Genomic DNA, 57,094 nt, shown 5'->3' with positions numbered 1-57,094 from the left:
ACGATACACATGAGCACTGAGCTCCAATACCTTGTTTTCCCCATCAACAAGTATATTCAGCTCCAGGTTGACGTTCATTTCCGGAACCAGTATGTGATCGTCCAGCTCAATAAATGCGCCTTCTGCGCCGATGTCACGAATGCGGCACCTGTAAATGGGCAGGTTTCTGGTTTTGACCACGGCTTCCCGATTCAGGATGGCACGTGGGCTTTCTCGTCGCTCAATGGACATACCGTCGTCCTCCACGATTACGTCGTTATTATTGTTAATTACCAATTGGTCAAATAGTACTGGAAATCCCCGCGCAGCGCACATATGAGCGCCGCAAATTATCAAGTTGGGCTATTATCACTGGGATCCAACCCGGGACGGACGTCAAATTGAATCATATCCTCGAGACCACCGAAGCAGCTGCTGTCAGACTGGATAAATGGTTGTGGGCGGCACGATTTTTCAAAACCCGCAACCTGGCAACGGAAGCCATCAGTGGTGGCAAGGTCCATGTAAACGGCGAGCGCAGTCGGCCCGGAAAACGGGTTCGCATTGGCGATGAACTGCACATAACCCGTGGCCAGGAGCACTTTATCGTAACCATACTGAAACCCGGCAATATCAGGCGCGGTGCAGCTGAAGCCGCCCTGCTCTACGAAGAAACCGCGCAGAGCCAGGAGCGTCGACAGCAACTGAGACAACACCGCTCGGTGTCACGCATTGCACCTGCCTCACGACCGGAAAAACAGGACAGACGAAAACTGGCAAGACTGAAGCGGCTACAGCCCTGATCAAGGCCACGTGCCGAGGAAAGCGGGAAACTGGAATTCCGGGACGCTATTCGTGATCCGTCAAACCCGCCAACTGCCTTGCCTGGTAATCCCGGTTTTTGACCTCTCCCGCCCCGATACATGCGGTAATCTTTTCCAGCAACAATGTCCGCTGCAATGGCTTGGCCATAAAAGCATCGGCTCCAACGCGCATACCCCAGACCCTGTCTGATGCCTGGTCAGAGCCGCTGATAATAATAACCGGAATATCTACTGTCTCTGGATAACTGCGCAAACTGCGCGTGGCCTCAAACCCGTTTACCCCTGGCATGACAATATCCATCAAAATCAGGTCCGGCCTGTTGCGCCTGGCCGAAAGTACGCCTTCGCGCCCGTTGTTTTCTGCCAGCACATCATATCCCGCCTCTGCCAATACTTTCTGCAGCGCATAAATCTGGGTTCTGGAATCATCCACCACCAAAATTTGTGTTTTTCGGTTTACGCTGATTTCCCTAACTTCGGTAACATTTTGTTTCGGTGCACTCCTGGAAACCAGATTTCGTAGTGCCAGTCTTTCCATGACGATACATCCTCCATTCAACCTGCCGACACCCCCCTGACGTCATTCCTGGCCTCAAACCGCAACAGGGAGCCATGGCCGAAAAGTAACGCTTCGCCAAGCATAGGGATTAATGTATTGCTCAAGAATAGGTCATTGGCAGGGGCATATCGCCGGGTAACTGAACCATTCATCCGGTATGGGCCGCGACTTGTCCGAAGTGTCATAGTTTAAAAAATATGCAATGCCATAGTATAATTATTCACTATATTATTGAGCCTGTTTTGGAAAAGGCCTGTTTTTCCCGGGGTAGATAAATGTACGATCACGAGTGTCCGTTGTGCCAATCGGCTGTCCCTCCCAGCGAGGGCGTGTGCGCCTGTGGATTTTCATTCAACCCCACACCGGAGCAGGATCAGGCGCAAAATGTCTTGCTGGATGCGCAGGAAGACCTGGCCTACGAGAATTATCTCGTCGCCCGCCAGAACCAGACTCGCGAAGCAGTTGCGGTCGCCACCACCCACCTGAACAATGATCCTGACAACGCAGACCGCAAAGCAGCGCTGAACGCAGCAAAACGTGAGGCGGAGGTCGCCGAACAGGAATTGGCTGAAAATCACGAACGCCTGACGGAGATCAAGAAAGCGATTACTGCTGCCGAAGCCGTGCTGGCAAAATCGCGAGCAACGCGAGAGGTGAAACTGGCAGCCATTCGCGCAGAAATGGATCGAAAGGCCCAGGAGGAAGCGGCGCGCAAAGCGCGCGAAGAAGCCACCCTCAAGGCAAAACAGGAAGCTGAGCGCAAGGCCAAAGCCGAGGCTGAACGCAAGGCCCGGGAAGCCGCAGAATTAAAAGCTCGGGAACAAGCCGTCCTCAAGGCAAAACAGGAAGCTGAGCGCAAGGCCAAAGCCGAGGCTGAACGCAAGGCCCGGGAAGCCGCTGAAAAAGCCCGTGAACAAACCGCTGAGCAGGCCAGAAAACACGCGGAAGCCCAACGGAAGGCCAAGGCGGCTGAAGAAGCCAAGGCGGCTCAAGAGGCCGAAACTGCCCGCAAAGCAGCTCGAAGCAAGGAAGCTGCCAGGAGCGCTGAAATCGCCAAGCAAGCCCAGCTCATTGCCAGGGCGGGAATGCTGGTCAAGAAAGTGCGCGAGGATATTCGCGACCAGGTCAGCGCTATACAGGAAAAATCACTGGGTGAACTCGGCAAGCCTCGCGCACCGACATTGCCAACAATTGGCGCGCCGGACATCGCCGCCGGCGACATGCGCGAACTAACCAGCCACGTTGAAGTAACACAATCGACCAGACACGCAGCAGTCGCAATAACTGCGCCCGGCATCCATTCTGCCAGCGAAGCCATGCGCCTGGCGCAGCAGGTACTCGAAGGCAAATCTGCTTCTGTGTCTCCCGGCAGCATAACGCTGGATGGCCAGGCGGCCGACGAAAACCCCGGCACCACCTGCCCCAACTGCACCGCCATACTCAAGCCCGGCCAGGGCAGGTGCGGCTGTGGTTACGAAACCCCCGCTGATCCGAATGATGATGATCCCTTTGCCTTATCCTTGAGCGACGAAGACAAGGCAGCTCTGGCACAGTTTAATGAAGTCCAGATAACCAAGTTTGGTTGACCAGGGAACCTGGCCAGGCGTTCGCGTTTCGCTTTCACCGCTAGTTCGACCCGGTATCACCGATTCAGGCCCTGCGCTCCTAACGCGGACGCGGCAGACGAAAGACATGCTGGTTATAGCTGAGCACAACGCCTTCCGGTTCTATGCGCTCGACACGCACACCCGTCGTCGTTGCCTCGCCGGCACGATACTCCCTGTCGTTCAGAAACAGGAATCGCTGCGCCGGGTTGTCAGCATAGACATGAATCGTAACCGTCATTTCGCCAAGCCGCTGGCGCACCAGGGAATCGATTTCCCAGTAATACGGCAAACTGTTGTAGGGTGCATCGATACTCGCTCCACCGGCTTTTTCGGGAGTTATCGGAACAGCAGCGACGACCGGGAGCGATGGTGCCGCGCCTGGCACCGCAGGCCGCAGAACCTTGAGAGGCTCGGCAGCCTCATGACGGGCACTGCTTTCTGCACCCGGAAGAACATAGTAGCCTGCACCGGCCAGCCCCAGTAACAGGACTGCCAACACCGCCATATTTGGCAAAGAACGTGGGCGCACCGTGTTCGCAATCGGGGAATTCATCGCGTCAGCAAGATCCATCTGCTGACGACCCTCAGCCTGGCGCTTTTGCCGCTCGGCCTCTGACCGCTTCAGGGCGTCATGTATGTAGGACATGAATTATCCTTTTGTCCGGTTCCCGATCGCCGTCAGCATCGGCGGCGCAGTTTTGGCCATATAGACATTGAGATGAACCAGGGTAAACCGGCCAACAACGCCGTCAGCGGAGAGCCCATGTGCAACCTGGAACGCCCTGACCTGCTCGGCCACGGCATCGTCAAAATAATCCCCCGATTGAGGCACATCCTCACCACTATAACTGGCCAGCGCCTGGCGTAACCACAAAACATCCGCACCGCGATCACCGGCGCGAAGACTGTCGCTGCGAATAGCCGGGCGCCAGGTCAGCAAATACTTGCCATACCAGTAACGGTCTATGTCCAGGCGGCTGAATCGCTCCGCCCTGTCACCAAACTGGATTTCGGCCACGTCGCCATCCAGCCTGGTCAGCAGCACATGATGACGCTGACCCGATTCATCCAGTAACTCCAGGATGGCCGGGCGGTTATAGCCAGTCAGATGCTTCCAACTACCGGTATTGAACACACAGTCCAGCCCCGCGTCGGCCGCCAGCTCACAACCGGTGCGTTGACCGAGTTCGCCAAGATTGAGCTGCCAGCTGGCAAACAGTGCCTGAAATGCCGTGTCCGTATCGGATTTTATTGTCGCATCGGCAAGCCAGGCTCCCAGCGAGCCATCGACCGGCTGAGCAGCTGAAGACACCGAGGGCGCCTGAGTGACCGGGATCACATGATGCGAGGCATTGCTGAGCGGCTGCGGCCAGTATGCCCACACCGCGGCGGCAGTGCTGGCCGCTACCAGGCCCGCTGCAATGCTGGCTGGCCAGCGCCACCACAGCCTGCCAGGCACGCTATCGCCGACCTCTGCCGCCGCCCGACGAACGATGGTGCTATCCACATAGGGAAGATTGGCGGAAAATGCACCCAATAACGAGCGATCGCAAATGATATTGGTAACGCGCGGGTTACCCCGGGCAAGTCGGTAGACCCAGCCCATGGCACTGCGGTTGAACAGCGCCCTGCTGGCGCCCGCCACCTGGCAGCGATGCACGATGTACTCAAAAGTCTCGGCACGGCTGAGCGCGCGCAAGGTGTAGCGCGCAGTGACGCGCTGTGCCAATTGGCGTAAATCATGGCGCGCCAGCTTCGTGCACAGCTCGGGCTGCCCTACCAGGATGATCTGCAACAGCTTCTTTTTGCTGGTCTCCAGGTTCGTCAGCAACCGCACCTGTTCGAGCACATCGGGCTCGAGGTTCTGGGCCTCATCCATAATCAGCACGGTCTGACGACCCTTGGCATGGTTGTGCAACAGGAACGCGTTCAGCCGGTCCACCAGATCCTTGAGGGTGTGGCTCTTTTTCGGGTACTTGATATGCAACTCGTCACAAATGGTGGCAACAAATTCCAGCACGGTCATGGCCGGGTTCAGCACCAGCGCCACATCGACGTCCTCGGGCAAATCCTCAAGCAGGGCCCGGATCAGCGTGGTTTTGCCGGTTCCCACTTCGCCGGTGAGCTGGACAAAACCGCCCGCCACCTGCATGCCATAGCGAAAATGCGACAGGGCCTCGCGGTCGCGACTTCCCTGGTACAGGTAATGCGGATCCGGCGCAATGGAAAACGGCGCCTCCGTAAGACCAAAATGTTCGTTATACATAGCCGTTTCCTCCTCTAATCCGGCTCATTTCCGGTGAATTTCCCGCCTGCCACCGGTTTTTTCGGTACTTTATCAAAAATCGACGCCGACAGAACGATTCTGGACGTTGACACGTATATTAGCGAGGCATAATATTGCGCCCTCGAATTTTCAGACCATGCTTTCGGGCGTAGGAGCGTATTATGGACCAGACTTATTACGATATCGTCGACAAGATGGAAAAAGCAGGCATTGACCGTGAGTACATGCTCGGTTGGATGGGTGGCTACCTGCAGAACCCTGACCGTGAAGAACAGCGTCACACCGAAGCCTATGATGCCGGCTTCGAAGACGGTAGCAACAAGAATACCGACAACATGGACAACTTCAAGGCCTAATCCGCCCGAGAAGCTCAGTTCCATGAGTGGGGCCAGCATGCTTCGGCGGCTGGCCCCATTTTCGTTCAGTACCCACTACACTGAATCAACATCATCAATACAGCGAGCACCGCCATGGCCCAGACCCAAGCTGAAAAAAAACTGTTCCATTACATGGGCAAGGCCATCTCTGAATACAAAATGATCGAGGCCGGCGACCGGGTCATGGTTTGCCTGTCTGGCGGCAAGGACTCCTTCACCCTGCTAAACCTGTTGCACAAGGCGCGAATCAAGGCCAAGTACAGTTTCGATATATTTGCGTTCACGCTCGACCAGCAGCAGCCTGGCTGGGATGACACCGGCATGCGCGCATGGCTGGATGAAAAAGGCTACCCCTACGAAATCTACAAAAAGAACACCTACTCGGTGGTGGTGGACAAAATCCCCGAGGGTAAAACCTATTGCTCGCTGTGCTCACGCCTGCGTCGCGGCACCATTTACGGCTATGCCGAGAAAAACGGCTTCAACAAGATCGCACTCGGCCATCATCGTGATGACATTATTGAAAGCCTGATGATGTCGATAATGTACAGCGGCATTATTCGCACCATGCCGCCGAAACTGCTCACCGATAACAAGCAGAACATGGTGATCAGGCCACTGGCATTCTGCCAGGAATCGGACATTATCGAATACGCCAACGAACAACGGTTCCCGATCATCCCGTGTAACCTGTGCGGTTCACAGGAAAACATGACGCGCAAGAAAGTGAAAAAACTGATTGCCGACCTGGCCGCGGAAAACCCGAAGGTCCCGGCCAACATTCTCAATGCCGCCGGCAATATTGCACCCAGCCAGATGCTGGACCACAACCTGTGGAATTTCACCGACCTTGAACAGGAACAAATACTGCCTGAAGGATTTGAGCCGGTTAAGAAGCGCGCGGGATAAGTCGCCCGGCCCCGGGCAGCACGCCGCAGCTCCAAATACCGTGCCGGCTCACGCTTCACTTCATCAACCACTGTCTGCTGCTAACCTATAATCATGTGGATTCCGGCAACCAGTCACTCTCGCTACTAATGGATACCACCGGGATCTGGACGTGACACTCCAGCGGAATCAATACCTTGCTGGTTACCACCTGTTTCAGACTTTGAAACCCTTCCTTGAGTACAACCTGGAGGAATCGATCATGATTACAATCGTAGCCACGGCACGCTGCCGGGCGACCCTCCCAAATGGAACAAAGATGGGATTGTCGATCCAGGTGCACACATAACCCGTCTTCAGACTTGGGCAAGGCGCGATCCCCGCCAAAGGCGACGGCCTCTTCTTCGGACAGGCGCACCCATAGTCGACAACAAAACGTTGCGCAACCCATCTTTCTCCCGGTATCGCAATCCACGCATACGGTTCTTTCAGGCACCCCTATTCCTTAGTCATTCGTCAGACCAGACCCGGCACCTGGCTCAGGCAAAAATGCCGAGTCATATTCCGGAGTAAAAATAACATTTAATTAAATATAGGATAAAAACAGCAGGAGGCAAGCCCGAATACGTTGAGTCGAGCCTGGTAATAGCAATATATAATTATTAATTATTGATTACTGATTAATCACATCAGCCTGGTTTTGCTGGCGCTGCTCCAGCGCTTCTCGTGTTCGATGGGTTTCCTTGATGAGATCCTTGTAGGCATCCAGTGGGCCGGAGCTGTCACTCCCGGTCTTGCCATCATTACCGGATGCATGGGTCTCTGGGCCAGCGGGGTCAGATGTTGCTGAGTTTTTCGCAGCCGGCTCCCTGGCTTCCGAAGACTTGGTCGCCGGCACTACGTTAAGGTCGGAGCGATACAGCTTTTCCTCAGCAACCGATCCATCTGTTGGCGGCTGATCACTTACATGCAGTTTGCCGTCGGTATCGCGCCATTGATAGACGCGAGTTGTTGTTGGAATCTCGACCGACGGCAAATCAGTGCTGATAGTGCTGCCAATGCCTTCAGTCATCTGCCTGATTGATGCGGGATTGATCCGGCTCATCATTGCCGGGTTGAAATAAAACAGCCAGGCGCCAACCACCAGCAGCAATATCAGCAACTTGATTATCAGCTTCCGTATCATGCTCCGCTCCCGGAGTGGTTTACCTGGCCTGAGCAGATGTCAGTGTTGCCAGTCTTGATTTGAGCAGTGCAACCAGCGCCTTGTCCTTGACCGGATCAAGCCCGGCCAGGGAAGTCTTCAACGTGCTGACAACGATCGGCTGGTAGATACTCAGCCCGGATATTTCCGCCTGCTCTTCAGCAGAAAGGCCCGGCTTGCTCTTCTGTTTACGCATTAGTTCGTCAAGCCGCGATGCTGTCTTTTTGACCAGCTTCTGCTCCAGCCCATGCGCACGGACGTACAGCTCCGTGGCTTTACTGTACTCCTGCGCCGCATCATGCAATCTCGCCAACCGTTGCATGGACAGAATCACGATATCCGACACCTCATCATTGTGTTTCAGGTCAATATCAAGAATACGCTGGTACATCTCCGCGGCTTTCTCCGGGTAACCAATCATCTGGTACTTGATGGATGCCAGTGACAATACAGTTGCCAGTTTCGGACTATCGACGCCGTGCTCCTGCTCTGCCTTCCGGATACTGGCCTGCAATTCTGCTTCACCCGGTATGTGGTACCGGAAAAATGCCATGGCGCCGACAAATGCCAGCACGATGATGCCGACCATAACGTAGGTCGCGGTACTGATCTTCCTGTCTTTGCTCATCTCCTGTAGACCACCCAATGACCGGTCCGGCTTACTCGTCGGTCACACAGCCTTCCGAGGCATTCTTTACGTTCTTGATATACTTGTACAAGGTACCGCGCTTGGCCTTGTACTCAGGCATGACCCAGTCTTTCCGGCGTGCCGCCATTTCATCATCACTGACCGCCACATCAAGAATATTCTTGTTTGCGTCGATAGTCACAATGTCACCATTCCTGATCAAGCCGATGGGACCGCCTTCCTGCGCCTCCGGTACCACGTGACCGATAATGAAACCGTGCGAGCCACCGGAGAATCGACCATCGGTAATCAAGGCCACATCGTTACCGAGGCCGGCACCCATAATGGCAGAAGTCGGTGTCAGCATTTCCGGCATGCCGGGCCCACCCTTGGGTCCTTCGTAGCGAATGACCACAACCTCGCCCTTCTGTATCTCGTTGTTCTCAAGACCCTTGAGCATATCTTCTTCGCAATCATAGACACGTGCAGGCCCTTCGAAGCGCAGCCCTTCCTTGCCGGTGATCTTGGCAACCGAGCCACCCGGTGCCAGCGTACCCTTGAGAATCTGGATGTGACCGCTGTCCTTGATGGGCTTATCCAGCGGCAGGATGATGTCCTGGCCTTCGCTAAGCCCCGGAACGTCTGCAAGATTCTCGGCGATAGTCTTGCCGGTAACAGTCATGCAATCACCATTAATCAAGCCTTCGGCCAACAGGAACTTCATAACCGCAGGAATACCGCCGATGTTGTGCAGGTCCTCCATAACATAGCGCCCACTTGGCTTGAGGTCCGCAATGAACGGAATCCGGTCACTCACCGACTGGAAGTCATCGATGGTCAACGGCACATCAACAGCCCGGGCCATGGCGATAAGATGCAGTACGGCATTGGTGGAGCCGCCCAGCGCCATGATAATCACCATGGCGTTTTCAAACGCTTCACGGGTCATGATATCGCGAGGGCAAATGTTCTTTTCGAGCAGGTTACGCACGGCAGCGCCGGCAGCAAGGCATTCATCAAGCTTGCCCTTGTCCACCGCCGGTGTGGATGAACTGTATGGCAGGCTCATGCCCATGGCCTCGATAGCCGACGCCATGGTATTGGCGGTATACATGCCGCCACAGGCGCCCGCCCCCGGGCAAGAATTGCGCACGATGCCCTGGCGTTCATCATCATCAATCTTCTGGGCAATGTATTCACCGTAACTCTGGAATGCCGAAACAATATCCAGTGTCTTGTCCCTGAAATGACCGGGCTTGATCGTGCCGCCATAAACCATGAGCGCCGGGCGATTCAACCGGCCCATGGCAATCATGACACCAGGCATGTTCTTGTCACACCCTGGAATAGTGACCAGGCCATCATACCACTGTCCACCCATAACGGTTTCAACCGAATCAGCGATGATGTCACGCGATTGCAGCGAGTAGGACATGCCCTCGGTACCCATGGAAATGCCATCTGATACACCGATAGTATTAAACCGCATGCCCACCAGCCCCGCATCACTGACGCCACGCTTGACCATGGTGGCCAGGTCGTTGAGATGCATATTACAGGTGTTGCCTTCCCACCAGACCGATGCGATACCCACCTGGGCCCTGTTCATATCCGCTTCAGTCATGCCGGTGCCATAGAGCATGGCTTGCGAGGCGCCCTGCGAACGCGGCTGGGTGATACGGGAGCTGACCTTGTTAAGCTTGTCTGACATGCAAATCTCCTGCGGCGGCGGCCTGATTTTGCAGGCCATTTTTCGCCCTGAAACGGTTTCCTGAAAGCGCAGGAGCATACCAGATATCCGCGCGGCTGACGTCACCTCGCGCATCAGGATCCGGTTTGAGCTATGCTTGGCAACCCTTGGTAATCGCCCGGACCGGGTCCGGCTGCAACAGGAAATTCATGGAAAAAATCCGGCTCTCCAAGATTATGGCTGATCGCGGCATGTGCTCGCGACGTGAGGCCGACCGCTATATCGAACAAGGACTGGTCAAGGTAGACGGCCAACCGGTCAACGTACTGGGCACCCGGATTGACCCGTCAGCCCAGATCGAGCTAACCGCCGAGGCCAGCAAACAGCAAAAGCGCCAGGTAACCATTCTCCTGAACAAACCGGTTGGCGTGGTTTCCGGGCAAGCAGAAAAAGGTTACAAGCCGGCCATCGACCTGGTTCGCCCGGAGTCGCGGTTTGGCGATGACGCCAGTCCACGCTTCCGTCGCGATCACCTTAAGGGCCTCGCCCCTGCCGGGCGTCTCGATATTGATTCGACAGGCCTGCTGATCCTGACCCAGGACGGCCGAATTGCCCGACGCCTGATCGGCGAACATTCGGATGTTGAAAAGGAGTACCTGGTACGGGTCGAAGGCAATGTCAGTGCCGCCATACTGGCAAAACTGTGTTTTGGTCTTGAGCTGGACGGCAAACCGCTTAGACGAGCCCGCGTGGAGCGACTGAACGAGGACCAGTTACGCTTTGTATTAAAGGAAGGCAAGAAACGCCAGATTCGACGAATGTGCGACGCGGTAGGACTGAAAGTTACCGGGCTCAAGCGAGTACGCATCGGCCAGGTCAGGCTGGGCAAGCTGCCCGAAGGCCAGTGGCGCTACCTGCGCCCGGACGAAGACTTCTGAGCCCGGCCCGAAAACCCGCGAACTCCCTGATAAAATTTGTCGGCGCTGACGCTTCCGGTATGATGCAGGGCCGATTTGACCTTTGAATGAGCTTTACTCGTGTACAAACGACTGATCCGACCGCTGTTATTTCTGCTGCACCCTGAAATCGCACACAAGCTGATCCTGCGCGGCTTGCGCATGCTTTACCTTATTCCCGGTATTGGCTGGATTGTTCGCTTGTTTAGCGGCAATTTTGTCACCAGGCTGCCGGTCGAACTGCTGGATCGCCGCTTTCCCAACCCGGTCGGCCTGGCCGCCGGTCTCGACAAGGATGCCAGTTGCCCGCAGGCGTTTGCCGACATGGGTTTTGGCTGGGTGGAGCTGGGAACCGTGACCCCGGAAAAACAAAAAGGCAACCCGGGCAAACGCCTGTTCCGTTACCCGAATGAAGCCGCCATTATCAATCGAATGGGTTTTCCCAGTATTGGCGTTGACCGGTTCCTGCGTCGGCTGCAACACAACCCTCGCCGCGGCATTACCGGCATCAATATTGGCAAGAATCGCAATACCAGCCTGTCCAACGCGGTCGACGATTACCTGACCGCCATGCGTGCGGTCTACCCCTATGCCGATTATATTGCGGTCAATATTTCCTCTCCCAATACCTCCGGCTTGCGTGACCTGCAAAATGCTCAGCACCTGGAAAACCTGCTGGAGTCGCTGAAGAACGAGCAAGTCATGATGACCCGCACGCGTAGCCACTACGTGCCACTGGCTTTGAAGATTGCACCGGATCTCGATGACGACAGCATAAAAACCATTGCTGAACTGGTACTGAAACACAAATGGGATGCCGTTATTGCGACCAATACCACGATCACTCGACCGGGCATGGATGACTACATCGGTCTTCCCGATGAAGGCGGGCTCAGTGGTACACCGTTGAAGGACCTGTCAACATCCGTCATTCGCAGACTCTACAACCAGCTACAGGGCAAGGTGCCCATCATCGGCGCCGGTGGCGTAACCGATGCCAATGATGCCTGGGAGAAACTCGTGGCCGGGGCTGACCTAATCCAGGTATATACCGGCTTTATCTATGAAGGCCCTGCAATCGTACGACGCATCGTTCGCGGCCTGGACCGTCGTGTACGCACCGGCGGCTTCAACAACCTGCAGGATGCACTGGAGAAAGCCCGCAGCGGTATTCATCTGATGCGCTAGCATTATGAGCGCCAGGCGATACCCGCGACAAGGTTGCTCTATCGCCTGCGCCACCAGATAGACTGGTTGTTGGCTGGCATCGATCGATCTTCGACGAACTCAAGCCCGGCAATGCCTGCCAGATCATTGATCGTCTCGAACTCGCGTATCCCGCTCAACGGATCACGATCCTTGAGCCACTGATCAAAATTCTCGTTGCTGGGTTCAAGCGGCCTGTCGCGATAGCGGTACGGACCATAAACATAGAACACCCCGCCCGGCCGCAAACTTCGGCCGGCGCCGGCAATCAGCGCCTGCACCAGCTCCCAGGAAACAATATGAATGGTGTTGATACAGACAACGGCATCATAGCGTTGTTCCGGCCACGCATACCGTGACAAGTCCAGCTCCATGGCCGGCAAAACATTGGCTGAATTCTCGTGCTCACGCCAGGCATCAATGCTGTCAAGATTATCGACTCTATCTGACGGCTGCCACTGCAGACCGGGAAACACTGGTGCAAACCACACCGCGTGTTGACCGGTACCGCTACCCACTTCAAGCACACTGCCTGACGCAGGCAATGCATTGCGTAGCACCTCGAGTATCGGTTCCCGGTTGCGGTCACAAGCCGGGGCATAACGACGCTTATCATTATTCATTTCACAAACCTTGCCTGTCAGCAAACAGCGCATGACACCTGTCACGCAAACACCTGATCATGTACCAGCCCAAAGTTGGCGACCACACTCCAACATGGTAAATACTCTGAGATCACATTACCGAGGAGGCCTTCATGCCATATTTATCCATACAAACCAATACGGGACTGAATGAATCAGACAAGCCCGCGCTGCTGAAACAGGCATCTGCACTGGTAGCCCAGGCACTGGGCAAGCCGGAGCAATATGTCATGGTCGCCATCGAGCCGCAAAAACCCATGTGTTTTGCCGGAACCGACGCACCTTGCGCCTATCTCGAACTGAAGTCCATCGGCTTGCCGGGTTCCCGTACCACCGAGTTATCAGCGATCCTCGCGGAATTTATGGAGTCCGCTACCGGTATTGACAAAGGAAGGATATACACAGAATTTTCCGACGCGCCCCGGGCGTTCTGGGGCTGGAACGGTAGCACCTTCTGACTGCTCGGCCGCGTTATCCGGAAGTGACTGCTGCAACCCTGTTTCGACCGCGCGCCTTGGCCTCATACAACGCCCGGTCCACGTCCGCCAGGACTTCATTAAGTGTATCCGGCGCCGCCCCTTCCGGCGCCGCCCCCACTCCAATACTTACAGTCAGGTTTACCAGGCCGGATTTGTGATCCAGTGGCGAGCTTTCAAGAGACTTGCGAATTTTTTCCGCCAACACCATACCGCCTTCATAGTCGCCGATACTGAGGATCAGGAATTCCTCTCCACCCATGCGAAAGATAAAATCACTGGATCGGCAACACATCTGCATAATGTGCGAGAAATGACGCAGGCATTCATCACCCAGCAAATGGCCATACCGATCATTAATGTTCTTGAACTTGTCAAGGTCGGCAAGAATTACCACCAGCTGTTTATTGTTGCGTCGAGATTCAGACAACAGCTTGGGAAACAAATCATACAAATGGCGCCGGTTAAACAGGCCGGTCAGCACATCGGTTGATGCCTGTTCGGCAAGCTGCTCGTTCTTGGTTTCAATTTCCTTTTGTTGTGATTCAAGGCTTTGCACCATTTCCGAGAACCGGTTATTCAGCTGACTGATTTCGTCCGAAAAAGGCAGCTTCTCGATTCGGGGAAAGTCTCCGCTTTCGACCTGCTGCATCTTGTGCAACAGGTTCCGCAAGGGACTGCGGAAGTTTCGCAGCATCAGAAACCCGGAAAACAGGATTGCCAGCGATCCGGCGAGTACACCGCCAAGAAGAAGGTACCCGTTTTTTGCCAACGCGTTGGTGAGCTTGTATTCATCCAGGCCAAACCACAGCAACAAGCCTTTGGCGCCTTCATCAAGAATAATGGGCTGGGCGCGATACTTCTCCGACCCCGCCATGATCATGCCGTCTGTCACCGAAAAACTGCTGCCCGGTTGCAGCTGTTTCCGGGTGGTCCATACCAGTTCGCTCCTGTTTACAAGAAAAAGATGTCCTCCGCTTTCCCTTGCAACCTGGGTCATCCATTCCTTGTCCAGATCCCGTACCAGAATGAAGTTGCCAAGAAACTCCTTCTGATAATAAACCGGTGCGACTGACACAATGTGAATCACGTCATGATGCAGAATAAAGAAACTGCTGCGCGTCGGTGTAGTGAAATCAATTTTATCCCTGATTACCGCGGAAAAGTCCTTGCGCTTTTCCGGCAACAGCTGCTTGCCCTTGCGTGATATGGCCATGGCATGACCGACAGGCAACCAGCCAAATTTCCGGGAGAACAGCGTCTGCAATGGCTCCGGCGAACTGCCAATGGACACGACAATAAACATGTATTCCGACAATTCAATACTGTTGCGGATCATCTCGACATGCTGGTCGAGTGCACGGGATTCCAGTGCGACGTTACTGCTCACCTGGCTGGCCAGGCGTTCAAGACTGTTTTGTGCCTGCTCGACAATGGCACTGCGACTGATCTGGTAATTGACCAGCAAGACTGTCACCAGGAATACCAGCAACAGCACCATGTAAAAAACGAGTCGTCTATGATATGTGCCAAGAATCGAAATCACGATTCCACCAGTATCTGCTTTCCCGATCAATGTAACGGCTGCAAGCTGTATTGCCTGGCCAACTTCCTGAAACTTTCACCTGCCTGAACTTCATGAATAATCTGCATAACATCCTTGCCAGGCTGTTTGACTGTCACCACACCCAGTTGCCGGAAAAACGGATAACGCTTCTTCTTCATGTTTTCGGTGCTGGCCTCGATCCCGCCAATTTTCACTGCCTTGACCCGGCTGTCGCTGCCAAAGTCCCAGGTGGAACCGGTATGACCTATGGCATTGGCAAAATCCGTGACCCGCGCCACCATTTCTGCGGCGCTTTTGACGTTGACGCGATCCTTGCTGAAATGCTCCTCACCCGGCAGGATTGTTTTCCAGTGCCCGGGATTGTGTTTGCAATGCAGACGGGTGATCACGGCAACCGGTTTGTCCGGCCCGCCTACCTGTTTCCAGTTACGAATCTTGCCACTGAACAGGCCGCGCACCTGGTCAACGGACAGATCATTTACCGGGTTGGACTTGTTCACAAGAATAAGAATCGGTTCGTTGGCAATCGGGTGCTGGACCAGGCCTTCTTTTTCAAGAATCTCCTTTTTTGTATCACAGCACACCAGGCCAAAGGTCTCATGACCAGGACGACTTTCCTTGGCCACATCAATGCCCGCCTTGCAGCCTGCACCAAGCATGGACTTTCGACCGAACAGGGTAAGCTCGCGCCCGGTTTTCTGTTCCAGTTCAGATTCAAGCGCCTCGAACACTACCCAGGAAAAATGCGCGCCACCGCCCCGAATCGGCTGACTTGTACTGTCACCCGCATTTGCCAGCCCCGCCAGCAGCAGGGCGAACGCCCCCGCGACCGCAAAATTCGTCGACACCCCCATAACCCCTCCTCCGCGAAATTATCCAGCCATGGCCGCCTGATCCAGCACGGATTATCTGGACTATATACTAACTTGTTGATTTTTCAGGAAGGAAGATCGTGCCTCTTCCCCCTCTTCTAGAGAATAGTCGCTAGGCAGGAAATGTCACTGAATTCCCCGAAATCCATTTCAGGGTCAATTTTCGGGTTTTTACCCGGATACCGCGTCCACAACCAGGTCACATACATATTGTATATGGTCCTTGGGCATATCCGGATAAATCGGTAACGACAGCGCTTCCGTAGACGCCTTTTCGGCAACAGGCAGGTCTCCCGGCTTGTATCCAAGAGGCTTGTACACTTCCTGCAAATGTAACGGCAACGGGTAACACAGGGATGAACCCACTTTTGCATTGGTCAGGCGCTCGCGCACCTGGTCACGATTATTGATGCGAATAGTGAAAAGGTTATAGGCATGGCCTATGCCTTCCTTGATAGCCGGCACCGCTATAGCCACATCTTTAAGCCGCTCAGTATACATGGCTGCGACGCGACGACGCCCGGCGAGCGCCACGTCCATGGACCGGAGCTTGATTCGCAACAATGCTGCCTGGATTTCATCCAACCGGCTGTTGGTGCCAATCTCGTCGTGCATAAAGGGCGCAGTCGCGCCGTGGTTGCGCAGCTTGCGAATATGGGCATCAATCTCTTCGTTATTGGTGGAGATCAAACCGCCGTCACCGTAACAACCGAGAACCTTGGTCGGGTAAAAACTGAAACTGCCGGCATCACCCCAGGCGCCGACTCGCTTCTGGCCATCGCTCGCACCAAATGCCTGGGCACAATCTTCAACAATACGCAGGCCATGGTCGCTGGCAATACTGCCGAGTGCATCCATGTTTACCGGCTGACCAAATATATGCACAGGGATAATGGCTCGCGTCTTGCCGGTAATCTTCGAACGAACACTGTCCGGGTCCAGGCAGAAACTGTCATAGTCGATATCGGCAAAAACCGGTGTTGCACCAACCATGTTGACCGCTTCGGCACTGGCAAAGAATGTATAAGGCGAAGTAATCACTTCATCGCCCGGACCAACGCCCAGTGCGCGCAGCGACAACACCAGTGCATCGGTACCGTTAGCAACACTGATGGTAGATTTAACACCAAGATATTCCGCAGCCTCCCTTTCAAAAGCACTGACGTTCTCGCCAAGAATGAACGCGCCCTTGCTGCCAACTTCGCGAATCATGGCGAACCACTCTTCTTCAAGACTGCTAAATTCCTTTGTCAGATCGAGAAAGGGAACAGAGGTGATTTCTTTACTCATAAACCAATAGACTCCTTAATCTTGAATGCCATGCGCAAGGCCTCAAGACCTGTACGTCCGTCCACCAGTGGTGGGCGCTTGTTTCGGACTGCATCAATAAAATCGGCCAGTTCCGCATCCAGTGGCGGTTGCGGTTCGATATCCAGTTTTTCCTGGGTAATGGAAGGGCGTCCGGTTTCCGGATCAATGTCCCCGGCAGTAACCACTTCCAGGCGCTGCTCGGCAAAGTCGAGGCTGTAGTACTGCTTGCTGCCAAATACGCGGATACGACGAAAACGCTTGTTGGATACGCGACTTGCGGTGACATTGGCAACCGCCCCGCCCTCAAACTCAATTCGCGCATTGGCGATATCAATATGATCGGTCAAAACATGGGCGCCGGATGCATCCACCTTCACTGCCGGAACACCCATCAGTGCGCCAACAATATCAATATCATGGATCATCAGGTCGGTAATGACGTCCACATCCGTGGCACGCTCGACAAAAGTACCCAGGCGATGCACCTCGATAAAACTTGGCTTGCCCTGCATGCGATCAATCAGTGCACGCAAACCGGAATTGTAGCGCTCAAGATGGCCCACCTGGAAGATACAGCCGGCCTTTTCCGCCAGCGCCACCAGTTGCTCGCCTTCCTCAACCGTCGTGGCAATGGGTTTCTCCATCAGCATGTGTATACCGCGCTCAAGAAACGGGCGCGCCACGTCCAGGTGGTAGCTTGTAGGCACCACGATATTGACTGCATCGACCTTGTCGAGCAGATCCCGAAAGTCCGTGTAGGCCCGGGTGTTGTATTCAGCAGCGATGGATTCGGCCACGGCAGCATCGCTGTCCACAACACCTACCAGGTCCACTCCCTCCATTTCCGAATAAATCCGGGCATGGAACTTTCCAAGGTAGCCGACTCCGACCACCCCAACGCGCAACTTGTCGCTCATGAGATTACTTGATCCTTCCCACAGGGATTGTCTTGAGGCCGGCCGATGACAGGCGAATGCCGGCAGCCGGTTGCGGCGGGATTATACTCTCGGAGCGTGCCGGGACAAAATCGTCGCCTGAATTAGCGGTCGGAATCGATCAGCCGGTGGGCACCGGAATCTACAAATACCCGGAAAAGATCGCCATCCACTTTGCCAGCGCCGGCTTCCGCTGCCAGTATATCCAGTGCTCGTTCAGGTGACAGCGATTTCTTGTATGGCCGGTCAGAGGCCGTCAGCGCATCGTAAATATCGGAAATAGTCATCATTCGTGTCTGGATCGGAATCTCGTCACCACTCAGCCCCAACGGGTAACCGGTGCCGTCCAGTTTCTCGTGGTGACCGTAGGCAATATGGGGCAGTTTCGACAGGTTCCGCGTCCACGGAATCAGGCTGAGGAAGGCAAAAGTGTGGGTCACATGGGACTCGATCTCCAGGCGCTCTTCCTCGTTCAAGCTGCCCTTTGCAAGCGCGAGGCAGGCAAATTCGAAATCATCCAGCAACCGCGTGGTCCTGCCGTCGACATTTCGAAACCGGTATTTCGCCACTTCTTGCAACTCGTCGCTTGCCAAGGTATCGGATACTGCGGGTTCGTTTGCGTGCAGCACCACTTCGAGGAATCGGTCAAGTCTCTGCCCTTCTTGCTTCAGCAGTTGCTCAATTTGCTCACGCTCCTCAGCCACCTGGTCGGGGTGTTCGGCCCGCTCGTACAGCCCGATAATTCGTGACATCGACTCCCGCTCGAAGCTGGTCCGCGCCAGCAGGAAACGCTGCTTGAGTACTTCCATTTCAAACGGGTAGAGCTTGTGAGATTTCACCAGCACATTTTCGCGCACGCCAACCTTGCCGAAATCATGTAGCAGCGATGCAAACCGGATCTCGCGAAGTTCTTCCCGGTCAAAGCGAATATCGCGATAAATTCGGCTATCGGACCGGTCCACGGCCCTGGCCAGGCGATCCGTAAACTCGGCAACACGAAATGAATGACCGGCCGTAGTAGGATCCCGTGCTTCGATAGCCTGCACCGACGCCTTGATAAATCCTTCGAACAGGTTCTCGATATCCGAATAGAGAATGCTGTTTTCCAGGGCTGATCCCGCCTGGCCGGCGAGCGCCTGGGCAATGCGAATATCCGGCTCACCAAATGACACGACGAACGCATCACAATCCCCGGCGGTAGCCAGCCGGGCATCAGGCTCTCGTTTGCGATTAATCAGCTGCAACACACCAACCACATCACCGGCCTTGTTACGCATGGGCAAAGTGAGCATGGAGCGCGTATGGTAATTAATGCTGCGATCCGACGCCGGGTTAAACGTGTAAGGTGCTGATTCGGGAATATCGTAGGCATCGTCCAGCAAAACCGGCTCACCGGTTTGTGCGACGTAGCCGGCAATACTCTTGTCGCCTACCAGAGTCTTTTGTGCCTCCGCCTTTGTATCAGTAGATGCATTGCGCCATAACCGGAAATACAACTTTCCGTTCTTGTCGCGTGTATAGATGGATGCGCCATCGGCATTAAGCAATTTTTGTGCATGATCGAGAATCAGGTCAAACAACCTGTCCAGGTTCTTTTCCGATGCCAACGCCCGGCCTACCTCGAGAATATCATCCATCATCTCCGCGATATGCTGTTGATCACGAATCCGGTCCAGTGCCGACTTGATTACCAGCAACTGCTGATCGGTGGCGTCGGCTTCATTGATACGTCCATGAAAGCGCGGGTGATCCATCAGCTCAGGCGGCAAAACCTGGCCTGACCTGGCCCAGAAGATAATCAATGGGTACGGTACAACCCAGTCTTCCAGCCAAGGGCGGCCTTGTTCATAGCCCACAATAACCAATGCCGGCTCCGCGCCGGAAAACACTTTCGCGGCAGTCAACGAGCACAACTGATGTTCGCCAATGCGCAAGGCTATCCAGTCGTTTAGTCCCGGACACCTTTCTCTTACCTGATCTGACAGATATACGGTTTTTTTCATGTTTTCGGGCTATCCCCATCCCCGGTTCATCCATTATACATAAACCGGCATTGACGACGAGCTGTTGTGCACTGCAGTCAGTACGACACAACGGGAGATGTATCCATGCGCCAGTTTGGTTAAACTGCCGCCAGGCACATTTCGCGAGACCATCATGATTCAACATGCTGTATTGATAACCGGCTGCTCCAGCGGCATCGGTTTATGTCTGGCCAATGGTCTGCGTGACCACGGCTTCCGTGTTATCGCCAGTGCACGCAAACAGGAGGACGTGGCCATGCTGAAATCGCTGGGTCACGAAGCCGTGCAACTGGACCTGGCTGACAGCCATTCAATTCGCAGCGCGGTTGAGACGGTTCTTGAGCTCACCGGTGGCAAACTTTATGGACTGGTTAATAACGGCGCCTATGGCCAACCGGGGGCCGTGGAAGACCTGCGCCGGGAAGTGCTGCGTGAGCAATTCGAGACCAACCTGTTTGGCACCCAGGAGCTGACCAATCTGCTCTTGCCGGTAATGCGCGAGCAAGGCGAAGGCCGCATTATCCAGATCAGCTCGGTGCTGGGAATTGTCTGCCTTGCCTACCGCGGCGCCTACAACGCCACCAAGTTTGCCCTGGAAGCCCTGTCTGACACCATGCGACTGGAACTCAGGGGCAGCGGTGTACATATCAGCCTGGTCGAACCCGGCCCCATTGTCAGCAAGTTTCGCGACAACGCTTACGCCATGTACAAAAAGAACATCGTCCCGGATAGCAGCGCGCACAAGGCACGCTATCTTGCCATGGAACAAAGACTGGAAGGACGGGCCGGCAGAATGCCGTTTACCTTGCCACCGGAGGCCTGCCTGGAGAAAACGCTTCACGCATTAAAGGCAAAAAAACCGCGTATACGATACCCGGTCACCTTCCCGACCTACCTGTTCCATGCGCTACGCCGGTTGTTGCCGGCATTCATGCTGGACTGGGTGGCCTGGAAGGTGAGCGATTAACAGCCCTTTAAACCGGGGCTGTTAAAACATTCTGATCAACCTGACCCGATCCAGGTTGCCGCCGCGAACGCCAGCGGCGACTGGCAGCAGCCATCGTATACTCATAGTGGTGCTACCGGACCGGCTGCCACAACCGGTTGCAGAATCGGCCAAAAATAATCATTAGCCGGCCGAACAATTTGACGATCTGCCCCATATTCAGGCTTTCCATACCCGGCTACCTATGGCACCAGCTCCTGTTATCAACAGGTATGTGGCAACAAGCCTTCGACCAGTAACCATTTCCCGGTCCAGGTATGTATATAATGATAGCAATCAGATTCACTGATACTTTAGCAGGAGGCTGAACAATTCGTTTATTCGCTGTTTATTCAATGATCCAGCAAACATTGTGATGCATTATTGGTGACTGTTGTCTGCCCGCGGATTCATTCCGATTATTTCAGGACTGGTACGGGTAACCGATACAAATCCTTCCTGGGCCTCTTCAGGAATCGGCTCTCCTGCCAAATGACGATAAATTGCGAACAGCGCCAACAGCAAGAACACTAGCGAGAAGCACAGCATCAAGGACCCATCGCCCATCTGTTGCATCATGACGCCGGCCACGACAGGACCCAGAGCCGCCCCGGTTCCATTCAGCAGCAACAGGCTTCGTGTCACATCAAGCACCTGGTCGGCGGTTACCTGGTCCTGGGTATGCGCCACTGAAAGCGAGTAGACAGAAAACGAAACGCCTCCGTATAACAGGACAATACCAAGAAACAACGGCTGGATTGCGGGCGTCACCAGGAAAGCAACGCCAGCTACCAGCGCTGACACTATGGAAACTACCGTCAACACAGAGCGCCTGTCGTGCAGGTCAGATTGATGGCCGATCGGGTACTGCAACAATACTCCGCCAAACACGATAGCGCTGATAAATATGGCGATACCGCTGCTGTCGAAACCCATGCCGCGCGCATACAGTGCCCCCATTCCCCAGAATGCACCGCTGGCCAGACCTGAACAGAATGCGCCCGCCGCACCCAATGGCGATGCCTTGACCAGCTTTCGAAGCATCATCCTGGGAACTGAAACGTTAACTGGCTGACTTAGGCGCGTGACCGCAACAGGGACCAGGGACAGAATGAAAAATATCGCGCCGAGCGCGAAACTCGCGAGCTCAGACGGACCGTAAAGCAGCAGGAAATACTGGCCCGCACCCAGAGAAGCGAGCGTGATCATCATGTATACGGAAAAGATGCGGCCGCGCTTGGGATGCTCCTTGATCATGCTGTTGAGCCAGCTTTCGATGATCATGTACAGACCCATGACACAGACGCCACTGATGATGCGCAACCACCACCAGACAAAGGCATCGATGATGAGCCCGTGGAGAATCATGGCAACCGCAGCGATCGCGGCAAAAACTGAATACGCCCGTATATAACCGACACTGCGAACAAGGCGTGGGCACAGGTAGGCGCCAATGATGTAGCCAACGAAGAACGCCGACATCACGATACCGGTAACAGTATTGGAGAAACCTTCCAGGCCGGCACGAAGACCTATGACGGTTCCCAATAACCCGGAGCCGAGCAGAAGAATGCAAATTGCAAGCAACAGCGAATAGACGGACAAGACAGCGTTCAGCATGGGTTATGATCGCATACCAGGACAAACTCTAGCCAGAGATATTGGCCGGCCCCCGGGCGGACAGCCCTTCAATCCTCATCCTCCTTGACCTCGCCTGATCCCCAAATACATTCAATCAGGCGCTCCACCTGTTTTGTACAACAACCGATACCCAGTGTGGCATAGGTCTGCTTCCTGACTTCTTCAACAGTATTCGCGCCACCGGCAATGGCATTAATAATGTCCATCTTTACCACGTCATTACAAACACAAAGATTTTTGTCCAGGCAGGTTCTGAGCAAGCGCGGAAGCTTATCGACAGGATTCATGACCGTTCTGGTGTTCGTCGAGTACGTATAGTCGCCGGATCATTAGCAGGTAAAAAACAGCGGCAATTGTGCCTTGCCAGGCGATATAATTCAGTCACAAGCAGGCCCATATAAACCCTTCCGCCAGGTAATCACGAGTATCACCTGTTCATGCGATACGTCGCCAGGATATGCCGGTGCCGACGGCTAACTTGATTCACCTCAATCCGGCTTGATCAAAGACGCCGCAGCCCGTTTCCGGGTCACGGCTTCGTTACTGAGCATGCGGATGTCGTGCTAATCGAGCACGTGGGACACCAGTCCATCAGCCAGCTTTGGCTCAAACCATGTGGACTTGGGCGGCATGACTTCGTTGGCATCGGCTACGGCCATGAGTGCATCCATTGACGTGGCAAATAATGAAAAGGCCACTTTCATTTCGCCGCTGTCTACCCGCCTTTCCAGCTCCTGTAACCCGCGTATGCCACCGACAAAATCAATACGCTTGTCGCGACGCGGATCGTCAATACCAAGAATCGGCGCAATCAGGTTATTCTGTAACAGGCTGACATCGAGACAACCAACCGGATCAGCAGGAATTCGGTTGGCCTTGATGCTCAACCGGTACCACTGGCCATCCAGGTACATTCCAAACTCGGTCGCCTTTGCAGGCTTTACCGCTTCAGCACTCCCGGTCACTTCAAAGGCCTGTTCGACCTGCTGCATGAACCCGGCCTGGTCCAGGCCATTCAGGTCGGTGATGACACGGTTGTAATCCAGTATCTTCATTTGATTATCCGGGAATACAACCGACAGGAAGTAATTATAGGATTCATCACCAGTATGATTGCTGTTGGCCTCGGCGCGCATGGCAGCAACCCTTGACCCGGCTGCGGAACGATGATGACCGTCAGCAATATAGAGACAATCCATGGCATCAAAGGTATCTGTTATGGTCTTGATCTGCGCTGCGTCACGCATCACCCACAGGGTATGGCGGACACCATTGTCTGCGGTTACATCCACTTCCGGCTCGGCTTTCACGGCCTCGGCAACAATGTCATCAATAATTTTATTATGACGATAGGTCAGGAACACGGGGCCGGTCTGGGCATTGAGTGCGTCCACCTGGCGCACACGGTCATCCTCCTTGTCGGGGCGGGTGAACTCGTGCTTGCGAATACGATTACTGTCGTAATTCTTGACCGACGCCACGGTGACAAGCCCGGTTTGCTCGTGCTCACCCATGACCAGGCGATAGACGTAATAATACGGTTCCGGGTCACGCACCAGCACGCCCTCGGCCAGCATGTGATCGAAGTTCTCCTTGCCCTTGGCGTAAACACTGGCATCAAACGGGTCTGTTCCTTCCGGCAAGTCTATTTCCGGCTTGGAGATATGCAGGAAACTCCAGGGACGACCCTGGGCACGCTGCCGGGCTTCGGCAGTATTCAATACATCGTAAGGAGGTGCGACCACATCGTCAGCGCGTCCGGGCGCGGGACGCAGTCCTTTAAGCGGAAGAATCAGACTCATTAATAGTGTCCTGTGTGATGGTTCACGAGGGGCGCAATTAAAAACCCCTTGCCCGCAGAGGTCAAACCGGGTTTACTGGCGCCCCGTTTTCAACAGCTTAACACGACCATGCCGACATCCTGCCAACCCTACCTGCCCCCGGAATGGGCGCCGCAATACGGCGTCATGCTGACCTGGCCACACGGTCACGGAGACTGGGGCAATAATCTTCAAGGAATTGACCGTAACTTTGTCGATATGGCGCGCCATATCGCCCGGTTTGAACAGGTCATTATCTCGGCTTTTGATGAGGCTCACGCCGAACATATTGACCACCTGCTCAAGCAAGCCGGGGTAGACCCCGGGCAATATACGATTTACGTGGTCGCCAGCAATGATATCTGGGTTCGCGACCATGGACCGCTGACCGTGTTGTGCAGCGGCGAGGCGAAACTGCTGGATTTTGGCTTCAATGGCTGGGGCGGCAAATACCGGCATGATCTCGACAACGTGCTATCGAGAACCCTGTCGCGCCAGCAAGCGTTTGCCGGCACACCAATGGAAACCGTCGACTGGATACTTGAAGGTGGCAGTGTCGAAGTGGACGGTTCAGGCACACTGTTGAGCACCACCAGCTGTCTCCTGAATCCCAACCGCAATCCGCAACTGAACCGGGAACAACTTGAAGCTGTTCTCAAGACTCACCTGGGCCTGAACCGGGTGCTGTGGCTGGAACACGGCCACCTGGAAGGCGACGATACCGACGGTCATATTGATACACTCGCGCGCTTTTGCGATCGCACCACCATTGCCTATGTTCGCTGCGATGACCCGCGCGACAGTCATTACGAAAGCTTCCGGCTCATGGAGGCGGAATTGCAGCAGATGCGAAGCGCTGAAGGTCAGCCCTATAAGCTGGTCGCCCTGCCCTGGCCAAAACCGGTATTAAATGAAGAAGGTGGCCGCCTGCCGGCCAACTATGCCAATTTCCTCATCATCAATGGCGCAGTACTGGTGCCCTTGTATAATGATCCGGCTGATACTCATGCACTGGCAGCAATGGCCAGCTGCTTCCCTGACCGGGAAATCATTGGTATAGATAGCCTGGCATTGATCAACCAGTACGGCGGAATTCATTGCGCCAGCATGCAACTGCCCGCCGAAGTATCCGGCCCGGGCAAGCGCTGATTCGGGCAACCCTGAACAAAGGCAGGAAACATGAGCCAGAGAACCTTGACTGTTGCACTGACCCAGCACGCGTTCAGCAGTGATCGCGATTCCAACCTGGCGCGCAGCGCGGACTTTATTGCCCGCGCCGCCAACGCTGGTGCCCGGATGGTACTGTTGCCGGAGCTTCATGCCAGCCTCTACTTCTGCCAGACTGAAGACACGGATAACTTTGACCTGGCCGAACCCGTACCGGGACCGACAACGGAATTTCTCGGCCAGTTGGCGAGGCGACACAATGTGGTCATCGTCGGCTCCGTGTTTGAAAAGCGCGCGGCCGGCATTTACCACAATACCGCTGTAGTACTCGAAGCCGATGGCAGCCTCGCCGGTATTTACCGCAAAATGCATATCCCCGACGATCCCGGCTTTTATGAAAAGTTCTACTTTACGCCGGGAGACCTGGGATTCGAGCCGATCGACACCAGTGTTGGCCGCCTGGGCGTACTGGTGTGCTGGGATCAGTGGTACCCGGAAGCTGCAAGACTGATGGCGCTCAATGGCGCCGAGCTGTTGCTCTACCCCACCGCCATCGGCTGGAATCCCGGCGATGATCCGGCCGAACAGCAACGCCAGAGCGATAGCTGGCAACTGGTACAACGCGGCCACGCCATCGCCAACGGCTTGCCGGTGCTGAGCTGCAACCGTATTGGTCACGAAAAAGACCCATCCAGGCAATCGCAGGGTATTCAATTCTGGGGCAAGAGTTTCATAGCTGGCCCCCAGGGCGAATTACTTGCCAACAGCGAAGACGAAGAAGTATTGCTGATGGCTGAAGTGGACATGACGCGTAGCGAAAGCGTCCGCAGGATCTGGCCATTCTTCCGCGACCGACGAATTGAAGCTTTTTCAGGTTTGCTGAAGCGTTTCGGAAAATAGCCCGGCCAAAACAAGAAGACCCGGGCAAAGTCCGGGTCTTCAACGGCCAAATTGTCGCTCTATCGGCCTGGTTACAGGCTCGATGCCTTGGCGAAGAGTTTGGCCAGCAGTCCACGATTGCGGTGCGGTGTCACCTCTTTGGGTTCTTGCACCTCGTCCTTGCGATTGATCGGACGTGCAATACCTGAGGCCCTGGCGGCACTGTAGAACGTAGCCATTTCAGAGGCGCTAATATTTAACATGCGCGCCGCCAGTTTCAGTGAACTGGGGTGACGGTTAAGCAACGCTGCCATTGAGACTGCGTTGGGCGTGGACGTCAGGCGCGTCAGGTTCGGCCAATGATCCAGCTCGATTACATCAATCGACTGGCAGTAGCCCTCAAGCAATCGTCCGCGTGACGCAAAATGCGCGGACTGCCACAGCAAATCTTCTACCGGGCGGCAATTGGCACTGTTACCCAGAATTGCCTGAACTTCAGCACTGCTCAGCGATGATGTCCGAAACTGGTTCTGGGGTGCCGTATAAAACTCTTCTTCGCGCTTGATTACACCGAAGAACAGTCCCTTGCTGGCCAGAACATAAACGTTTCCAAAAGCCTCATGGCGAATACTGAGATCATTGTCCTTGTCGACAGCCTTCTTGATCAGTCCCAGCACACAGCTGTCGATACTGAAGTACTCCAGCTGCTCTTTTGGCAAGGATCTGGAATCACCATTCTTGACTAAATACATTGTCTACCCCCGGTGTAAGAACCGAAAACTACAGAAATTAAAAATAGAATTGACCAACGTCGTTGGCACGTGGAGCTGGTCCTGGGCTCCTGCAGGCGGTAATCCAATTACCCTTTACTTTCCAAGGTGATGCGTATCAGCGGGGGCTCGGTTGATACGCCAGAAGAATATCGACACATTTGCGCGTGCCATTAGCAAAAGAATAGTTGATTTTGGGATCGATTCAACACCCGGAATGGTTTTTCTGTGAAGCAGTTAACAGTTTTTACAAACTTTTAACAGAACGCGAAACATTCCTTCGCCAAATGTAAAAAAATGTAGCCAGCCAAGTCTGCCAACTGTCTGATTGTCGAGAAAATACCAGCTTAATCCTTGCGAATTTTCTCAAGCATACTGTTGTTTTGTGACAGGCCATTAACAATCTCTTTTGCCAGATCACGCAATGGTTTTTGTTGCTCCCTGGCCAGCTGGCGCAACTTGTCAAAAGCCCGCTCGTGGGACAGGCCCGCCTGGACCATAACAATACCGACCGCGGTACTGATTTCCCGATTCCGATCTTTATCGGTACGCATGTTTTCACTGTCCCGCATCAGGGCACTGACTTCACTGAAACGCGAAAGCGAGGATTCAACCACGGCAGCCACCTGGCTGGTACTCATCGGTTTTACCAGGTAGGCTGATATGCCCTTGGCTATCATGCCGTGGACCATGTCATCGTCGTCCAGGCCGGACAACATTATGATTGGCCTGTGTACATGCTCAATCATCAGCTGCGCCACTTCAGGACCACTCATGCCCGGCATCTTGCAATCGAGGATGACCAGGTCCGGCGTGTGTTCACGGTATGCCGCTACAGCATCTTCGCCGTTTTCAAAAGTGCTGACCTTGTATCCCCGTTTGCTCAGACCATGCTCAAGAGCGATAAGCAAAGTCGCATTATCATCGACAACAAACAAGTGCGCGCCTTGATGGGGATTTCCATTAGTGACAAGCTTTAAAGACGTCATATTACCTTGTTTTCTATACTGTCTTTTAATGGTCGACTGCAAACAGCCATGAATGAATGCCGCGCCACTGGCAACGGGCAACATGGGATAATATAGCGTGAAAATACCCAAATTTCCCGGATTTCGGAAGGTGTAACCAACTTTAACAAATGGTGGAAATTCAAGGTGTATTTGACGAAGCCGGGCGCCTGTCAAACTGTAACATGCCACCCCAAAACCGGGAGGATCAGGGTAGCCGGATACAGGGTACCGAAAAACTCAGAAGAATTGCATGGCCTTTCGGGCCGTAGTCTTGGCCTCAAGGAAAACCATGCCAAGGTTAATAGTGGCTTTGGCAACAACCGCCAGCACTGCATTTTCCCCAATCTCCACGATCAATACATAACCGGTCGAACCCTTGATCAGGACTTGTTCGAGATCCCCTCGGGCCAACTCCCTGGAAGTGGTATCAGCCAATGACAACATGGTTGCACACATTGCTCCAAGGCGATCAGCATCCACGGCCTCGCCCAGTACGGCGGATATCGTCAAGCCATCCTTGGTCATAACGGCTGACGCTTCGATATCCAGAGAGGTGCCATTCAAACCTCTCAACAAGGGACGCAATGTCTTACCCAGAGTTTCTTTATCCATGACCCAGTTTCTTACCTGTTATGTTGTTCTGTGAATAGTATAGGAATAACCTGTGAAAAATCTAGCGCTTTAGACCAGGGTCCAACATCGCCAGAAGTGCCAGCAACATTACCTTTACATCTTCACGCCTCCTGGCATCAACCTGGAAAACCGGTACCTTGAGCCCCATTTCCCTTATCTTGGCATTATAGGCCTCAAGTCTTGGCTCGGCCTTGACATCGGTTCGGGTTACACCAATTACAACATCGGTACGAGCGATAAACTTTTTGAATGCATTCAGGTAGTGCTCAAGATCAGCAATGGGATTTTCCCGTGCATTGTCGATAAACAAAACCAGCCCGATTCCGCCAATGGTCAGAATTTCCCACATGAAATCGAAACGATCCTGCCCGGGAGTTCCGTAAAGATGAATCTTGGAGCCGTCCTCAAGATGCAGTGCCCCGTAATCCATGGCCACTGTCGTGTTGAGCTTTCTCAGCGCTACCTCGTCGGTTGCCAACGCTTCAGTCTTGACCAGTTCCACATCGCTGACTGCGGCAATGGCAGCCGTCTTTCCTGCGCCTACCGGACCTGCAAATATTATCTTGTCTTCCCGTGCCATGATCCCATCCTAGCTCTTTATATATCTTATAAACCGGTTACTTTTTTCAGCAACTTGCCAAGCAATCCCCGGCCTGCCGACGGTTGACGCAATACCGGTTCTGCCTCCGGCTGACTACCCCTGTTTGTAACCCTGGCGATACCACTGGCTGTTGCTGCACTGTAAAATGCATACATCTCGTCATCAGGCACCTTAAGAATCCGTTTCGCCAACGTAATCGAAGTTGGATATCTACTCAACAGGGCACAAATACTGATGGCATTGTCCGGAGCGCCGAGCCGTGTAATGTTGGGCCAGTAATCCAGCGTTACCACATCGTTACGCATACAACCTTCAAGCAGGCGGCCATTTGATGCGTAATAGGCCCCCTGCCACAATAATTCATTAATCCCCTGTTTTACAACATCAGGGTCACCAAGCATCTTCTCTGCCTGGTCTGACGGAACAACGCCGCGCTTGAATGCCGTGGCTTCTGCTCCACATACGGCTGACAAATCTTCCTGATTCACGGTGGACACATACACACCCTGCTTGGGAAACACCGTGATAGCACCAAAATCGGACGACAACACAGTGGCCTGGCCTGTGGCGATCGCCTGTTGTACCAACCCGAGCAGGTAATCGTCTGCATGATAGACCGGCACGTCGCCTGCCATTGCAGGTGCACCACCTGATTTTTTCGGTGTAGAAACCGGTTTAAGCTTTTCCTTCCTGTCCGTTGCCGGCACATCTTTTTTTTGTGCATTGCCTTCAACAAGCTTGTTCAGCTCGCCGAAGACCGCATTGACTTTTAACGGTTTGGTAATATAGGGGTCAGCACCAGACCTGTAACCTCCCATCACGGAGATAAAAAGTATTGGCTGGCTCGGATTGCTGTCGCGGTAGGCTTGCACCGCCGAGTCATCGAGACCATCAAGATCGGCCACAACCACATCCGCCTGATCACCTTCCACCAATGCGAAACCAAAACGATTCTGGTCGCTGAGCAGAAACAGGCTCTTCAGCAACTTCCTGTCAATTGGATTCATTCCAATTGCTGCTACCGATACCTTACTCATGCGTTTTCCTCTAGCTGATCCATGATATTACAGATTAAACCATCTTCAACAATCCTGTCCTGAGCGAGGCCCCGGGAAACCCGGGACCCTTTTCAGATACCACCAGGCTATTACAGTGCAGCCTCGATTGTAGGCAGGTTTGAACGAACCTTGGCCAAAGCCATACCCATGTTGGCTGATTTGCGGCAAACAAATACGCACACGTGATCCTCGTTGCCCTTGCAACGTGAAAAGATATGCAGCAGGTTGTCGCTAAGCACCATCATTTCCTGGAAGTAATGATGGCCGTCACCTGTAGGTACGCCGCGAGACTTCTTGAACATGTTTTCGATCATGGTAACGTTTGAACCCTGGTACATATCAGCAGTAGCCGCGGCAACGATTTCCAGAACTTCGCCAGGATGGGAATCAACAGTCTTGACGCCCAGCAGCATGCCGGAACTCAGGTCAACGTAACCGGCAGCAACACATTCCGGGATCTGCGCGATTGCATCGTTTAAAGCTTTATCTAATGACATTTTGAAACTCCTTGAGAAATAAAATTAATGGTTAACAACTTGCCCTTGAACATTTTTTTCGGATTCGACGATCCCCGGTATTATTTCCCGGGGATCATCTTGTCCTGGCTCATTACACTGACGCTTCCAGGGCCGGAAGTGCGGTACGTGCTTTTGCCAACACCATACCCATGTTGGCAGACTTACGACAAACAAATACACACACGTGGTCTTCGTTACCCTTGGTCCGAGAGAACACATGTATCAGGTTATCACTCAGCACCAGCATTTCCTGAAAGTAATGATGATCGTTGTCGACACCGCGAGACTTCTTGAACAGTTTCTCGATCAATGTGACATTCGATCCCTGGAACATGTCTGCGGTAGCCGCAGCGATGATTTCCAGTACTTCCTGGGGGTGAGAATCAACAGTTTTAACACCCAGCAACATGCCCGTGGTCATATCCACGTAACCTGCAGCTACGCACTCGGGAATGGTTGAGATTGCATTTTGCAGTTCACTATCCAATGACATTACTCAGTCCTCCAACTCATAATGGTTGATCAAATATCGACGCCTGCTGACGCCAGCTTTCCCCGCGATTCGTCTACAGCTACCGCAAATCGCTCAAGAAACTCTACTTGCTCCTCCGACTGAACCCATCGAGGCTCAATTCGGCGCGCCTGCTCAAGCGCGGCCAGGGCCGGCATGCCTTCCCAGATCAACTGGGAAACCAGTATGGTTCCGGTACGCCCAAGGCCGGCCTTGCAATGTACTGCCAGGACGTCGCCACGCTCCATCAGAGACGTCATCAGCTCGCACATCTGCATGGCCGCTTCAATGCTTGGCGCGCCCATATCCGGAATCGGAAACTCGACATGCTTGATACCAAACTCTTCCAACTCGCTCGAATCAACCGGTGTTTCGGTCAGTGATACCAGCACGGTAATGCCTACACGCGTCAAAGCCTTGAGATCATATTTCATCTCTGCAATCAGGCCTGGCCTGGGCGTGCCTGCCAGTTGACCCTGCTTCAGCCACAAAAAACCGCGCGGCCCAAACGAATCACTAATATATTTTCTCGCCTTCTGCGGAATCGGCGGTGCCTTGGGTATATCCGTAGTCAACGCACTGGGCTCGGAGCTGTCTGGCTCAACACCCGGCTGCGGAGAGTGGCAGGAGCCGCTACGAACAAAATCCTTGGCCAACGGGTTCTGCGGGTTGGCAAAAAATTCCTTCGCCTCGTTCATTTCCTGGACCCAGCCACCGGCAAGCAGTCCCACCTGGCCATCCAGGTATTTCACCTGGCGCTGATTATGCAAAATCACAACAATGGCACGATGCTCGCCTTCCATCCTGATGTAATTCAGCAACGGCTCACAGTCTGCATCATCAATGCCGGTGGTCGGTTCATCAATAAACAATACTCTCGGATTGGATGCCGCGGTCCTGGCAATGGCCAGATGCCGTTGCTTGCCCAGGGACAGCGATGCAACGCGCTCTTCCATCCTGTCGGCCAGTTCACCTAACCCGGCCCGTTCAAGCAATCGTGTTACCACTTCCTTTTGTTGCGCTATGGTCAACGTGTGCCGCTCCGGCAACTCGCTGACCATATTTTCAAAAATACTTGCCAGCATCAGCCGCGCATTCTGAGAAACCAGTGGCGGTATACCCAATTCACCCAATGGCGCACCCATATAGTCCACGTCACCCCAGGTACGCAGTGAAGGATTGTTATCGTTAAATCCTGCAATCGTACGCAGCAGGGTCGACTTGCCGGTGCCGGCCGGCCCCATCAAGGCAATCACACCGCGGTCGGGCACATCCAGCGAAACCGAGCTCAACACGATTTTTTCGCCGAACGCGACACCAAATTCCCTGATTGACAACACTGATTCAGTCATTAAATCCTGCTCTTGTTGCTTCCTGTTTTTATGGCTCATTACACTGCTTGTTATCTGGTCGTCGCTCTGTCCTGCGCACACCAATCCGCACACAGGCATCGCGAACAGTCAGCCACGCAAACACTGCGCAGCCGGAAATCTGTCAACTTCAGAAAGCAATTTGGGGCTTTTAACGGCAAATCCCGAAGATCTGCCCAAGTGCGAAAACATCATGCCCGGCAAAGAGGGGTCGGGCCATTCTCGCTACCAGCAACAGAAGGGGTTGCCGGCAATTTCGTGTAAGATTAGCCCAGCATTTCAGGCTGTCAAGAAATTCGACAAAAAAAATCAAAAAAATTTTCGAATCCGGACTCAGGCCGGGGCCGCGGGCGAAGCCAGCGCCGACTGCATAATGACCGGCATGTCGTACTCAACTTCTGCCACGGTCCAGCCATCCATGTGCCTCAGGGAAAAACGGGATCCTTTTGCCGGGATCAGCGACCGAACCAGCGTCAAGCCGGTGCCAAATCCTATACCGCTGCTGCTGTCAAACGATTCCGGCAGCGGCTTGCCATTATTGCTGACGCGCAAACTGACACTGTCGGCGGATTCATGTATCTCAATGCGAATTTCACCGCCAGTTCCGGTTTCAAACCCGTGATCCAGTGCATTCTGAATCAACTCGTTCACCACCAGCGCCACTGGCACCACTTCGGCAGCCGGCACAATAACCCGGCAGCCGGCCGACGGTGCATCAATTACCAGCTCATGGCCGGTGAGCGGTCGCACAGCCCGATGCACACCGGCAACCAGGTCGCCAAGGAACACGGTCTCATCAGAACGCCTGCTGAGCTGGTTATGAGCTTCGGCGACTGCATTCAACTGGGCAATGGCGGTAACCATGATCTGGTCCACCTCGGAGTTGCGATGCCGGTGACTGTTAAGCAATCCGATCACGCCCTGAAGATTGTTCTTAATCCGATGATGCACTTCCCGCACGATAACCGCCAGATGCTCTGCCTCACTTTTGGCTGCCCGGTATCGCTGGATATGCACCACCGCATGAGCCAGCTGTGTCGCCAGTGACTCAAGGTGCGCATGATTTCGCTCGTTGAAAACATTTGGCTCCTCGGAAGCCAGCGATACAGTACCAATACGCTCGGTACCATCCATAAGCGGCAGACACACGCAGGATCGCATAGTCATGTCACTGTCCTGAATAAACCTGGATTGATCGCAGCGCAGCACTTCGGCACTTTTTTGGGTATGGCCGGGACACAGGTGGCTCTCGCTTTCCCATCGATGAAATGTCTCAAGCTGCCGATTCTTGCTGTAGACCCCGTTTACCTGGATCCGGCTGTTCTCACGCGTTGATACCACCAGCTGATCGACCGGAATGACGTTCAGCAGGTACATGACGATATCAACCAGTCGGTCTTCCAGTGTCTCCGTGGCGCTGATCAGTTCACTGGCCTGGCGAATGGTTTCGAGCCAGACGCGTTCTTCGTAAAGCGCCTCCTGTGCCTCAATACGATAGCGTCGTTCCTCGAGAGTGACATGAGCATGGCAAATACTGCGTGCCGCTGAAGTCAGAAAGCTGACATCGCCCGCCTCCCAACCCGGATAGTCACGACCACTGTCAAACCGCAGGAATCCGATCAGCTTGCCCCGCATATTCAGCGGGACAACGAGCACACTCTTGATGCCCATATCCTGCAACATTCCCGCCTCCACGCGAGGCAGGCTGTCAGCTGGCGCAGCGACAATATCATTGGCTTTCAGCACTGGCAGCCAACGCTGCAGAGCCTCGTCACGTTCAATCGCAGCCTGCAGCTGCTTTCCGGCAGCACTGGGCTTCTGTATCCGGTTTTCGGCCCACCATTCGGCAACACACTCCCGCGCCCATGTCTGGTCACGTCGATCGTAACTGGTCAGGTAAAATCGACCGCGAACGGCGTTAATAGTGGGCGCCAGTACTGACAACAACGGGCCATAGGCCAAATCCTTTTCGCTATGCAACAGATCTTCAGTCAGTCTTGATAGCGCGGCCATATGACGCTCATGGCGGAAATAGGCGCCACGATAATGTTGTTGCGAACTGATATCGCGAATAAATACCGCCAGCTCGCCTGCAGCCCGCGCGTCATTACGCATGCGCACATAGACTTCGACTGGCATGGCATTTCCGTCGCCATGAAGCGCGAACATTTCACCAGTGCGCCCTGGATGAGTGCCTGTGGCGGACGCCTGCGTAGGCAACAGTTTTGCCAGCGCATCGCGAGAATCCTCGGCGAATAGCTCAAATATGGATCTGCCGATAATACTGTCGGCGACATAACCCAGCGAGGTTTCCACGGCGTCATTGGCTGCAAGGATTTTCCCCTGGTTATCAATACGCAATACAGCGTCGGGTGACAGCACCATTTGGCCAAGTGATGCATCAAGACGCTGGCTCTGGTGCACCAGCGCCCATTCCAGCCGGGCGCGCAGCGACTCAGGACTCCAGTCCAGGGAAACATAATCATCCACCGGAAGGCTATGAAGCATCGCCGTATCGATAGCCAGGGTCGATTCAAAAAGCAGGACACGGGCAACAGGAAGGGCCTGTATTTGCCGGACAAATTCCGGGACCGTCTGGACGAAGACCTCGGCACGAATCATAAGGATATCTGCCGAAACATTATGTAATGCTTCCGCCTGTTCCGGCGAGACCACTACAACCTCAATCTTTGCGGATTCAAACCACTGCTTTTGGGCCGCGGACAACGGAGCACCAATCAACAGGCAGCGAAATATCGACATTGATTGTCGCCTCAACCTTGTGCCGGCTTCAGCCTGTCGAGCATGCGATTGGCCTGATCAGTAGCATCAACCAGATCTGCCGCCACATCTCGAAGCGGGCGACGCTCATCGCGCGCCAGCCGTCGCAATGCATCATATGCGCGGTCACTGGCAAAACCCTGGCGCGCCATAATGATGCCAACCGCGGTGCTGACAATTCGACTGCGTTCCAGGCCCTCGCGAAGATCGGACTCGCTGTTGATCAGGGCATTGACCTCGCCAAAGCGAGCCAGGGCAGCCTCGATACTGGGCACCAACTGGTTGACATCCACCGGCTTTACCAGGTAGCCAGACACCCCAAGCTTGATAGCCTCGTCCACCAGCGCCTTGTCGTCGTACGCGGATAACATAATGATTGGACAATAGGCTTCGGCCAGCATCTGCTGTGCTACTTCCGGCCCAGTCATACCAGGCATTCGGTAATCCAGCACCACCAGGTCCGGTGTATGTTCCCGAAATCGCTCCAGCGCCGGCTCACCGGAATCCGCCGTCGTCACCCGGTAGCCTTGTTGCTGCAATCCGGTGGCCAATGTGGCCAGAACCAGACGATCGTCATCCACCAACAAAATGTGGGTGGACGCGTGTGCGTCACTTTGTCCCATAAATGCATCCCTTGAACATCATCTTTACCGAAAGCCTGAGTCTACGTCGGAACGTAGTGCAATTAACACATTCGAGAGCCGGTTTTTTACCCTGCTATCAGGACGATAACACTGCCGGGCTTTGTCACCCAGTCGCCCTGTTGGGTCAGATTCAATTCCGACTATGGTAGTAGGTTGCTCCAACCCATCAAGAAAATTCTCGCCTAAATAGCCATTTTCTAGACGATTACACGCGGTAAATGTTGCTCGATAAATACAGCAATTTCCTTACATATCGTGGCATAAATCTTGCTGTAAAAAATTGTTACAAGCTGCGGAATAAAGTGGCAGATAACCGGGTCAAAATTTACAAGCACATGAGAAACCCTGGGCTGCCGCCAACAAGACTCAATATAAAAAACTATTTTTTACGCAGATAAAGACGCAGAAATATTAAGGGGGTTTGTTGTAATGTCTTGCGCTACACTAAGTAATGATAATAACCAATGGGTTGCAGGCAAAATGGAAGACCGACGAAGAGACCGAACACCAATTACCGAATTGGCACTCGGCAAACAACTGGAACATGTGGCTGAAGAAGGCGGTTTCAGTGATGTTGTCGTAGCCACTCACGACGGGTTAATGCTGGCAGAAGCCGCCACTCACGGCCGCGGCGAACAACTGGCTGCCATGGCCGGCTCACTGTGGGAGATGCGTCACACCCTGACCCAAAAAGGCTGCCCGAACGACATTACCGTGCACCGCATGTTGCGCGAAGATGGCAGCTGCATTTCGGCCCGGTTCTTCAGCTATATGGACCAGGACCTGGTGCTGATGCTCACTTCTCCCCCCGATGCAAATGAGAAGGCGTATATCGAACGCCTGTCAAACGGTATCCAGCGGATCCTGTACGAAGTAAGTGATGAAATCGTCAAAGCTGATGACGGGCGAGACAAATTCCGGAGCTAGTCATTGCCGCTTCAGCAGGCAGATCAAAAGCGCAACCTCGTGAGTGGTTGCGCTTTTTGTTTGAATAACCGGTTCAGCCCTTGAATTCCGGGTGGTTGCGTTTCGGTGAGCCCACGTACAACTGCCGCGGCCGATCAATACCGTGATCAGGATCATTGTGCAGCTCCAGCCAGTGACTGACCCATCCCGATGTACGCGACAACGCAAAAATCACGGTGAACATATTGGTCGGCAAACCCATGGCTTTCAGCAAAATACCTGAATAGAAATCCACGTTGGGATAGAGCTTGCGCTGTACAAAGTACTCATCTTCTAGCGCAATTTCTTCCAGGCGTACGGCAATTTCCAACAACGGGTCATCAATACCGAGATGCTCCAGGACCTCCCGAGCGGTTTTCTGGATAACCTTGGCGCGTGGATCAAAATTCTTGTACACGCGGTGGCCAAAACCCATCAGCCGGAATGGATCATTCTTGTCCTTGGCGCGGGCAATGGCTGACGGAATATTCTGCACCGTACCAATCTCCTCGAGCATGTTCAGCACCGCCTCGTTGGCACCGCCGTGGGCAGGCCCCCAAAGACTGGCAATGCCGGATGCTACGCAGGCGAACGGATTGGCACCGCTGGACGCTGCCAGGCGGACGGTTGATGTCGATGCATTTTGCTCATGATCGGCATGAAGAATGAATATCTTGTCCATGGCCCGGGCCAGGATCGGATCGACTTCGTACTCCTCCATGGGGGTACCAAACATCATTTGCAGGAAATTTTCTGTATAGCCAAGCGCAGTCTTGGGATAACGATGAGGCCGACCGATATTGTAAAGGTAGCTGGTAGCCGCAATCATCGGCATCTTGGCCACCAGGCGAATGGCCGCCTGGACACGCTGATCCGGATCATGAATGTCCACGTGCTCGTGGTAGAACGCTGACAATGCACCGACCACGCCCACCATAACCGCCATCGGATGCGCATCTCGACGGAAGCCACGGAAAAACTGCAGCACCTGGTCGTGCAGCATGGCGCAGTGGCAAATATCATCGTGGAAACCCGACAGTTCTTCAGCTGTCGGCAGTTCACCAAACATCAACAGGTAAGCAACTTCCAGGTAGCTCGAGTGCTGCGCCAGCTGCTCTATAGGATAGCCCCGATACAACAAAATACCGTTGTCACCGTCGACATAAGTGATGGCACTTTTGCACGAGGCCGTGGAGCGAAAACCGGGGTCAAATGCCAGCATGTCGTGCTTGGCATACAGCTTTTGAATATCGATGGCTTGCGGACCCAGCACCCCGTCCAGAACAGGCAGGCTGTCTTCCGTTGCTGAGTCGGTAATAGTCGCATTCACATATTTCTGCGGCATCAATGTTATCCTTTCATTCGCCAGTTCTCGCCCGGCCCAGCCTGCGATTTCCGTAGATAGAGACCGTATCAACCAGGATTCCAGCCAAAAGCGAGCTGCATATAATAGTCGCGCTTGTTAATAAACGCAGCACCCAAAATATAGGCGAATTTTGTGTCGCTAAAATCGGTTAAATTGTGAAGATTTGTCGACAAATATTGCAAACTTCAGGAGCATTGCGAAGTACCCGTAATGTGAAGGAATTATTCGAGCCCGGATTCGAGGCTGGCTTGGCTGAATATCCAGCTCAGAACAGCAGACTGTAACCGCTCACCCGCCCGATGCGGCGCAGACGCATGGTTATGCAGAATCACCACGACCCAGCGTTGTTGATGTTGATCCAGAACATAGCCGGCAAGCCCGCGCACATCGTCAAGCAGACCGGTCTTGGCGTGCACCCTGCCCGTTGCCGGTGAATCGGCAAATCGCGTTGCCAGGGTGCCGTCAGTTCCAACAATGGGCAGCGACGCCATCAACTCCGGCATGCGCGGACTGGAATATGCTGCCAACAATAATCGACCCATGTGCTGGCTGCTGATCCGGGTTTCGCGCGACAACCCTGCTCCATTGTCCAGAACCAGCCCGGGGTCATCGAGACCTCGCCCAGCCAGCCATTCACGAATCACAGCAACGCCCTTTTCGGTCGTACCCGGCACACCGCCACGCTCGGCGGCGAGGGTCAGCAGCAACTGGCGGGTCATGACATTGTTGCTGTACTTGTTAATGGACCGAATGATCTCGGGAAGCGGTTGGGATGTTTTCTGAAAATACAGGTTCGCGGACCCGGGAACCGGTGCCTTGAGCAATCTGCCCTCGAACCGCCCCCCAAGCTCCTGCCACAAGGAACGAAACACCCCGCGGATATATTGACCGGAATCTGTCACCACGCGATACATGCTCTTGTCGCCACAGGCCCGATCATAGCGACCACTAAAACGGATTACGTCATCCTTGCCATTGGCCACATCCATGTGCACGCGACTTTTCCAGTTACGGCAACCACCCTTTCCTACCTTTAGCCGATTCACAATCTGCAGGCCCGGATCCGGATCGGCGACAATCTGGACTGATTGATTATCCGGGCCCGGCCGGAACAGGAAATTTACAGACTGAAAATTAAGCATGAATGCTGATGGCGCAACATTATAAGAACGATGTGGCTGACCATCAAAACCGCCCGGATCAACGGCTTCCGTTTCAAAATAGGTGTCATCCAGCACCAGATCACCATTGATTCGCTTTAGCCCGCGATAACGCACTTCCCGCAACAGGCGCCAGAATTGCTCGCTGACCAGGTACGGGTCACCATAGCCCTTGAGATACAGATTGCCATTCAGGGTTTCGTGCTCGGGCGCCGCCTGGGTATAGACCTCGGTTTTCCAGGTAAAGTCCGGACCGAGCAACTCCAGGGCAGCGAACGTGGTCAGCAATTTTATGGTTGACGCCGGGTTGCGTGGCACATCATCGAGCCAGGCCAATCTTGGTCCGGGTTCACCGATTCGATGAATGTAAATCGACACACTGTTTTGCGGGATGCGACTTTCCTGCATGGTCTTTTTGATTGTTGTCGGCAGCGCAGATTGGGCGCGAGCCGCAACCGGCGACATACCCAGGCACACAGCCACCAAAATCATCAAGAGTCTGTCCATAGTCACCTTGCCAGGAATGCCGCGATCACCCTGCTAACCTCGGGATGAACAAGATAACCGTAGGATCGATGGACATTCAGCCCGTCCTCGTTGCGGAACCAGGTATACACGTTTTCGTAGATATCGATGATGTCGCCGCGGACATACTGCCCGATCATACCGGAAAAATCATCTGCCAAGGTTTTATCCAGTGACACCAGGTCGCCTTCAGCAGCTATATTGGTCCAGTGGCCGATATTGCCGGGATATCGACGCCCGTGCCCGTTTTCCCAGCCAAGCAAACGACACTGGACAAAATGCGATCCGAGCGGGCTGCCTATGGTCAAAAAGTCGACCAATCCCTTGTTGTGCTCTTCGTGCCATAATTCCCAAAGTGCGTCATAGGCAATAACGGAGCCCATGCTGTGGCCTATAACCAGTACCTCGCGGTCCGCCGCGAACGCCTCACGCAGGGGTGCTTTTACATACTCCCGTACGCGACAGGCAATCTTGTTCTGGTTACAAAAATAGCGCCAGGTATCAGCAACGGATTCTCGCACGACCGGGTCCGGAATCCAGCGGATCAACCACGGAAACCGGTCAGCGAGGCCAATCCAGATCCCGGCCATGCGGGTTCGCCAGTGACGGGCCTGTTGTTTTTCAGGGAGGCTGGCCGCTTCGCGCTCAAGCATAAGCTCAATCCAGGGCCAATCCCGACTTTCATCCCGATGTTCCGCGTAATAACTGAAATTCCAGGGCGCCACCTCGAGTATTTGTTCACACCGCTCGAGCCTGTTCGCCTGTGTCGCTGCAATTCTGCGCAAGCCACCGGCCATGGCCAGGCGCAATAAGGCCAGGTGTTCCGCGGCAGGCGGTTTCGGGTGTTTTCCGGGTACAAACAGAATCAAGGGTTCGGTCATGGCTTTCCAGGATTACCGGTCAAACCCGGCAACGGCGCCCGTTTGTTGTACTGGTAAACTATGTAACAATGGAGTACGTCGTCAAGCTCTGCAACGGAAAACCGCAACCGTGACTCCTCCTGAAGCCAGACAGACTGACCCCAACATCCTGATTATAGGATACGGCGAGATGGGTCACGCCTTTGAATTCCTGCTAGGCCTGCACGCATCGTTACACATCTGGCATCGCCACCTGGATAACGCCGACGCTCAACTGCGGTCCTGGAGCCGGGCAGCCAGCCATATCTATTTTTGCCTGCCGGCCACTGCACTGGCACGCGTATCCAAACTGGTTGAGCCTGACCCGGTCAACAACCCGGTATGCGCCGCCATCGCCAAGGGCCTGGATGACGAGGGTCGCATGCCTGTTGAAATCCTGGCAAGCCGGTTCAGCCGTCGTGCCGGCTATGGCGTCATTTATGGACCCATGATTGCCGAGGAGATAGTTGCCGGCAAACCCGGCTTCGCTCATGTTGCTGCTGACAACCATGATCATGCCCGGGCCATTATGCGCTGTTTCCGTCACACTGCCCTGACACTGCAACCCCATGATGACATGATCGGCCTGTCATGGTCGGCAATTATGAAAAACGTCTACGCCATCCTGTTTGGCCTGGCTGACGGCCTCGGTCTTGGTGACAACAGTCGTGGTGCATTGCTGGTCAAAACCATGGCAGAACTGAAACAGGTATTGCAGTCCGTGGACGCAGCACCCGACAGCGCCTGGTCACTCGGCGGACTGGGCGACCTGGTCACTACCGCGACCAGTGCCGGTTCGCATCATCATGAGCTCGGGTTGATGCTGGCACGCGGCGACACAACCGCGCTGACTGGCGAAGGTCCGCACACCATCAGGCTTCTGGCAGAAAAACAACTCATCGACCTGGCACAATTTCCACTGGCACAATGTGTCGAGAGTATTCTTGCCAATCCTGCCCCGAAAACAATTAATCAATTCGTCGGGATTCTGCAATCCTGATACGGTCGCCTGAAGGCGCACAATCGGCGGGAAAAATCAATCTACCGCAGAAGTTGTCCAGCCGGTAATATCTGCGACTACATCACTTGCTGTGCGCTCATCCATTTCGATGCTCGTGCCGTGCAAACAGAACAGTCGCGCAGGAAACCAGTCGTTTGTCTCAACTCAACCCGCAACAACTGAAGGCCGTTCGCCATATCGACGGGCCATTGCTGGTACTGGCCGGTGCCGGCAGCGGCAAAACTTCTGTTATCACCCAAAAGATTGCCTGGCTGATCAATGACAAGGGTTTTCCGGCTGACAGCATCTACGCTGTGACATTTACCAACAAGGCGGCGCGGGAAATGCGTGAACGTGTAACACGCCTGCTGGGCAAGGAAGGCAGCGAAGGCCTGCATGTATCGACGTTTCACTCGCTTGGCCTGCGCATAATCCGGGAGGATGCCGAGACACTCGGCTACAAGAAAAACTTCTCCATCCTGGATTCCGATGATTGCGCCAACATTGTTCGCGACATACTTCGCAATGATCTCAGCGGTGACAAGTCACTTCCTGACCAGGTGCGCTGGCATATCTCTTCCTGGAAAAACGAACTGGTATCTCCGGATGATGCGATCAATCACTGTGATGCCCAGCCGGTAAAGAGCCTGGCGGCACGCGTCTACCCGCTGTACCAGCAACAATTGCAGGCTTTTAACGCGCTGGATTTTGATGACCTTATCCTGCTGCCGGTCAGGCTGTTTAATGAACATCCTGAACATCTCAACAAGTGGCGCAGGCGAATTCGCTACCTGCTGGTCGATGAATACCAGGATACCAACAGCTGCCAGTACAGCCTGGTTCAACAACTGGTATCTGCACATCATGGTCTGACAGTTGTTGGTGACGATGATCAGTCCATCTATACCTGGCGTGGCGCCCGCCCGGAAAACCTGGCACTGCTCAACGAAGACTTCAATAACCTGACGGTCATCAAGCTCGAACAAAACTATCGTTCGAGCGGTCGCGTTCTCAAGGCCGCCAACGCAGTGATCGCAAACAATACGCATGTTTTCGAGAAACGGCTGTGGAGCGAACTGGGATACGGCGACCCCATTCGTATCCTGCCTGCCGACAATGAAGAACGTGAGGCCGAACTGGTTATTGCTGATATCCAGGCGCAGCTTTTTCAGAAAAAACTCCGGTACAACGACTTTGCCATTCTTTATCGAAGCAATCACCAGTCGCGCGTTCTGGAAAAGGTATTGCGCGAACGCGGTATCCCCTACTACCTTAGCGGAGGCACATCATTTTTTGATCGTGCTGAAATCAAGGACCTTGTTGCCTATCTAAGACTGATCAGCAATCCTGATGATGATGCGGCGTTCTTGCGATGCGTCGAGACACCAAAGCGCCACATCGGCCCTGCCACCCTGAGCAAGCTGGGTCATTATGCCGGTTCGCGGCATGTCAGCCTGTTGCGCGCGTGTTCCGAACTGGGACTCGAACAGGTTCTGCAGTCAAATGCCATTGCCAGGCTGCGACATTTTTCCGACTGGATAGGCGAGCTGGCCAACGACGCCATGATGGAAAGCGATGATGACGATGTTGATGCCAATGCCGGCCAGGTATTTGATCGCCTGCTCAAGGACATTGACTATGAAAACTGGCTGCGCGAATTACACAAGGACAGCAAGGCGGTAAAACGTCGTATGGAAAATGTCAACGAACTCCGCGACTGGATACACAACATGTGCGCCGGTGACAAGAACCCGAGCCTGAGGCGCGTGGTCGCCAACCTGGTTCTGCGCGACATGCTGGATCGCAGTGACGATGATGCTGCCGATAACCAGGTTGCCTTGATGACGCTGCACGCGGCCAAGGGCCTCGAATTTCCCCATGTTTACATGATCGGCATGGAAGAAAACATCCTGCCACATCATAACAGTCTTGACGAAGCCGGGATTACCGAGGAACGTCGGTTGACCTATGTCGGAATTACACGCGCACAAAAAACCCTGACCATGACCTATGCGCGCAAGCGCAAGCGCGGCCCTGATCGCATTGACTGCGAGCCCAGCCGCTTTCTTGAAGAGCTGCCGCGCGAAGACCTGCACTGGTCAGGACGAGACGAGCTACCAGCAGAAGAAAAACAGGCTCGCGGCCTGGCGCATCTTGACGGCTTGCGTAACATGCTGGAAGGTGGCTGATTGCAATCCGAAAGGTCAGGCTTGGCCGACAAAACGGCATTTTAAGAACTCCACGGCTTTCAATACTTGTTATACTTCCATCACTCGAATGACAGCGAGGGATGCTGCCGTGAGAACCAGGCGCGATAAAAGACAAGGTCTTGCCCGCAAGCAGCGGAGCCAGGTACTGCAACAACACATTACGGTCAGCAGCTTTCCGGCGGTATATCGTACCCTGGCCGGCCTGCGCTTTCCGGCAGACGTAGAAGACGTTATTGAAATCCGCGACATGATCAACCAGTCACTTGATCGCGCCGAACGCTCCGCCATTGCACCAAGATTGAGCCAGCTCGACAACACCTTCACTTCTGCAATAGAACAGTCTGGCATTCATCGACAGCACCACGCCGAGAAACTGGCACGCATTCTCGTGCTGTTTCGTGAACTCCACTTCCAGCACACACTCATGTCGCGCAACCGTGAGATTCAGATTCGGCAACTCATGGCCGACAATCGCGAGGCACGGGCAAGTTCGACCAGGCTGGGCATGATTTCCATAATTTCCGCCAGTATCAGCTTTATCAGCCTGCTGGCGCTACCGGAACCAAGCTGGCTGATCAAATCGACTACCCTGGTCTTTGCTATAGCCGCGCTGGATTACTTCCAGTCATTACACATTTTTGACCGGGAATACGGCATCCTGACTAGCGAACTTAATGGAGTATTACGCGACCGCGTTGGCGCCATGAACCGGACAACACTGGCCAGAAATCTGGCGGCAGTACTGGGCTATAGCAAACACGGTGATGCGTTCCTGATTCAAACCGGTATCGACGGTTTCGGCAACAGCGTCCGGGACAAGTTACCGGGCAGCATCAACGGGTACTGGAACCAGGGTTGAATCTTCAGGAACAGGGTGACGAATAACTGACGGCTACCACCACGTACTCGCGCTCACCCTCAGGCGTTGATACCCGCACGTCATCATCAATGGACTTCTTCATCAGTGCGCGCGCCAATGGCGAATCAATACTGATCCAGCCATTTTGTAAATCGAGCTCATCAGGACCAACGACGCGATAGGTAACCGTGTTGCCCGATTCATCTTCCAGTTCCACCCACGCCCCGAAGAATACCTGCTCCGGGTTGTCTGGAACTTTACGAATGACCTTGAGATCCGGCATGCGTTTCTGCAGATAACGGATTCGACGATCTATACCGGCCAACTCTTTCTTTCTGTAGATGTATTCCGCGTTTTCGGAACGGTCGCCCTCTGCGGCAGCCGCTGCCAACGCAGCAGTGACCTCGGTGCGCTTTTGCCACAAACACCTGGTCTCATGCTGTAACGCAGCATATCCATCCGCAGTAATATACGGCGATTTGGCGGCAGCAGGTAAGCGACGACGACCCATTACAGTTCCTTGCCACCGGGATGCCCGGAATTATCAAACACGAAGACGGGTCCACTCCAGCCATCCGGTTCCAGCCTCCGGAAACTGTCCCTGGTATATCGCGATATAGCGGCCTGCCAAAACCGTATGGCCGACAGGTTCTCCTGCATTACCGCAACTTCCCACGGACCCGGAAACATATCAAACACCTGCGCCGCAGCGAGAGTGCCAACACCCTTTCCACGCCACTCTTGGCTAATATAGAAATGCGCCACTACCAGCGATGCCGGGTCCATCAAGCATTGTCGATCCAGCAGAACAAACCCGACTGATCGGTCAGAGTCGGTGACAAGCAGTGCATGCTGATCAGCGCTGGAAAAATAGGAGTCCAGGGTCGGCGTTCCATCAGGCATCAGGTAGCGACCATCTTCCGTTCGAGGAATACTGTCAACAAACGCGGTAAAATCATCAGCATATGACTGAAACATGTCTTCGATCACCGCCCGGTCATCGCGGCCGGCTTCTGTTATTTCTATCCGCTTCATGCTGCCAAACCGGAATCAACCACCTATTTGCCGCTGCCGGACTCCATCTGGTCCAGCCGCCGGGTCAACATGCCTATATAGCGCTCGATGCCATGAATGCGCCGCCCGATGATCTCGTCTTCTTCCGCTGATGCAGCCTGCGCTGATTTGGCAAGCTCCACAATCCTGTCCTTCATTTTCGCGATTTCGCTCCTGATCTCCTCGCGCGAGGAAATTTCCTCGGCCTTGGCAAACATGACCTCTTCCGGCGTACTGTCGGTTTTGCCGGACCCAGACCGCGCCGCACTTGTCTGCAGGTAAGGATCCGGAATGATTGTTTCACCTGCCGATAGCGGACGCTGGACCATATATGAAGGCGACAGAATTTCTATACCGGCGCCATGCAACACGTCTAGAACATGCTTCCTCAGGCTGGAGCGCGCAGTAACGAGAGTTTTCACATCGTTGAGAAACCCGGCGACCCGGTAGTTGACTGAAAAATCACCAAGCTCGGTAACCAGTACAAACGGATCGGTCAAACCGGCGTTTTCGGCAGCGCGCTTCATAAGCGGCTCCAGCTCGGCATGGGATATATCATAGCCAAGTGACAGGGTCGCCGAAATGATGGTTCCGGTGCTGTGTACAACGGTTACCGGGCTGGTGACAAGATACATATTGGGGAACGTGGTCAGATCCCGGTCTTCGGTCTGGATTTCAGTATGGAACAGGCCACGCTCCGTAACCCGCCCGAACTTGTCGCCAATACGAATGAAATCACCGGGCCGGAAACTCTTGATAGCACGCAACATGATACCGGCCATCATGTTGGAAACAAATGTTGCCGATGACAAGCCGATTACTGCCGTCAGCACAACACCCAGCAGGCTGAATACCTGTCCACGGGTAACATCAGACATGGGAAACATCAGCACGATGATCAGCAAACCAACCGTGGTCATCGCCAGCATCAACAACTGTCTCGGCAATATCGCCTCGGCGCCCAGTTCCCGGCGACGGCCGATCAGAAATCGATGGCTGATCCCCAGCAAAAGAACCAGGAAGCTAATTGTCGCCAATACCGGTACAAAATCGGCAAACCTGTCTGTCAACGCGTTCCAGTCAATCATCCGGCTCCTGCTCCTGTCATTTGTCTGTTTCCCGCCTGAACCTCACCAGTCAAACCTTGGCTGAAACTGTCACGAGTACATACTAGCCACGCGGATGATGCTGTTGATGCAGCGATTGTAATCGCGCCCTGGCCACATGCGTATAGATCTGCGTTGTTGAAAGGTCTGAATGGCCCAGCAACAACTGCACCACGCGCAGGTCAGCACCATGATTCAGAAGATGAGTCGCAAACGCGTGACGCAGCGTATGTGGCGACAGGCTGGTTTTAATACCTGCCTGATCAGCATAGCGCTTGATATTGGCCCAGAACGCCTGGCGGGTCATGGCACCGCCACGCGCCGTCGGGAATACATAATAACATTGACTGCTGCCGCGGATCTCCGATCGCGCGGCAGCCAGGTAACGCTGCAACCAGTCGATGGCCTCCTCGCCCAGCGGTACCAGGCGCTCCTTGCTGCCTTTTCCCATTACCCGAATAACACCGGATTCGAGGCTGACATGCCGGTATTCCAGCCCCACCAGTTCGCTGACACGCAAACCGGTGGCATAGAGCACCTCGAGCATTGCCCGATCGCGCATACCAAGTGGTTTTTCAGTATCCGGGGCTGACAGCAAAGCTTCCACCTCGGCTTCACTCAGTGTACCTGGAAGGCCACGGTTCAGCTTCGGTGAATCGATCATGGCCGATGGATCGTCCTGGCGATGACCTTCCTGCAACAGGAACCGGTAGAACCGTCTCAGGCTGGAAAGGTATCGCGCAGTCGTCCGCGGTCGGGCACCGCCGGCAACGCCGTCGGCAAGAAAACGCAATAGCTGTTCGCGCCGGGCAAGATGCAATGCCGTCTGTTCCGGTTGCAACCATTTCACCAGTTGTTCCAGGTCACGACGATAGGCAGACAAGGTGTGATCACTCAATCCGTGTTGCGACCACAACATATCAACAAAGCGATCAATCCAGTAGCCGCTATCCCCGCTCATGATCCAGCAGCCACTGCTTGACATTAATCATCCGGCCACGGGTTTTACCAGAGAACCCGCCAATGCCCGATGCGGCAACGATTCGATGACAGGGAACGATGACAGGAATCGGGTTCGATCGAAGCGCCACCCCGACGGCGCGCGGTGCGCTGCCCATCTTTCCGGCAAGGCCGCCATAGGTATCGACACTGCCTGCAGGAATCGCCAGCAACTGCGAGCGCAGCCGGTCCTGGAATTTCGTCGGTGCCGGACCCAGCGGCAAATCAAACTCGAAAGCAGAATCACGGAAATACGCATCAAGCTGGTTCCGGATTTCAACAGCAAGCGGGATACGCGAAGACCGGGCATCGTACTTGTCGCCAAGGAAATCCACCGATACCAGCTGACCGGCATCATCAGACAGGGCTATGCCCAGCTTGCCTATTGGGGTTCGAACAACAGCGGTGAATTGTTTTGGGTCTTTTGATATAGCCATAGTTGTTGTATACGCTGCTCCAGCATGCTGCGACGTCGCGCGTCATCCGTGCCACGCAGCAGCCTGGTATAAACGAACCGGGCATCATCAATCATGCCCGCCTTGGCCAGGGTCTCGGCGGCATAAAACCGTGCTGTCTGGCCCCAGATATCGCCGCCGCCCGGCTGGTTATGATACGCCGAACGCAGGTACAATTCAGCTGCCTGGGCCAGCTCACCCAGCGCCTTGTAGGAATCTGCCATCCAGTAAAACAATTCACGCTGTATCTGTTTATCGCTGATCATTGGCTGCAACTCCCCAAGCAGTGAAATTACCTCGGCATGTTTCTCCACGGCCTGCAAATCAAATAATACATTGACAGTGCGTTCTGCCAGTACGGCGGGCATTTTTTTTCCAGACTCCGCCACAAACCTGTGCAACTCACCAATAGCCGCATCATGACGCCCGGCATATACCAGGATGCGGGCCTTGCGCAGCGGCCAGACAACATCCTCATCACCCGGCTTTAACTCCTTGCCTGGTCCAGGTTTCTTTTTGCCCTTCGATTTGATCGCCTTGCCTTGCCCGGCATCAGCCAGAACAGCCTGCTCTTCTAGGCCATCAATCATGTTACCGGCCATGACAATAAGGCGCCGCTCCAGCGCATACTCGGCCAACTGGTGCCTCGTCGCCGCTGGCAGCTTGCTCACATCAGTAAACTGTTTCACCGAGAACAAAGCCAGTACAACTCGATCAAGCTCCTGATCTACCAGGTCATCGACAAGCAATGTCAACGCCTGCTCGCGCGCCTTGCCGCGCCCAGTCCTGGCCACCAGCGCCTGGATCGCCCGCGCCTGCAATGGCTTCTTCTTTCGAACCTGGTCTGCCAGCTTGAGCCACTTGTCATCATCACCGACCAGCAAACGGTTGGCATTGCCCAGTTGCTCGGCTGCCCGCTGGTAGGCCTGCCACAGATCATCGCCATCAATGTTTCCAAACGCCAGGTTGCGGTACGCCATGCCCTGGGTCTGCTGCAGCAATACTTCAAGGGCTTCAACTCGCGACCAGTATTGCTTGTCGGCAATTGCCGCCTCGGCCAACAGGCTGCGAGAATCAATAAACGATTCCGGCCTAAGCTTGACCAGTTTTACCTGGCGGGCGTTATCCACGACTTTCTTTGCCGGCAGCATGTCGCCACGCAGTGCTGCGAGTTGCTGCAGTAACCGGCTCTCATCGCGATCAATACCACTTAACAGCTTGTAGGCTTCGGCAAACTTGCCGTTCAGGATCAACACCTGGGCATGAAGCACTTTCCAGTCATAGCCAGAAGGCCGGTAGTCGGCAATGTAATGATTCAGCGCCAGGATGGCATCTTCAGCGCTACGCTCCTGCAGATAGGAACGAATCACCATCCGGCGCCAGCGCGCCACGCGGGTGCCTGTATTTTTATCCTTGGGATCATGATCGGCAAACAACAGTCGCCGCAAGTAGTCGCGCGCCCTCGCTGTCTGACTGAGATATAAACTGGCATCCGCGCCCTGTTCCCAGGCCCAGGATCGGAACGCCGGCGACACCTTGTCCGGTATGGCGTCGACCCGGGCCAGCATTGCCGCCCAGTCACGTCGATGCCGCAAAATGCTGAATCGCTGCCGCTCCCAGGGCATCCAGTCTTCAATCCACTGCTCGGGCGGCTGGTAGGCATCCACCAATCCCTGGGCCAACTGGCTGGCTCCCGACTTGGCCAGCTTGCTGACCCGCTCCAATCGCTGCTTGTGCGTTTCAGTGCCTGAAACAGGACTCTCGGCTGCCGCCGACAAAATTGGTGTCAGGAAGAGGAATACCGGTATAAATAACGAGATCGGGCGCATCATGGCGCCGACCATACCCGGAATCCGATTCCGGGAAAAGCGGATAAGCCAGTTTTTAGCGTACAGACCCGAACCAACCGAGGAGCGGCTTAGTGCACGCGATACTGGAGTCCGACAAGAAAGGTTTGGCCGGAAAAATTATATTCCATATCGCCACTGCCCAGGCCCGGTACCCTGACATACCGCCATTCAGCAAATACGGCCGCCTTCGTCTCAGGCAAAAACGCCCGGGTTCCAAGCCCGCCGAATACAGCCGCCCCCTCACCTTCATCGGAAAAACCATTGTCTCCCATATCAACATGTATAAAGCCGATCCCGGCACTCGCGAACACGTCCCAGCCCGGGGTAATTGCCCACGGGTATTTGCCCGTAACAAGGATAAACCTGGTTTTTACGCTATCTGTACTCAACGGTGTCGCTTTCCATTTATGCGCCATCTGATGGACTTCCAACCCTGCACGCCAACCTTTCTCGAGTCGCCATTCCGCACCTAACAACGTGGCGTCTGAGGACTGCTGCTCAAGCTCAGGGTCAGGTATGGTAGACCAGGTCGAAGTCGACCGACCCACGACCGGATCATCCAGGCGGTAACTCCCCTTTGACCAAAAACCAAACACCTCTGTTTCCTGGGCATACGCGGAAAAACAAGAACACCAGGAAACAACTGCACACAACCCCAATACCCGCCTCATATCGCTACTCCCATTTCCATCATTATTCAATTCCTTGCCGACGAAAAACCTTGCCAAATTAAAGCAAACTTTCTTTATTTTTACATCTTATATTTGTTAGGTCAGTCACAATAAGCCACGGCTACAGGTGACGAACTGCGTATACCGCTGAGTACTGTTACCCTTATCTTTCGGTTCTGATCGAATTCAAAACCAGTATAAATGGTGGCACCAAGTACCTGTCAGGCATTTAACAAACCAGTTTTTTAGCCGCACGAACATGGCCTATCAAATAGTATTTTCGATCTATCAAGAATTAATGCCGGTATAATCGGGCAAAAATATAACAAGGCATGGACGATATGGCTGGCACGCCGCATTGCCAGAGCGTTAAAACCAACGATGGCCAAAAACGACAACGAACTGCTCGCCCCCTGAAGCAAGAAGATTGACAATATAGCTGAAGACATGGGCAGGTTGCACCACGTTACTGTCAACCCTGTCAGCTATACCGCCATACTTGCCGTAAACGGACGGACCACTGGTAATGCAGTTGAAGACAGCTACCCCAGTTGCACCGTGTCACTGAAAACAGCTGATCGGAATGCTGCAATCTTCAACCACCAGAGGTTTGCTGTTGCCTTGCTCGCCACGCTGCGCGTCTATCAATCATTATCCATCAAAAAAGGCATTAAAGAATTGCCTGGCGGTACGACCACTGCGCGACGCGCGTATGCGGGCAAAGTCCAGCGCCGCCTCGTGCAGCACCTGCCTGCTGCCCGGGTACTGAGGAAAGTAACTGTCGACGATTGCCAGGTACTCTTCAATATTCGGCTGGTAAAATGACAGCCACAAGCCGAATCGATCCGACAGGGATATCTTCTCTTCAATGGCATCGGAATAATGTATCTCCCGTTCGCCAACTCTGGATGCGAGGTTATCACCCATGGATTCCGGCACCAGGTGGCGCCGGTTGGAGGTTACATAAAGAATCACGTTGTCCGGTGTTTTTTCAATAGAGCCCTCAAGAATGGTTTTCAGCGCAATGTAGGAATGCTCATTAGGCTCAAAAGAAAAGTCATCGCAGTAAATCACGAATCGCTGCGGCAAGTTACGTATTTCATCTACAATATCGGGCAAGTGTTGCAAATCATTCTTGTACACCTCGATCAGTCGCAGACCCTGGTCCCTGTAGGCATTGAACACAGCCTTGATGAGTGATGACTTACCGGTACCACGCGCACCCCACAACAACGCATTGTTGGCAGGCCTCGATGCCACAAAGCGCTGCGTATTTTTCACCAACTCTGCCTTCTGCCGATCAATGCCGACGAGATCATCCAGCGCAACCGGGTCCAGCTCCATCACCGGGCGCAGAACCTGTTTTTGTTGCCGCCAGACAGCCGCACTCGTTTCAGACCAGTTAATTGCCATAAGCCGGTACTATAACCGAAATTTTTCCTTCAATACGAGCGGCAGTGCCGTGAAAACCACTGTTGAACTCCGCAGTTACCCCGGAATAGAAAACAAAAAAAGCCCCGCGATGCGGGGCTTTTGCATGACTGCTTCGACCGGAAATTTACAGCTTTTCCTTGATACGCGCAGACTTGCCTGAACGTTCGCGCAGGTAGTAAAGCTTGGCACGGCGCACTGCACCGCGACGCTTGACGTCAACCTGGGCAACAATCGGGCTGTATACCGGGAACACACGCTCAACACCTTCGCCGTAGGAAATCTTGCGAACAGTAAAGGAGGAGTTAAAGCCGTTATTGCGACGGGCGATGACTACGCCTTCGAACACCTGCAGACGTTCACGATCGCCTTCCTTGACCTTTACATGCACAGCAACGGTATCACCCGGGGCGAAATCCGGTAGCTTGCGCTCCATCTGTGCGGCTTCAATTTCTTTGATTACGTTACTCATCTTCTGTCTCCCGACACGTTATCTCTTCGCGGTATTCCTGCTGAAACGCTTTCAACAGGGACTGCTGTTCATCGTTTAACCTGATCTGCTCAAGTAGCTCCGGCCGCCTTAACCAGGTTCGGCCCAGCGCCTGTTTTAGTCGCCATTGCCGAATCAACTCGTGGTTGCCCGACAACAGCACTTCCGGTACCCGGCGACCTTCAAATTCTTCCGGTCGCGTGTAGTGGCCACAATCAAGAAGACCCTCTACAAATGAATCCTGTTGTGCCGAATTTTCATCCCCCAGCACACCGGGGAGTTGCCTGGCCATCGCATCAATCAGCACCATGGCCGGTAGTTCGCCGCCGGACAGGACGTAGTCACCGATGGACCACTCCTCGTCTACCTCGGCTTCGATAATGCGTTCATCAATGCCTTCGTAGCGGCCGGCCAGCAGGATCAGCCCTGCCAGGCCGGATAACTCGCAAACCGCCTGGTGGTTCAGCGGTGTCCCCTGGGGTGACAGGTAAATTACCTTTGCCCCGGGCAACGCCTTGCGAGCATCGCGAATTGCTGCCGTCAGCGGTTCTGCCAGCATTACCATGCCTGGTCCACCGCCGTATGGCCGATCATCCACTGTTCGATGGCGATCGTGCGTGTAGTCTCGCGGGTTTCGGGTGCCAATTTGCAGCAGCCCGTTCTCTACCGCCCGTCCCGTAATGCCGTAGCGGCGCACCGCGTCAAACATTTCAGGAAAGATGCTGATAATTTCTACACGCATATCAGCATCCTAAAAATCCTTGCCCCAATCGACCGTCATCGTGCCGGCCTTGAGGTCCACCTTTTGTACCACCTGTGGCACATAGGGTATCAGGCGCTCTTCCCCGGTACCGTCTTCCGCCTGGCCCTGGACCACCAACACATCGTTGGCTCCGGTTTCCATCAGCCGTTCCACGGCGCCGAGCGATTCGCCCTGCAGATTCATCACTTGCAGCCCTTCCAGCTGCCACCAGTAATACTCCCCTTCGGGAAGTGCCGGCAATTGATCGCGATGAATGGCGATCTCGTACTCGATCAGCTTTGCTGCCTGATCGCGGTCATCTATTCCATCCAGCTTGGCAACCAGGCCGTGGCCATGTTCCTGCCCTGCTGTTACCTCGACTTGCCGCCAGCTGCCGTTTTGTCCGATCAACCAGGGGCTGTAGTCGAGAATTCCGTCACGCGGCCGGGTTTCGGAAAAAATCCTGACCCATCCGCGCACACCGAACAGTCCAACAATCCTCCCCAGAACCAGGGGTTCGGACGTCGACTGCCCGATCATTTGCCCCCGTTAGGCCGCTGCTTGCTTCAGCAGCTTGGCAACAGTCTCTGACGGCTTGGCGCCAACGCCCAACCAGTAGTTGGCACGATCAACATCCAGGCGCAGCTGTTCTTCGTTGCCGGTCGCACGCGGGTTGTAAAAACCCAGCTGTTCAATGTTGCGTGCACGCGGGGTACGGCGGCTATCCGCTACCACGATGCGGTAAAACGGGGCTTTTTTAGCGCCACCACGAGCCAATCGAATTGTGACCATTCGCTTCCTCTTAAAAATACGTTCCAGATCCAGGCCGGAGCCCGGCCCAAGGGCGCGCATTGTACAAGCTTCGAGAAAAAAAACAAAGCCAAATCCGGCACATAGACCGGAATTTTTGCATTCCCGGGCAGTCGACAAGGGCGCCGGGCAGGCGCCGACTCACTTGATCAGGCGCTTCAGAAATGTCCGGTACCCGGGTTCATCCCAGGGTCGGCCACCCAGCGCCTGGTAGCGGATTTTTCCGTCGGGATCGACCAAAAATGTGGCCGGCAACCCCCGCGGGTCCCAGGTTTCGGTGACCAGGCCGTCGGCGTCCAACGCCGACGTCAGGTCGGGTGCTGCATCACCGAGGAAGCTGAAGACCACGTCTTCCGGTTCCGAGGTATTCACCAGCAGGAATACCATGCCGACTTTGGTCAATTCTGCAGAAATGGCATCAACCTTGGGCATTTCCAAGCGACAGGGACCGCACCAGCTTGCCCAAAAATGCAGGAAGACCCACTGACCCCGGTAGGCGGACAAGCGCTGGGTATTTCCGTCGACATCCTTCAAGCTGAAATCCGGTGCAACCCTGCCATCCATGGCCCGAATCCCGGTTGGCAAATCGGCAGCAATTGTCGGCGTCGGCAGCACCATGATGGCCAGCGCCGATCCGACCAAAACCGCAGTGAGCCTGATTAATCGAGGCATTGGATATTCTCCACTTTGACGATCACCGGTCCGCCGGATTTATCCTTGCCCAGCGGAAACCGTGCGGTCAGGGTGACCGGGTTCATGTCGTTCCCGCTACGCACCAGCGTGATATTGCTGCCAATGTGCTCATCAGGAAACAGGTCGCGCTCCTGCGGCATTACTGTCCAGTTAAACGTGCTGATATGGGCCTGCTTGAGACCAAGTTGCTTCCAATGTTGTTTCCATTGGTCCCGTCCGCGATGCGTCAGCACCCTGCCGTGGCGATCGCGAAATTCCCATTGCGAGAGATCCATCCACAAGGTATCCCGGGTAAGATTATCTACACCGGTAGTAAGAAAACACGCCGAGGAAACTTCCCTTGCCTTGTCTGCCGGGAATCCCCGACCTTCGTAAAAGGCCTGCATTTGTTCGCTCGACCGTGAAATCATGACAAATTTCAGTTCCGGTCTATCAATGGAAATATCCGGTTTCCAGGCAGCATTGCCCAACGTGACGCCGGCAAAGAGCACGACAACACCGGCAAGACTTTGTGTAGCAGCTCGAAACATGATCATTTGCCGAACAGTAATTCGTCTTCTGCGGCACCGTTTTCTGCCGGCGGATTACCGTCATGAACCAGGTTCAGGCGTCGTTGACGATAGGCTTCACGTACGAATATATATTGATCGCCTGCTGCGGCCTGTTGCAACACGTCTTTTGTACCCAGCATCCTGGCGCGAATATCCACGACTTCCAGTGCAAACGCCCCCCAAGCCGCCGATGACGGCTCAACATGGGTGGTGGCACCGGTTGCCCAGTCACCTGCCCAGCCAACGCCATCACGAAGATTCTTCGGCCCCAGGAATGGCAATACCAGGTATGGACCGGCAGGAATACCCCACGCACCCAGCGTCTGACCAAAATCTTCTTCGTGCTTGACGAAGCCCATGGGTGTCGCCACATCAAACAGCCCGCCAATACCCATGGTCGTGTTGATCAGAAATCGCCCGGTGTCGCCAAAAGCGGCGACAATTTTTCCCTGTAACAGATCATTGATAATAATCGTCGGCTCAAACAGATTGCTGAAAAAATTCCCGACACGATTACGAACAAACTCCGGCGTAATCGCCTTGTAGCCCGTTGCTACCGGCTTCAACACATACTCGTCCACAGAATCATTGAAATCGAACATGGTTCGATTGAGTCGCTCCAGCGGATCATAGGGCGCAGGCTCTCCCTGAATCGTGGCGCAACCCGAACTGGCCAGCAACAAAACTGCCATGCCGAGCTGCACACAGCTTCTCCAGGTCTTTGCACCATACACGCTTGCCATACTCGACATTCCCCGAACTCCTCTTTTTGTTATCCGAACATAACAAAACCGGCTGAACGCAGGTATCAAAAAAACGCTGTCCAGACACCAGGGCCCGGTAAATTCAGGCGCAAA

General features: G+C 54.3%; 59 protein-coding genes and 2 pseudogenes (2 of these 61 only partly in view). 14 read left to right on the top strand and 47 right to left on the bottom strand.

Features of this window, described 5'->3' with window-relative positions; all coding sequences use genetic code 11:
- On the bottom strand, window positions 1-231 hold the 5' portion of the coding sequence (locus tag OEZ10_07565) for a PilZ domain-containing protein (protein MDH5632837.1). 87 nt of this gene lie to the left of the window's left edge; 231 of the gene's 318 nt are visible here — the first part of the coding sequence; the start codon lies at window positions 229-231; the stop codon falls past the left edge of the window.
- A gap of 149 nt (window positions 232-380) precedes the next feature.
- Between OEZ10_07565 and OEZ10_07560 the strand changes: the two genes are divergently transcribed.
- Window positions 381-782, top strand: a complete 402-nt coding sequence (locus tag OEZ10_07560; GenBank protein ID MDH5632836.1) for a S4 domain-containing protein — start codon at window positions 381-383, stop codon at window positions 780-782.
- Between the two features lie 46 nt (window positions 783-828).
- Here the strand turns inward: OEZ10_07560 and OEZ10_07555 are convergent, their stop codons facing one another.
- Complete coding sequence (locus OEZ10_07555) at window positions 829-1,269, bottom strand: response regulator (protein MDH5632835.1); 441 nt, start codon at window positions 1,267-1,269, stop codon at window positions 829-831.
- 368 nt (window positions 1,270-1,637) lie between these two features.
- Here OEZ10_07555 and OEZ10_07550 point away from each other — a divergent pair, with 368 nt between their 5' ends.
- Window positions 1,638-2,948, top strand: a complete 1,311-nt coding sequence (locus OEZ10_07550) for a hypothetical protein (protein ID MDH5632834.1) — start codon at window positions 1,638-1,640, stop codon at window positions 2,946-2,948.
- A gap of 79 nt (window positions 2,949-3,027) precedes the next feature.
- Here OEZ10_07550 and OEZ10_07545 read toward each other — a convergent pair whose 3' ends face one another.
- Complete coding sequence (locus tag OEZ10_07545; GenBank protein MDH5632833.1) at window positions 3,028-3,615, bottom strand: general secretion pathway protein GspB; 588 nt, start codon at window positions 3,613-3,615, stop codon at window positions 3,028-3,030.
- Window positions 3,616-3,618: 3 nt separating this feature from the next.
- The gene (locus tag OEZ10_07540; GenBank protein MDH5632832.1) at window positions 3,619-5,235 is read right to left on the bottom strand and encodes an AAA family ATPase; all 1,617 of its coding nucleotides are present in this window, start codon (window positions 5,233-5,235) and stop codon (window positions 3,619-3,621) included.
- A 182-nt stretch (window positions 5,236-5,417) separates the two neighbouring features.
- On the opposite strand from OEZ10_07540, the gene OEZ10_07535 reads away from it, so the two are divergent.
- Window positions 5,418-5,612, top strand: coding sequence for a hypothetical protein (locus OEZ10_07535; protein MDH5632831.1), 195 nt, complete (start codon window positions 5,418-5,420; stop codon window positions 5,610-5,612).
- 114 nt (window positions 5,613-5,726) lie between these two features.
- A complete protein-coding gene (ttcA, locus tag OEZ10_07530; GenBank protein MDH5632830.1) occupies window positions 5,727-6,542 on the top strand; it encodes a tRNA 2-thiocytidine(32) synthetase TtcA in 816 nt (271 codons plus the stop codon).
- A gap of 91 nt (window positions 6,543-6,633) precedes the next feature.
- Here the strand turns inward: ttcA and OEZ10_07525 are convergent, their stop codons facing one another.
- From OEZ10_07525 to ilvD, 4 genes are all read right to left on the bottom strand, one after another.
- A complete protein-coding gene (locus OEZ10_07525) occupies window positions 6,634-7,017 on the bottom strand; it encodes a YkgJ family cysteine cluster protein (protein MDH5632829.1) in 384 nt (127 codons plus the stop codon).
- A gap of 177 nt (window positions 7,018-7,194) precedes the next feature.
- Window positions 7,195-7,707: a DUF4124 domain-containing protein gene (locus OEZ10_07520; protein ID MDH5632828.1), complete on the bottom strand. Its 513-nt coding sequence runs from the start codon at window positions 7,705-7,707 to the stop codon at window positions 7,195-7,197.
- A 19-nt stretch (window positions 7,708-7,726) separates the two neighbouring features.
- Complete coding sequence (locus OEZ10_07515; GenBank protein ID MDH5632827.1) at window positions 7,727-8,353, bottom strand: hypothetical protein; 627 nt, start codon at window positions 8,351-8,353, stop codon at window positions 7,727-7,729.
- A gap of 31 nt (window positions 8,354-8,384) precedes the next feature.
- Window positions 8,385-10,064: a dihydroxy-acid dehydratase gene (ilvD, locus tag OEZ10_07510; protein MDH5632826.1), complete on the bottom strand. Its 1,680-nt coding sequence runs from the start codon at window positions 10,062-10,064 to the stop codon at window positions 8,385-8,387.
- Between the two features lie 188 nt (window positions 10,065-10,252).
- On the opposite strand from ilvD, the gene OEZ10_07505 reads away from it, so the two are divergent.
- Window positions 10,253-10,981 carry an rRNA pseudouridine synthase gene (locus OEZ10_07505; protein MDH5632825.1) on the top strand — a complete coding sequence of 243 codons (729 nt, stop codon included), beginning with the start codon at window positions 10,253-10,255 and terminating at the stop codon, window positions 10,979-10,981.
- 99 nt (window positions 10,982-11,080) lie between these two features.
- On the top strand, window positions 11,081-12,187 hold the full coding sequence (locus OEZ10_07500; GenBank protein MDH5632824.1) for a quinone-dependent dihydroorotate dehydrogenase: 1,107 nt from the start codon (window positions 11,081-11,083) through the stop codon (window positions 12,185-12,187).
- 38 nt (window positions 12,188-12,225) lie between these two features.
- Here the strand turns inward: OEZ10_07500 and OEZ10_07495 are convergent, their stop codons facing one another.
- On the bottom strand, window positions 12,226-12,828 hold the full coding sequence (locus OEZ10_07495) for a class I SAM-dependent methyltransferase (protein MDH5632823.1): 603 nt from the start codon (window positions 12,826-12,828) through the stop codon (window positions 12,226-12,228).
- 134 nt (window positions 12,829-12,962) lie between these two features.
- Between OEZ10_07495 and OEZ10_07490 the strand changes: the two genes are divergently transcribed.
- Entirely contained in the window at window positions 12,963-13,307 is a 345-nt protein-coding gene (locus OEZ10_07490) for a phenylpyruvate tautomerase MIF-related protein (protein MDH5632822.1), read from the top strand.
- Window positions 13,308-13,320: 13 nt separating this feature from the next.
- On the opposite strand, the gene OEZ10_07485 is transcribed toward OEZ10_07490, so the two are convergent.
- The 6 genes and pseudogenes from OEZ10_07485 to OEZ10_07460 form a co-directional block, all read right to left on the bottom strand.
- Window positions 13,321-14,871, bottom strand: a complete 1,551-nt coding sequence (locus tag OEZ10_07485; GenBank protein MDH5632821.1) for a diguanylate cyclase — start codon at window positions 14,869-14,871, stop codon at window positions 13,321-13,323.
- A 26-nt stretch (window positions 14,872-14,897) separates the two neighbouring features.
- Window positions 14,898-15,740, bottom strand: a complete 843-nt coding sequence (locus OEZ10_07480) for a substrate-binding domain-containing protein (GenBank protein ID MDH5632820.1) — start codon at window positions 15,738-15,740, stop codon at window positions 14,898-14,900.
- Window positions 15,741-15,935: 195 nt separating this feature from the next.
- Window positions 15,936-17,054: a DegT/DnrJ/EryC1/StrS family aminotransferase gene (locus tag OEZ10_07475; GenBank protein MDH5632819.1), complete on the bottom strand. Its 1,119-nt coding sequence runs from the start codon at window positions 17,052-17,054 to the stop codon at window positions 15,936-15,938.
- The gene (locus OEZ10_07470) at window positions 17,051-17,992 is read right to left on the bottom strand and encodes a Gfo/Idh/MocA family oxidoreductase (protein MDH5632818.1); all 942 of its coding nucleotides are present in this window, start codon (window positions 17,990-17,992) and stop codon (window positions 17,051-17,053) included. The genes OEZ10_07475 and OEZ10_07470 overlap by 4 nt, the downstream gene beginning before the upstream one ends.
- Window positions 17,993-18,240: 248 nt before the next feature.
- Window positions 18,241-18,762, bottom strand: a pseudogene (locus tag OEZ10_07465) (hypothetical protein).
- 84 nt (window positions 18,763-18,846) lie between these two features.
- Window positions 18,847-19,647: pseudogene (locus tag OEZ10_07460) on the bottom strand (GAF domain-containing protein).
- Window positions 19,648-20,167: 520 nt separating this feature from the next.
- Between OEZ10_07460 and OEZ10_07455 the strand changes: the two are divergent.
- A complete protein-coding gene (locus OEZ10_07455) occupies window positions 20,168-21,001 on the top strand; it encodes an SDR family NAD(P)-dependent oxidoreductase (GenBank protein MDH5632817.1) in 834 nt (277 codons plus the stop codon).
- A 399-nt stretch (window positions 21,002-21,400) separates the two neighbouring features.
- Here OEZ10_07455 and OEZ10_07450 read toward each other — a convergent pair whose 3' ends face one another.
- From OEZ10_07450 to OEZ10_07440, 3 genes are all read right to left on the bottom strand, one after another.
- A complete protein-coding gene (locus tag OEZ10_07450) occupies window positions 21,401-22,639 on the bottom strand; it encodes an MFS transporter (protein ID MDH5632816.1) in 1,239 nt (412 codons plus the stop codon).
- Between the two features lie 68 nt (window positions 22,640-22,707).
- A complete protein-coding gene (locus OEZ10_07445; GenBank protein MDH5632815.1) occupies window positions 22,708-22,947 on the bottom strand; it encodes a (2Fe-2S)-binding protein in 240 nt (79 codons plus the stop codon).
- A 276-nt stretch (window positions 22,948-23,223) separates the two neighbouring features.
- Window positions 23,224-24,462, bottom strand: coding sequence for a DUF1015 family protein (locus tag OEZ10_07440; GenBank protein MDH5632814.1), 1,239 nt, complete (start codon window positions 24,460-24,462; stop codon window positions 23,224-23,226).
- Between the two features lie 108 nt (window positions 24,463-24,570).
- Here OEZ10_07440 and OEZ10_07435 point away from each other — a divergent pair, with 108 nt between their 5' ends.
- A complete protein-coding gene (locus tag OEZ10_07435; protein ID MDH5632813.1) occupies window positions 24,571-25,629 on the top strand; it encodes an agmatine deiminase family protein in 1,059 nt (352 codons plus the stop codon).
- Window positions 25,630-25,674: 45 nt separating this feature from the next.
- Complete coding sequence (locus tag OEZ10_07430) at window positions 25,675-26,547, top strand: carbon-nitrogen hydrolase (GenBank protein MDH5632812.1); 873 nt, start codon at window positions 25,675-25,677, stop codon at window positions 26,545-26,547.
- 71 nt (window positions 26,548-26,618) lie between these two features.
- On the opposite strand, the gene OEZ10_07425 is transcribed toward OEZ10_07430, so the two are convergent.
- The 10 genes from OEZ10_07425 to OEZ10_07380 all read right to left on the bottom strand — a co-directional run bounded on the left by OEZ10_07425 (window position 26,619) and on the right by OEZ10_07380 (window position 36,401).
- Complete coding sequence (locus tag OEZ10_07425) at window positions 26,619-27,278, bottom strand: hypothetical protein (GenBank protein MDH5632811.1); 660 nt, start codon at window positions 27,276-27,278, stop codon at window positions 26,619-26,621.
- Between the two features lie 365 nt (window positions 27,279-27,643).
- Window positions 27,644-28,285 carry a response regulator gene (locus OEZ10_07420; protein ID MDH5632810.1) on the bottom strand — a complete coding sequence of 214 codons (642 nt, stop codon included), beginning with the start codon at window positions 28,283-28,285 and terminating at the stop codon, window positions 27,644-27,646.
- A gap of 258 nt (window positions 28,286-28,543) precedes the next feature.
- On the bottom strand, window positions 28,544-28,918 hold the full coding sequence (locus OEZ10_07415) for a roadblock/LC7 domain-containing protein (protein ID MDH5632809.1): 375 nt from the start codon (window positions 28,916-28,918) through the stop codon (window positions 28,544-28,546).
- A 61-nt stretch (window positions 28,919-28,979) separates the two neighbouring features.
- Entirely contained in the window at window positions 28,980-29,519 is a 540-nt protein-coding gene (locus OEZ10_07410; protein MDH5632808.1) for an ATP/GTP-binding protein, read from the bottom strand.
- A 26-nt stretch (window positions 29,520-29,545) separates the two neighbouring features.
- Window positions 29,546-30,577, bottom strand: a complete 1,032-nt coding sequence (locus tag OEZ10_07405; GenBank protein MDH5632807.1) for a response regulator — start codon at window positions 30,575-30,577, stop codon at window positions 29,546-29,548.
- Window positions 30,578-30,687: 110 nt separating this feature from the next.
- Window positions 30,688-31,095, bottom strand: a complete 408-nt coding sequence (locus OEZ10_07400) for a hypothetical protein (protein MDH5632806.1) — start codon at window positions 31,093-31,095, stop codon at window positions 30,688-30,690.
- A 112-nt stretch (window positions 31,096-31,207) separates the two neighbouring features.
- On the bottom strand, window positions 31,208-31,609 hold the full coding sequence (locus tag OEZ10_07395) for a hypothetical protein (GenBank protein ID MDH5632805.1): 402 nt from the start codon (window positions 31,607-31,609) through the stop codon (window positions 31,208-31,210).
- Between the two features lie 29 nt (window positions 31,610-31,638).
- Window positions 31,639-32,979, bottom strand: a complete 1,341-nt coding sequence (locus OEZ10_07390; protein ID MDH5632804.1) for an ATP-binding cassette domain-containing protein — start codon at window positions 32,977-32,979, stop codon at window positions 31,639-31,641.
- Window positions 32,980-33,330: 351 nt separating this feature from the next.
- Complete coding sequence (locus tag OEZ10_07385) at window positions 33,331-35,760, bottom strand: PAS domain S-box protein (protein ID MDH5632803.1); 2,430 nt, start codon at window positions 35,758-35,760, stop codon at window positions 33,331-33,333.
- Window positions 35,761-35,771: 11 nt separating this feature from the next.
- Complete coding sequence (locus OEZ10_07380) at window positions 35,772-36,401, bottom strand: response regulator (GenBank protein MDH5632802.1); 630 nt, start codon at window positions 36,399-36,401, stop codon at window positions 35,772-35,774.
- 501 nt (window positions 36,402-36,902) lie between these two features.
- On the opposite strand from OEZ10_07380, the gene OEZ10_07375 reads away from it, so the two are divergent.
- Entirely contained in the window at window positions 36,903-37,349 is a 447-nt protein-coding gene (locus OEZ10_07375) for a hypothetical protein (GenBank protein ID MDH5632801.1), read from the top strand.
- Window positions 37,350-37,422: 73 nt separating this feature from the next.
- Here the strand turns inward: OEZ10_07375 and OEZ10_07370 are convergent, their stop codons facing one another.
- From OEZ10_07370 to OEZ10_07360, 3 genes are all read right to left on the bottom strand, one after another.
- A complete protein-coding gene (locus OEZ10_07370; GenBank protein MDH5632800.1) occupies window positions 37,423-38,712 on the bottom strand; it encodes a citrate synthase in 1,290 nt (429 codons plus the stop codon).
- A 242-nt stretch (window positions 38,713-38,954) separates the two neighbouring features.
- Entirely contained in the window at window positions 38,955-40,385 is a 1,431-nt protein-coding gene (dacB, locus tag OEZ10_07365; GenBank protein ID MDH5632799.1) for a D-alanyl-D-alanine carboxypeptidase/D-alanyl-D-alanine-endopeptidase, read from the bottom strand.
- 17 nt (window positions 40,386-40,402) lie between these two features.
- A complete protein-coding gene (locus OEZ10_07360) occupies window positions 40,403-41,299 on the bottom strand; it encodes a hypothetical protein (GenBank protein ID MDH5632798.1) in 897 nt (298 codons plus the stop codon).
- A 109-nt stretch (window positions 41,300-41,408) separates the two neighbouring features.
- Between OEZ10_07360 and OEZ10_07355 the strand changes: the two genes are divergently transcribed.
- The 3 genes from OEZ10_07355 (at window position 41,409) to OEZ10_07345 (ending at window position 45,386) form a co-directional block, all read left to right on the top strand.
- Window positions 41,409-42,317 (top strand): hypothetical protein, encoded by a 909-nt coding sequence (locus OEZ10_07355; protein ID MDH5632797.1) that lies wholly within the window; start codon window positions 41,409-41,411, stop codon window positions 42,315-42,317.
- Window positions 42,318-42,472: 155 nt separating this feature from the next.
- Window positions 42,473-44,506: a UvrD-helicase domain-containing protein gene (locus OEZ10_07350; GenBank protein ID MDH5632796.1), complete on the top strand. Its 2,034-nt coding sequence runs from the start codon at window positions 42,473-42,475 to the stop codon at window positions 44,504-44,506.
- Window positions 44,507-44,615: 109 nt separating this feature from the next.
- Entirely contained in the window at window positions 44,616-45,386 is a 771-nt protein-coding gene (locus tag OEZ10_07345; protein MDH5632795.1) for a hypothetical protein, read from the top strand.
- 4 nt (window positions 45,387-45,390) lie between these two features.
- On the opposite strand, the gene greB is transcribed toward OEZ10_07345, so the two are convergent.
- The 16 genes from greB to OEZ10_07265 all read right to left on the bottom strand — a co-directional run.
- Window positions 45,391-45,897 carry a transcription elongation factor GreB gene (gene greB / locus OEZ10_07340; protein MDH5632794.1) on the bottom strand — a complete coding sequence of 169 codons (507 nt, stop codon included), beginning with the start codon at window positions 45,895-45,897 and terminating at the stop codon, window positions 45,391-45,393.
- The gene (locus OEZ10_07335) at window positions 45,897-46,421 is read right to left on the bottom strand and encodes a GNAT family N-acetyltransferase (protein ID MDH5632793.1); all 525 of its coding nucleotides are present in this window, start codon (window positions 46,419-46,421) and stop codon (window positions 45,897-45,899) included. The genes greB and OEZ10_07335 overlap by 1 nt, the downstream gene beginning before the upstream one ends.
- A gap of 23 nt (window positions 46,422-46,444) precedes the next feature.
- Entirely contained in the window at window positions 46,445-47,527 is a 1,083-nt protein-coding gene (locus OEZ10_07330) for a mechanosensitive ion channel family protein (protein ID MDH5632792.1), read from the bottom strand.
- 82 nt (window positions 47,528-47,609) lie between these two features.
- A complete protein-coding gene (gene xerD, locus OEZ10_07325) occupies window positions 47,610-48,506 on the bottom strand; it encodes a site-specific tyrosine recombinase XerD (protein ID MDH5632791.1) in 897 nt (298 codons plus the stop codon).
- The gene (locus OEZ10_07320) at window positions 48,493-48,981 is read right to left on the bottom strand and encodes a methylated-DNA--[protein]-cysteine S-methyltransferase (GenBank protein ID MDH5632790.1); all 489 of its coding nucleotides are present in this window, start codon (window positions 48,979-48,981) and stop codon (window positions 48,493-48,495) included. The genes xerD and OEZ10_07320 overlap by 14 nt, the downstream gene beginning before the upstream one ends.
- Window positions 48,927-50,843 (bottom strand): hypothetical protein, encoded by a 1,917-nt coding sequence (locus OEZ10_07315; GenBank protein ID MDH5632789.1) that lies wholly within the window; start codon window positions 50,841-50,843, stop codon window positions 48,927-48,929. Before OEZ10_07315 ends, OEZ10_07320 begins: the two co-directional genes overlap by 55 nt.
- Before the next feature lie 74 nt (window positions 50,844-50,917).
- Window positions 50,918-51,520 (bottom strand): porin family protein, encoded by a 603-nt coding sequence (locus OEZ10_07310; GenBank protein MDH5632788.1) that lies wholly within the window; start codon window positions 51,518-51,520, stop codon window positions 50,918-50,920.
- A gap of 651 nt (window positions 51,521-52,171) precedes the next feature.
- The gene (locus OEZ10_07305; protein ID MDH5632787.1) at window positions 52,172-52,927 is read right to left on the bottom strand and encodes an ATP-binding protein; all 756 of its coding nucleotides are present in this window, start codon (window positions 52,925-52,927) and stop codon (window positions 52,172-52,174) included.
- Window positions 52,928-53,078: 151 nt separating this feature from the next.
- Complete coding sequence (gene rplS / locus OEZ10_07300) at window positions 53,079-53,423, bottom strand: 50S ribosomal protein L19 (GenBank protein MDH5632786.1); 345 nt, start codon at window positions 53,421-53,423, stop codon at window positions 53,079-53,081.
- The gene (trmD, locus tag OEZ10_07295) at window positions 53,416-54,183 is read right to left on the bottom strand and encodes a tRNA (guanosine(37)-N1)-methyltransferase TrmD (GenBank protein MDH5632785.1); all 768 of its coding nucleotides are present in this window, start codon (window positions 54,181-54,183) and stop codon (window positions 53,416-53,418) included. Before trmD ends, rplS begins: the two co-directional genes overlap by 8 nt.
- A 9-nt stretch (window positions 54,184-54,192) precedes the next feature.
- Complete coding sequence (rimM, locus tag OEZ10_07290) at window positions 54,193-54,723, bottom strand: ribosome maturation factor RimM (protein ID MDH5632784.1); 531 nt, start codon at window positions 54,721-54,723, stop codon at window positions 54,193-54,195.
- Between the two features lie 9 nt (window positions 54,724-54,732).
- On the bottom strand, window positions 54,733-54,975 hold the full coding sequence (rpsP, locus tag OEZ10_07285) for a 30S ribosomal protein S16 (protein MDH5632783.1): 243 nt from the start codon (window positions 54,973-54,975) through the stop codon (window positions 54,733-54,735).
- Window positions 54,976-55,134: 159 nt separating this feature from the next.
- A complete protein-coding gene (locus OEZ10_07280) occupies window positions 55,135-55,665 on the bottom strand; it encodes a TlpA family protein disulfide reductase (GenBank protein ID MDH5632782.1) in 531 nt (176 codons plus the stop codon).
- Window positions 55,653-56,216 (bottom strand): hypothetical protein, encoded by a 564-nt coding sequence (locus tag OEZ10_07275; GenBank protein ID MDH5632781.1) that lies wholly within the window; start codon window positions 56,214-56,216, stop codon window positions 55,653-55,655. Before OEZ10_07275 ends, OEZ10_07280 begins: the two co-directional genes overlap by 13 nt.
- Before the next feature lie 2 nt (window positions 56,217-56,218).
- Window positions 56,219-56,989 carry a VacJ family lipoprotein gene (locus tag OEZ10_07270; protein ID MDH5632780.1) on the bottom strand — a complete coding sequence of 257 codons (771 nt, stop codon included), beginning with the start codon at window positions 56,987-56,989 and terminating at the stop codon, window positions 56,219-56,221.
- Window positions 56,990-57,083: 94 nt separating this feature from the next.
- Window positions 57,084-57,094, bottom strand: the final stretch of a protein-coding gene (locus OEZ10_07265; protein ID MDH5632779.1) for a DUF484 family protein. The gene runs 1,138 nt beyond the window's last position; 11 of the gene's 1,149 nt are visible here — the last part of the coding sequence; the start codon falls outside the window, past its right edge; it ends in the stop codon at window positions 57,084-57,086.

This window comes from Gammaproteobacteria bacterium (genome assembly GCA_029880545.1).
Classification (GTDB): domain Bacteria; phylum Pseudomonadota; class Gammaproteobacteria; order Acidiferrobacterales; family SZUA-150; genus JAOUOD01.
Note: the sequence above shows the minus strand (reverse complement) of the source record. Positions and strands in the feature narration are given on the sequence as shown.

What these genes read in the sequence shown, in the direction of transcription:
- OEZ10_07550 (MDH5632834.1), top strand. Translation starts at nt 1,638, where the DNA reads ATGTACGATCACGAGTGTCCGTTGTGCCAATCGGCTGTCCCTCCCAGC.
- OEZ10_07545 (MDH5632833.1), bottom strand. Translation starts at nt 3,615, where the DNA reads ATGTCCTACATACATGACGCCCTGAAGCGGTCAGAGGCCGAGCGGCAA.
- OEZ10_07540 (MDH5632832.1), bottom strand. Translation starts at nt 5,235, where the DNA reads ATGTATAACGAACATTTTGGTCTTACGGAGGCGCCGTTTTCCATTGCG.
- OEZ10_07535 (MDH5632831.1), top strand. Translation starts at nt 5,418, where the DNA reads ATGGACCAGACTTATTACGATATCGTCGACAAGATGGAAAAAGCAGGC.
- ttcA (MDH5632830.1), top strand. Translation starts at nt 5,727, where the DNA reads ATGGCCCAGACCCAAGCTGAAAAAAAACTGTTCCATTACATGGGCAAG.
- OEZ10_07520 (MDH5632828.1), bottom strand. Translation starts at nt 7,707, where the DNA reads ATGATACGGAAGCTGATAATCAAGTTGCTGATATTGCTGCTGGTGGTT.
- OEZ10_07515 (MDH5632827.1), bottom strand. Translation starts at nt 8,353, where the DNA reads ATGAGCAAAGACAGGAAGATCAGTACCGCGACCTACGTTATGGTCGGC.
- ilvD (MDH5632826.1), bottom strand. Translation starts at nt 10,064, where the DNA reads ATGTCAGACAAGCTTAACAAGGTCAGCTCCCGTATCACCCAGCCGCGT.
- OEZ10_07505 (MDH5632825.1), top strand. Translation starts at nt 10,253, where the DNA reads ATGGAAAAAATCCGGCTCTCCAAGATTATGGCTGATCGCGGCATGTGC.
- OEZ10_07495 (MDH5632823.1), bottom strand. Translation starts at nt 12,828, where the DNA reads ATGAATAATGATAAGCGTCGTTATGCCCCGGCTTGTGACCGCAACCGG.
- OEZ10_07490 (MDH5632822.1), top strand. Translation starts at nt 12,963, where the DNA reads ATGCCATATTTATCCATACAAACCAATACGGGACTGAATGAATCAGAC.
- OEZ10_07475 (MDH5632819.1), bottom strand. Translation starts at nt 17,054, where the DNA reads ATGAGTAAAGAAATCACCTCTGTTCCCTTTCTCGATCTGACAAAGGAA.
- OEZ10_07470 (MDH5632818.1), bottom strand. Translation starts at nt 17,992, where the DNA reads ATGAGCGACAAGTTGCGCGTTGGGGTGGTCGGAGTCGGCTACCTTGGA.
- OEZ10_07455 (MDH5632817.1), top strand. Translation starts at nt 20,168, where the DNA reads ATGATTCAACATGCTGTATTGATAACCGGCTGCTCCAGCGGCATCGGT.
- OEZ10_07450 (MDH5632816.1), bottom strand. Translation starts at nt 22,639, where the DNA reads ATGCTGAACGCTGTCTTGTCCGTCTATTCGCTGTTGCTTGCAATTTGC.
- OEZ10_07445 (MDH5632815.1), bottom strand. Translation starts at nt 22,947, where the DNA reads ATGAATCCTGTCGATAAGCTTCCGCGCTTGCTCAGAACCTGCCTGGAC.
- OEZ10_07440 (MDH5632814.1), bottom strand. Translation starts at nt 24,462, where the DNA reads ATGAGTCTGATTCTTCCGCTTAAAGGACTGCGTCCCGCGCCCGGACGC.
- OEZ10_07435 (MDH5632813.1), top strand. Translation starts at nt 24,571, where the DNA reads ATGCCGACATCCTGCCAACCCTACCTGCCCCCGGAATGGGCGCCGCAA.
- OEZ10_07425 (MDH5632811.1), bottom strand. Translation starts at nt 27,278, where the DNA reads ATGTATTTAGTCAAGAATGGTGATTCCAGATCCTTGCCAAAAGAGCAG.
- OEZ10_07420 (MDH5632810.1), bottom strand. Translation starts at nt 28,285, where the DNA reads ATGACGTCTTTAAAGCTTGTCACTAATGGAAATCCCCATCAAGGCGCG.
- OEZ10_07415 (MDH5632809.1), bottom strand. Translation starts at nt 28,918, where the DNA reads ATGGATAAAGAAACTCTGGGTAAGACATTGCGTCCCTTGTTGAGAGGT.
- OEZ10_07410 (MDH5632808.1), bottom strand. Translation starts at nt 29,519, where the DNA reads ATGGCACGGGAAGACAAGATAATATTTGCAGGTCCGGTAGGCGCAGGA.
- OEZ10_07405 (MDH5632807.1), bottom strand. Translation starts at nt 30,577, where the DNA reads ATGAGTAAGGTATCGGTAGCAGCAATTGGAATGAATCCAATTGACAGG.
- OEZ10_07400 (MDH5632806.1), bottom strand. Translation starts at nt 31,095, where the DNA reads ATGTCATTAGATAAAGCTTTAAACGATGCAATCGCGCAGATCCCGGAA.
- OEZ10_07395 (MDH5632805.1), bottom strand. Translation starts at nt 31,609, where the DNA reads ATGTCATTGGATAGTGAACTGCAAAATGCAATCTCAACCATTCCCGAG.
- OEZ10_07390 (MDH5632804.1), bottom strand. Translation starts at nt 32,979, where the DNA reads ATGACTGAATCAGTGTTGTCAATCAGGGAATTTGGTGTCGCGTTCGGC.
- OEZ10_07385 (MDH5632803.1), bottom strand. Translation starts at nt 35,760, where the DNA reads ATGTCGATATTTCGCTGCCTGTTGATTGGTGCTCCGTTGTCCGCGGCC.
- OEZ10_07380 (MDH5632802.1), bottom strand. Translation starts at nt 36,401, where the DNA reads ATGGGACAAAGTGACGCACACGCGTCCACCCACATTTTGTTGGTGGAT.
- OEZ10_07375 (MDH5632801.1), top strand. Translation starts at nt 36,903, where the DNA reads ATGGAAGACCGACGAAGAGACCGAACACCAATTACCGAATTGGCACTC.
- OEZ10_07370 (MDH5632800.1), bottom strand. Translation starts at nt 38,712, where the DNA reads ATGCCGCAGAAATATGTGAATGCGACTATTACCGACTCAGCAACGGAA.
- dacB (MDH5632799.1), bottom strand. Translation starts at nt 40,385, where the DNA reads ATGATTTTGGTGGCTGTGTGCCTGGGTATGTCGCCGGTTGCGGCTCGC.
- OEZ10_07360 (MDH5632798.1), bottom strand. Translation starts at nt 41,299, where the DNA reads ATGACCGAACCCTTGATTCTGTTTGTACCCGGAAAACACCCGAAACCG.
- greB (MDH5632794.1), bottom strand. Translation starts at nt 45,897, where the DNA reads ATGGGTCGTCGTCGCTTACCTGCTGCCGCCAAATCGCCGTATATTACT.
- OEZ10_07335 (MDH5632793.1), bottom strand. Translation starts at nt 46,421, where the DNA reads ATGAAGCGGATAGAAATAACAGAAGCCGGCCGCGATGACCGGGCGGTG.
- OEZ10_07330 (MDH5632792.1), bottom strand. Translation starts at nt 47,527, where the DNA reads ATGATTGACTGGAACGCGTTGACAGACAGGTTTGCCGATTTTGTACCG.
- xerD (MDH5632791.1), bottom strand. Translation starts at nt 48,506, where the DNA reads ATGAGCGGGGATAGCGGCTACTGGATTGATCGCTTTGTTGATATGTTG.
- OEZ10_07320 (MDH5632790.1), bottom strand. Translation starts at nt 48,981, where the DNA reads ATGGCTATATCAAAAGACCCAAAACAATTCACCGCTGTTGTTCGAACC.
- OEZ10_07315 (MDH5632789.1), bottom strand. Translation starts at nt 50,843, where the DNA reads ATGGTCGGCGCCATGATGCGCCCGATCTCGTTATTTATACCGGTATTC.
- OEZ10_07310 (MDH5632788.1), bottom strand. Translation starts at nt 51,520, where the DNA reads ATGAGGCGGGTATTGGGGTTGTGTGCAGTTGTTTCCTGGTGTTCTTGT.
- rplS (MDH5632786.1), bottom strand. Translation starts at nt 53,423, where the DNA reads ATGAGTAACGTAATCAAAGAAATTGAAGCCGCACAGATGGAGCGCAAG.
- trmD (MDH5632785.1), bottom strand. Translation starts at nt 54,183, where the DNA reads ATGCGTGTAGAAATTATCAGCATCTTTCCTGAAATGTTTGACGCGGTG.
- rimM (MDH5632784.1), bottom strand. Translation starts at nt 54,723, where the DNA reads ATGATCGGGCAGTCGACGTCCGAACCCCTGGTTCTGGGGAGGATTGTT.
- rpsP (MDH5632783.1), bottom strand. Translation starts at nt 54,975, where the DNA reads ATGGTCACAATTCGATTGGCTCGTGGTGGCGCTAAAAAAGCCCCGTTT.
- OEZ10_07280 (MDH5632782.1), bottom strand. Translation starts at nt 55,665, where the DNA reads ATGCCTCGATTAATCAGGCTCACTGCGGTTTTGGTCGGATCGGCGCTG.
- OEZ10_07275 (MDH5632781.1), bottom strand. Translation starts at nt 56,216, where the DNA reads ATGTTTCGAGCTGCTACACAAAGTCTTGCCGGTGTTGTCGTGCTCTTT.
- OEZ10_07270 (MDH5632780.1), bottom strand. Translation starts at nt 56,989, where the DNA reads ATGTCGAGTATGGCAAGCGTGTATGGTGCAAAGACCTGGAGAAGCTGT.